Raw genomic sequence first — 56,497 nt, 5'->3', positions numbered from 1 at the left:
TCGTGCACGGTGTTCGGGTCACCGGAAATCAGCGGATGCCACCAATAGAGATCGCGGCCCTCCGCGACCAGTTTGTAGCCGCAGCTCGGCGGCAGCCAATTGAGGCTACGGACATTCTCCGGCGTCAGCCGGACGCAGTCCGGAACCTTGTCGGACCTGTTCGGATAGTCCTTGCAGGCGCAGAGCCCGGCATCCAGGAGTTTGCAGGAGACGTGGGTGAGGTAGATTTTCCCGGTGTCCTCGTCCTCGAGCTTCTCCAGGCAGCAGCGCCCGCAGCCGTCGCACAGGCTTTCCCATTCGACATTGGACATTTGCTCCAACGTCTTGGTTTTCCAGAAAAATCCCTCCTGGTTCGAGGCACGTTTGGGTGGTGCGGTCATGGACATCGAAGAATTTGGTTTAACTCGGCTCGCACCCCATCTAGGGGCGGCAGTGGCAGGCGCGCAAGCCGGCCATCTACAGGCGGCCGAACGAGTTCACAAACAGGTTCAGCCTGACATTAAAAATCGCAAGCAACACCATTGGTTTATAGCCTCCGCTCAGATAGAAACAACAACCGAGTCTCCCAAGTGGCGCGAGCAGCGCCTTGGGTTTGCCGCAACATGGAATCAAGACGCTCGACCGGTGCCCAAATGGATGGGCACGTGAGCGGTTTCTAAACGAGCAAGGGCCCCGGTGCGCCAGATCCTACCGCCGCAGTGGACGACCAAGCTCCGGAACTTCTTTCTGGACCTGGATGCGCGCATCGACTCCACGCTGTTCTCCTCCGCCAGGGGCCTGCGTGAGCTTTATGAGCGCTATTCCACCTTCATGGACCGCTTCTATGTCGGCCGCTGGAAGCGCTGGGTGTTCATCGAGCCGCTGTCGGAAGCCGCCACCATGGGGCTCGGCGGCATGGTCGTGCTGCTGGCGCTGGCGATCCCGGCGTTCCGCGAAACCGCCGATGACGACTGGCTGAAGAAGTCCGATCTCGCGGTGAGCTTCCTCGACCGTTACGGCAATCCGATCGGCAGCCGCGGCATCAAGCATAACGACTCGATCCCGCTGGAAGACTTTCCGGACGTTCTGATCAAGGCCACCCTCGCCACCGAGGACCGCCGCTTTTACGACCATTTCGGCATCGACATCGCCGGCACCGCCCGCGCGCTTGTCACCAACGCGCAAGCCGGCGGCGTGCGCCAGGGCGGCTCCTCGATCACGCAGCAGCTTGCCAAGAACCTGTTCCTGAACAACGAGCGCACCATCGAGCGTAAGATCAAGGAAGCATTCCTGGCGATCTGGCTCGAGCACCGCCTCAGCAAGAACGAGATCCTGAAGCTCTATCTCGACCGCGCCTATATGGGCGGCGGCACCTTCGGCGTCGACGGCGCGGCGCATTTCTACTTCAACAAGTCGGCGCGCGACGTCAATTTGGCGGAAGCCGCGATGCTCGCCGGCCTGTTCAAGGCACCGACCAAATACGCGCCGCATATCAACCTGCCGGCGGCGCGCGCCCGCGCCAACGTCGTGCTCGATAACCTCGTCGATGCCGGCTTCATGACCGAGGGCCAGGTGTTCGGCGCCCGCCGCAATCCCGCTGTGGCGGTCGACCGGCGCGACGAGAATTCGCCGAACTACTATCTCGACTGGGCATTCGACGAGATGCGCAGGCTCGTGGACACCTTCCCGAAATCCTACACCGAGCGCGTGTTCGTGGTCCGTACCGCCATCGACATGAACGTGCAGCGCGCCGCCGAGGAAGCGATCGAGAACCAGCTTCGCCAGTTCGGCCGCGATTATCACGCGACCCAAGCGGCGACCGTCGTCGCCGATCTCGACGGCGGCGTGCGCGCGATGGTCGGCGGCCGCGACTATGGCGCCAGCCAGTTCAACCGCGCCACCGACGCCTACCGGCAGCCCGGCTCGTCGTTCAAACCCTATGTCTACACCACGGCGCTCCTGAACGGGTTCACGCCGAACTCGAAGATCGTCGACGGCCCAGTGTGCATCGGCAATTGGTGCCCGCAGAACTATGGCCACTCCTATTCCGGCTCGGTGACGCTGACGCAGGCGATCACGCGCTCGATCAACGTCGTGCCGGTGAAACTCTCGATCGCGCTCGGTGGCAAGGAAGGCCCGAAGGCCGGCCGCGCCAAGATCGTCGAAGTGGCCCGTCGTTTCGGCCTCAAGGCGCCGCTGCCGGATACGCCGTCGCTGCCGATCGGCTCCGACGAGGTCACCGTGGTCGAGCATGCGGTCGCCTACGCGACGTTCCCGAACAGGGGCCGGTCCGTCACGCCGCATTCGGTGCTGGAAGTCCGCACCGGCGCCGGCGACCTGGTCTGGCGCTGGGACCGCGACGGTCCGCAGCCGCGGCAGGCGATCCCGGCCTCCGTTGCCGCCGACATGGCGGGGATGATGAGCCACGTGGTGAGCGAAGGCACCGCCCGCCGCGCCGCGCTCGACGGCATTCCGACCGCCGGCAAGACCGGCACCACCAACGCCTATCGTGACGCCTGGTTCGTCGGCTACACCGGCAACTTCACCTGCGCGGTCTGGTACGGCAATGACGACTACTCGCCAACCAATCGTATGACTGGCGGCTCGCTGCCGGCACAGACCTGGCACGACATCATGGTCGCCGCGCATCAGGGCGTCGAGGTCCGGGAAATTCCCGGCATCGGCATGGGCCAGAAACTGCCGAAGGAGCCGGCGGCGCAGGCGAATGCCGCGCCCAAGATACTCGAGACCAAGCCCGGGCCGCCGCCAGTGCTGACCAAGCGCGGCGCCGATATCCTGGTGCGGGTCGAGAAAATGCTCGACGATGCGGCCAGGACGTTGGGCAAGACGTCGTCCAACGCGCCGGCGCAACCGGATAAGCCGTCGTCCAGCGCACTGGCGTTCCCCGAGAATTACATCACGGCGGCCGGCGACCAGGCGGCGCCACCGATGCCGCGCAAGAACTAGAGCATGATCCGGCCAGTGATCGCTTCGGAGCTGTAGGGCCGTGCGGCTGATCCTCATCACCTTGCTCGCGCTGATCGTTGCCGCCGGGATCGGGCTCGGCTCGACTTACGTCGCCGCGACGCGCGGCACCAATATCGGCACGCTGAAGATCGGCGCATGGACCGCGCGGCCGCGGAACGGCACATCCGACATCGACCCCTACAACCGCGCGATCATCGCCCGCTCGGGCGAATTGCCTGTTGGCACCGGCGACGGCATCGGCTTCACCGCCACCACCGATGACAACAAGAAACCGCTCGACGGACGCTGCGACGTCGTCGTCAGCGGCGTCACCCCGCCGGCGCGGTTCTGGACGCTGACGCTGTTCGACAACAAGGGCCGTCTGGTGGCGAATTCGCTACAGCGCTACGGCTTCACCAGCCAGGAGATCATCCGCGCATCCGATGGCACCTTCGAGATCCGCATCGCCTCGCGCTCGCGCGCCGGCAACTGGCTGCCGACGGGCGGCATCGAGCGTTACGCGCTGATGCTGCGGCTCTACGATACGCCGGTCGGGGTGGCGACGCGGACCCAGCGCGACGCGCCGATGCCGACGATTTCGACGGTGGGCTGCCCATGATCCGCCTCGCCTTCACGATCATCGCAGGCGTGCTGCTGGGCGGCGTGGTGCACCTCGTCAGCGTGCTGGCCCTGCCGCGGATCGCCTCGCAGGACGCCTATTCGCGGTTGACGCCGATCACAAAGCTCAACGCGGTCACGCCACTGCCATCAGCGGATCCCGGCAATTCGCTGATGCCGTTTATGGACCCGGCATTCGCAATGGCGATCTGCCGCTACGATCTCTCGACCGGGCCGATCAAGCTGACGGTGCCGGTGAGCCAGGCCTATACCTCGGTGTCGTTCTACACTCGCAACGAGCTCGCCTATTACGCCATCAACGACCGCTCCGCCGGCAAGAAGGTGATCGAGCTCGATTTGATGACCGAGGCGCAGCACAACGAGCTGCCGGAGGATGAGGACGTCACCGCCGCCGACCGACTGATCATCGATTCCCCGACCACGACCGGCCTGATCCTCCTGAAGGCGCTGGCGGCCGAGCCCGGCCTGATGCCGCAGGCCCAGGCCTCGCTCGCGGCCGCAAGCTGCAAGGTGCAGGCCGAGCCGCCGGCGCCCAAGCAGGCCGAAATCCCGCTCCCCGCCCCCGCGCCCTCGGCACGGCCGTCGAAACGCTAGCCCTTCACGACCGTAGCGTGCCCGATCACCGGCGGCTGGGCGGCGACCGGCGGATTGGCGGTCAGCACGGCAAGCTCGCCGATCAGGCGGTCGGCGTCGGCCGCGACATTATCGGGCGCCTGGATCACCAACCGCTCCAGCGCCCAGCGATAGGACGAGATCCGCCGCTCCAGGCATTGCTGGACCCACTGCACGATCAACGTGTTCTCCTCCATCCGCGCGATCGCGTCAGCCCGCTCACGCGGCGACAGGTCCGACACCATGCCGAGGCTGGCATTGCGCTTGCGGTCGAGCTCGATGACGCGCCACGCCGTCGCAAAGAAAGGGTCGAAACGCGTGATGTCGTCGCGCACGTCGTCGATCAGCTGCATGTAGCGGGAAGTGTGCGCGCGGTGGGGCTCATCGATCAGCGCCCGCCCGTAAGCGGTGCGGTCGAACACCACCTTCTGTCGCCATGGCGATGGCAACGGCTGATAATCGCCGAACACGCTCTTCCAGGCCGGCCGCGAATGCGGCGGCTCGATCAAGGGATAGGCGAGATCGCGGAGCTGGCGCTCGTTCTCGGTAAGCTGGAACTGCGAGGGCCTCATGCCGATGCTGCCGGTCGCTTCCGCACCGAGCCAGCGGTGCATGTCGTCGTTGCGGAAGTCGGCGCGCGTGCGGCCGAAATCACCGCCGCTGCAGCCGCCGAGCGCCGTGCCGATCAGCAGCAGCGCCACTACCGGGCGTGCGCGACGGCGTCCCGTGCTCCGGCTCGGAAGACCCCCCTTCCGCATCTCAAACGTCCAATCGTCAGGTGCGCCGCCGACGACGGCGACGAGGCGCTGCACCTTCTGCCGGCCCGCGTCCACCGTCGCTCTGCTCGGTTACGCGCTCAATCCGGATAACGGGAAGGATCAGAACAGTCCCCATGCCATCGCTTGCAGCGCCACCCATGACTGCGCCCAGCCGCCGCGAAGCCGCATCCGCCGGAAACTCAATGATGGTGCCCATTTCTGTTCTCTCTGCTTGCCGCGCGGCGATGATTTGCCAGGCGACGTCCGGATTAAGAACCGCACGTGGTTAACGACCTCTTAATCGGAGCCGCCGGTCGATTACCGATGTGGCGAGTGTGCCTTATTCGCCAGATCGCTTCCGTCAGATAGTTCACACTTTAACGGATGCCTTCACGGCTCGTTTTCCTTAACCGGCTCTTAAAGCCGCCGACATAGGCTGGCGTCAGAACGTTTTGCGCATTCTCGAAAGTCGCGTACGCCTTCCCATGAGCGCAGCTCCAGTCATTCCAGGCCTCGACGGGCTGATGACCCTCTCTCGTCGCGAGGGCGTCGACATCCGTCCTACGCTGCTGCGCGTGCTCACCGACCTCTATGTGCAGGCCAAGGCTCATTCGGCTGATGAAGAGCGGCAGTTCGTCGAACTTGCCTCGCGCCTGATCGACCAGGTGGACGATGCGACGCGCGCGGCGGTGCGGGCGCGGCTCTCGGTCTATCCGGCGACGCCGGAGGAGCTTCTCGGCAAGCTTAGCCTGCGGCGCACCGATCCGGACCAGCCGTTGCCGGTCGCCGCTGAAATCGCTGCGCCGCCGTCTCCACCATTGCCGGTCCAACCCTCGACCGAAGCGCAGCTTCGGATGGCAGCGAGCCTCGCAATGCGGCCCAACGATGCCGCAGAGATCACCGACATGTTCTTCGCCGCGACGGCCAGCGAACGGGTCCAGATCCTGCAGAACATCGTGCAGACGCCGCTGAAGGCATCAGCCCGGATTCCTGCAGCGCGCGCCGCGCGCGCCATCGAAATCCTGGAAATGGCGGCCTTCGCCGAAGACATCGAGAATTTCGCGCGCGAGGTCGGCGAAGCCCTGATCCTGCCGTCGCGCATCGCCGAGCAGGTGGTGAATGATCCCGGCGGCGAGCCGCTGGCCTGCGCGGCAAGAGCGCTGAACATGCCGAGCCCGGCGTTCCAGCGGGTGCTGATGTTCCTCAATCCGGCGTTGGGTTCATCGGTGCACTACGTATTCCGCTTGTCGCGAATGTACGATCGGCTGAGCGAGCGCACGGCGCTCATCATGCTCGCTGCATGGCGCGGCTCGACCATGGCGGTCGCGCGCGCCAAATATCGCCCCTCGCTCTACGATGACGAACGCCATCGCGCACGCTCCACATCTGCCGACAGGCGCCCGGCGGGTCAGCCGGGCGATGCGCCCGCGATCCGCTCGCAGAGCTCCGGACGCTAGAGCATTTTCGGTTCTGATTGAATCAGAACCGAAGCTCTAGATTCTTGTTTTGACGCGTTTTCTTCACGCGAACCGGTCTCCACTTCGCCCGAAACGCTCTAACCCTTCGCCAGATCGAGAAAGTGCCGTCCGGCCTTGTCCTCGGTCTCGACGACCCAGACATCGGGATCGAACCGGATTTCCTTGGCGAGCCGTTGCTCCACCGATGATTCCGGCACCGGCTCCTTCGTCATCGGCACGAAGATACGGTCGAACGGCCGGCTGTCTTCGTAGGCTGTCTGCGGCGCCGGCGTGTAAAGCATGGCGTTGCCGTCGAGCAGCGCCACCTTGACGAACACCGCCCCCGCCTCCTCCGCGCCGCGCCGGCGCACGGCACCGAACACGCCTTCCTTCTGACAGCGCCGCAGATATGCGGACACCCAGATGCTCGATTTCAATCGCATCGCACAACGATAAGCCGGCCGCGAGATCAGCGCCAGTGCTTCTCCGCTCGTTTTGTGCGGGGCGCTCAAACGAACCGGGCAAGCCGTGGCCTCGCAAGAACCGCCCGATTTGCCAATTTTTCCACAAGGCACCCACACACCGCGACTCTTTGTCACGCAACTAAAACAAGCCGAATTTCCCGAGAAAATCGACATCATTTGCCGCAGATGGGCGAGTTTCCGCCTCTGGCGATTGCAACTTCATCCCGATGTCGCGCGACCGTCATGACCGATTGGTTAACGGACCGGGCTACGATCCATTTTCCAGGGGAAAGCAATGTCAGGAAGTCATCAATACCATCACGCGCGTCACCACGGCGGAAAGAAGCTGTTCGGAACGAAAAGCGACGACAACCTTTTCGGGTCGGACCGCAATGACATCATCTTCGGCCTTCGGGGCGACGATCTGATCGACGGAGGCAAAGGCAACGACACGCTGTTCGGTGGAAAGGGCAACGATGCCCTGATCGGCGGCGAAGGTAATGACCGCCTGTTCGGCGGCCCCGGACGGGATCTGCTGCTTGGCGGCGCCGGCAAAGACGAACTCAGCGGCGGTGACGGCAATGACAAGTTTCTGTTCCGCAAGGGCATGGGCGTCGACACGATCGAGCATCTCGATCTCGGCGACCGCATCGATATCCGCGACTTCCATGTCGCCTCTTTTCAGGCGCTGATCGACTCCGCCCGACAGGTCGGCCACGACGTTCAGATCAGCTTCGGCAATGGCGACAAGCTCGTCATCGAGGATACGCGGATCGCGAACCTTCATGCCGAACAGTTCATCATCGCCGATGAGGTCAAGGGGCCGTCAAGCTCGCAGACGCCCTATCTCGTCAGCAGCGATTCCCATGTCTACACCCAGTCGCTGCTGACGGCGGGTGACAGCGTGGGCGGCTACAAGATGGCCGGCATTCCCGACGGCCTTGGCGCGTTCGATAATGGCGACGGGACCTTCACCGTCCTGATGAACCACGAGATCGGCGGAAACCTGGGCGTTGCGCGCGCTCATGGCGGCACCGGCGCGTTCATCTCGGAATGGGTGTTCGACAAGACCACGCTGCAGGCGGTGTCGGGCAAGGACCTCATCCACGACGTCTGGCTCTACGACACGACGACCAACAGCTATGTCGACCACAACGGCGGCAACAGCCCGGTATCGTTCAACCGCTTCTGCTCCGCCGATCTTGCCGATCAGAGCGCGTTCTACAATGCGCAAACCGGTCTCGGCTTCAACGGCAGGCTCTATCTCAACGGTGAAGAGTCCGGTGTCGAAGGGCGGGCATTCGCCCATATCGTAGGCGGCGCGCAGGACGGCAATAGCTATGAGCTCGCCTGGCTCGGCAACATGTCCTTCGAGAATGTGGTTGCCAATGCGCATACCGGCGACAAGACCGTGGTCGCGGCGCTCGACGATGGACAGAATGGCCAGGTCTACTTCTATGCCGGCGACAAGAAGGCGACCGGTAACGCCGTCGAGAAGGCCGGCCTGACCGGCGGCCATTTCTTCGGCATTCACGTCAGCGAGTTTGAAGGCGCGTTGAACAACAACGAGCCGAACACCGCCTCCCCGCTCGGGACGGACGAGAAGTCGACCTTCTCGATGATCGATCTCGGCGACGTCAGCGGCATGACCGGCGCTCAGATCGATGCCGCAAGCGAGGCCGCCGGCGTCACCAGCTTCCTTCGTCCGGAAGACGGTGCCTGGGACACGCTCAACCCGAACCGCTTCTACTTCGTGACGACGGACGCCTTCAATGCTCCGAGCCGGCTGTGGGCGTTGGATTTCAACGATGCCAGCAACCCGGCCGCGGGCGGCACCATCAAGCTGCTGCTCAACGGCACCGAAGGGCAGCAGATGTTCGACAACCTCACGGTCGACGCGAACGGCAAGATCGTTCTCTGCGAGGACGTCGGCAACAATGCGCATCTCGGCAAGGTCTGGCAGTACGATCCGGCAACCGACAAGCTGACACAGCTCGCCGAGCACGATCCGAGCCGCTTCACTTCGGGCGGCGCGAACTTCCTGACCCAGGACGAGGAATCGTCCGGCGTCATCGACGTCTCGCACATCCTCGGCAACGCCGGTGAGAACGTCTACCTGATCGATACCCAGGCGCACTTCAACGTCGGCGGCGAACAGGTCGAGGGTGGTCAGCTACAACTGATCCACCAGTATCTGGTCTGATGGCGATCCTGACGGACGGGCCATTCCCCGTCCGTCACCAAGCCGTGGACTTGCCCTTGGACTTGCGGAGGCACGGGTTCTTCCCCGCCTCCGCATCCATGCTTTCAAACCGCGCCCCTCACCTGCAATCTGCGGAGCAATTCCCCGTGATGCCAATCGCGCAAGCAAACCGTCCTGCCGCGGAATCGGAATTGCATTTAGCGCTAGCATCCTGCCGCGCCGCGCTGATCGCAATCGCGATGTTCAGCGGACTAATCAACCTGCTGAGCCTGACCGGCTCGCTGTTCATGCTGGAAGTCTATGATCGCGTGCTGCCGAGCCGCAGCGTGCCCACGCTTGTCGGTCTCAGCATCATCGCGGCCATGCTGTTCGTCTTCCAGGGTATGCTGGAGCTGACGCGTGGACGCATGCTGCTTCGGATCGGAAACCAGATCGACTGGCGTGTCAGCGACCGCGTCTATGATCTCGTGATACGCCTGCCGCTCCGCACCCGCGGCGGCGGCGATGGGCTGCAACCGGTCCGGGACCTCGACACCATCAGGTCGGTGCTGTCGGGGGCTGGCCTGCCAGCACTGTTCGATTTGCCGTGGCTGCCGATCTATCTCGTGATCTGCTTTGCGTTCCATCCGCTGATCGGCGGCACCGTGCTCGGCGGCGCGCTTGTGCTGGTGATCTTGACGCTGCTCACCGATCGCTTGTCCCGCCGCTCGGTGCAAAGGGCGTCAATCCATGCCGCAGCGCGTAACCGGCTCGCCGAGGCGAGCCGGCGCAATGCGGAAGTCTTGGCTGCGATGGGGATGTCCGCGCGTTTGCTCGCGCGCTGGCGCGAGCTCGGCGATGCCTATCGCCGGCAGCAGAAAATCGCCGGCGACATCTCGGGCGGTTTCGGCGTCGTCGGACGCATGCTGCGCATGATGCTGCAATCCGCCGTCCTTGCGGTGGGCGCCTACCTCGTCATCCACCAGGAGGCATCCGGCGGAATCATCATTGCCAGCTCGATCCTGACAGGCCGCGCGCTCGCGCCCGTCGACCTCGCGATCGCCAACTGGAGGAGTTTCGTTGCGGCGCGCCAGAGCTGGCGGCGACTGGAGAAACTGCTGGCAGCCATCCCAGCGCCCGCGACCCAGGTGCCCTTGCCCGAACCGAGCCGCACGCTGCTTGCGGAAAAACTCTCCGTCACGGCTCCGGAATCCGAAAAGCCGTTGGCGACCGACATCAATTTCGTCCTCAAGGCGGGCAGCGCGCTCGGGATCATCGGCGCCAGCGGATCGGGAAAATCCTCGTTGGTCCGGGCGCTGGTCGGCGCATGGCCGCCGTCGCGCGGTGTCGTCCGACTGGACGGCGCTGCGCTGGAGCAATGGTCACCCGAGGCGCTCGGAACTCACATCGGATATCTGCCGCAGGACGTCGAGCTGTTCGAAGGCACCATCGCCGAGAACATCGCGAGATTTGTCCCGACCCCGCCGATGGAAATGGTGCTCGCGGCCGCACACGCAGCCGGCATCCATCAGCTCATCGTCGGCTTGCCGGAGGGATACAACACACAGATCGGCGAACAGGGCGCGCGCCTCTCCGCCGGCCAAAGGCAGCGCGTTGCACTCGCCCGCGCCCTGTATGCGGATCCCTTCCTGGTCGTGCTGGATGAACCCAACTCGAACCTGGACGCCGAAGGCGAAGAGGCGTTGACCCGCGCGATCCTCGCGGTTCGGGCTCGGGGCGGCATCGTCGTGATCATCGCGCACCGATCGAGCGCGCTCGCTGCCGTCGACTTCGTAATGACGATGGCCAACGGCAGGCAGCAAACCTTTGGCCCCAAGGACGAAGTGTTGTCGATGCTGACCCGACGAGAACCACCCCCCGCAGGGCCATTCAAGGTCGTTCCTCAAACCGCGGCATCGACATGACCGAGAGCACATTTCGCGGCGAAGACCGCAGCCTGCGCCACCATCTGATCGGCGGAATGGTTATCGCGCTCGTGCTGACCGGCGGCATCGGCGGCTGGGCCGCCACCACGGAATTGTCAGGCGCAGTTACTGCGTCCGGATCGGTTGTCGTCGATTCCAATGTGAAGAAAGTCCAACATCTGACCGGCGGCATCGTCGGAGAATTGCTGGTCCGCGAAGGCGATCATGTTCGCGCCGGAGATACCCTGGTGCGACTCGATGAGACCGCGCTGCGGGCCGGCCTTGCCATCTACGCCAAAGGCTTGGATGAGATGCGCGCCCGCAAGGCCCGCCTCAGCAGCGAGCGCGATGGCGCCGAGCACGTCGTGGTCCCGTCCGAGCTGCTCGATCGCCCCTCGCCGGAGTTCGTCACGGCCCTGGACAGCGAACGCCGATTGTTCGAGCTCAGAGCCACCGCGCGCCGGGGGCAGAAGTCGCAGCTCCGCCAGCGCATCGCGCAGCTCGAAGATGAAATCCGTGGCTACGCCGCCCTGCAGGAGGCCAAGGCGGAGGAGATCGAACTGATCCAACGCGAGCTCACGGGTGTACGGACTCTCTGGGAGAAGAACCTGATCCAGATGAGCCGGCTGACGGTTCTCGAGCGCGAAGCCGCGCGCCTCAAGGGCGAACTGGCGCAGTCGATGGCCGCGACGGCACAGGTGCGCGGCAAGGTCACCGAAATCGAATTGCAGATCATCCAGATCGATCAGGACCTCAGCAGCGAGGTCGCCAAGGAGCTGCGCGAGATCGACGGCAAGATCGGAGAATTCATCGAACGCAAGGTGGCAGCGGAGGATCAGCTCAAACGGGTCGACATCCGCGCCCCGCAGAACGGGATCGTGCACCAGCTCAGCGTCCACACGGTCGGCGGCGTGGTCAGCCCGGCCGAACCGGTCATGCTGATCGTGCCGGAGGCCGATCTTCTGACCGTCGACGCCAAGATCTCGCCTGGAGACATCGATCAGCTCCATGTCGGACAGGCCGCAAGCCTGCGGTTCTCCGCCTTCAGCCAGCGCACCACGCCGGAAATCCAGGGCACGATCAGCCGCATCTCGGCAGACGTGACATCGGACCAGCGCACCGGCCAGAGTTTCTACACCGCACGGGTGGCGATCACGCCCGAGGAGCTGGCGCGATTGGGAGACGCGAGACTTCTGCCGGGAATGCCGACCGAAATCTTTGCCAAGACCCATGATCGCAGCGTGTTGTCCTATTTCATCAAGCCGCTCTCCGACCAGATTGTCCGGGCTTTCCGCGAGCGCTGACGTGTTCGCTTCACAACGCCGCCTGCAGGTCGGCCAAGGTCATCATCAGCGTCCGCGGATTTGCCGGTGAGGCTTCCACGCCGATGGCGCGATAGAACCTGACTGCCTCCTCAGAGATCGTATGGATGAGCAGTCCTCGTATCCCGATGGCACTTGCTGCGGCGAGGATGCGCAAGGAGGCGTCGCGGAACAGGGCGCGTCCCAGGCCCTGCTTCTGAAAGCCAACATCAATGGCAAGGCGGGCGAGAATCGCGACCGGTATCGGGTCCGGCATATTGCGGCGGAACTTTCCCGTAGCCTCCGAGCAGGCCAGTGCGCCTGCCGCTAATGCGTAGTAGGCGACGACACGCTTTTCATCGCAGACGACAAAAGTTCGTGACGCGCCGCTCTTTTGGTTGGCGAACGCGCGACGCTTCAACCAGTCATCAAGACTGGGATGTCCACACGAGAAAGCCGACACATCGTGGCTGCCATCAATCGGCAAAGGCGCGTGAAGCGTCATTCCCACGGCGCTTTGGTCTGCATCGTCCGCTTCAAGCGCTTGCTTGGCGACGGTGGCGCCTCCAGGCGCGCAACAAAATCGGCATAGGTCCTGGCATCTACCTGGATCACGGCGCGATCGAGCAGTGCCTCCTCGGCAGCGCGTCGAGCCGCCTCAAGGATAAAATCCGTACGCGTCTTTCCCTGAACCTTCGCCGCCCAATCGAACAGATTCCGGTCCTCGGGCTTGATCCGCATGTTCAGCGTGTCACGCGCGGCCGTAGGCATGGTCCACTCTCCTTGTCGAGCGGATCATATCAGGTTTGCAATGACATTGTCATTACAAATCTGGAGCTACTCTACCGGGTGTCCGATCATTGCCGAGAGTTCGCGCACGACTCGGTCCGACATCTGGCCGGTCACCGGCAGCTTGCGGTCGCGCTCGAATTTGGCGATTGCGGCCTGGGTATCGGAACCGATGGTGCCGGTCGGCTTGAGCTGGCCGTAGCCATATTCGGTGAGCGCCCGCTGCACCGCTGCGATACGCTTCGATGTCGCACTCTGGGTGGTCTCGCCGCGCGAGGGGATCGGCGCAGGCGGCCGGATGACATTTGCCGGAGCCGGCGGGGCTGAAGTCGACTTCAGCACGAGATTGGTCATCGGGTCGGAAGTCTTGGGATCGGGAGTCTTGGAATCGGAAGTCTTGGAATCGGAAGTCTTGGAAACAGAAGCCTTGGAGTCGGAGACCCGCGGTTCCGCCCTTGGTTCGGCAGGCTTCGCAGGCTCGGTGGGTTTTGCTTCCACCGGCTGAGATTCAACCGGACGCGCAGCCGCCTCGACAGGTCGCGAACGCGGCAGCGGGCTGGTGACGGCGGGCGCCGGCGGCGGCAGCGTCACGACCGAACCGAACATCGGCGATGGATGACGGCCGGCCTGCAAGAACAGGGCATTGGTGACGATGGCAATGACGGCGCCGGCTGCGAGCACGGCGGCGACCGTGTCCTTCGGACTGTGCAGCAGCACGCGCATCACGAGGCCGCGCTCTTCCTCGGCTTCGATCGCAACCGCCTGCGCGCCACGACGGCGGCGGCGCGGCATCTCGTCATCGTCGGCGACTTTTCTAGGCACTCTTCTTCACCTGCTGGGCTTGTTCTTGTAATCCCGATCGCAACGCGGGCTTCAGCGTCGCGATCTTGCCGGAAGGCTCCTGCACTGGCGGCGGCGCAAACGAGAGCGGCAGCGTCACCGTCACGGTGGTGCCTTCGCCAAGCTTGCTCTCTACACTCATCTCGCCCTGGTGCAAGCCGACCAGGCCCTTCACGATCGACAGCCCAAGTCCCGTACCCTCATGGCGGCGCTGATAGGTCTTGCCGGCCTGGAAGAAGGGATTGCCGATCCGTTTGAGATCGTCAGCATCGATGCCGACGCCGGTATCGGTGATGCGGAGCATCAGCCGCGATCCCTCGACCGCAGCCGACACCGTGACGCTGCCGCCGCGCTCGGTGAACTTGATGGCGTTGGATACGAGATTGAGCGTGATCTGCTTGAAGGCGCGCGGATCGCCGTTCATCATGGGCAGATCCTCCGGCGCGCGGGTGATCAGATCGACGCCGTTCTCCCGCGCCTTCAGCGCCAGCAGGTTGCAGCAGTTGAGCAGCGCCGGGCGCGGCGCGAAAGGCTCGGGCGCAATCTCGAAGGTGCCCGTTTCCATCTTGGACATGTCGAGGATGCCGTTCACCACCGACAACAAATGCTGGCCGGAATCACGGATGAGCTGCGCATACTCCTTGCGGCGCGCCGCATCGAGCATCAGCACGTCTTCCTGGGCGATCATGTCGGAGAAGCCGATGATGGCATTCAGCGGCGTGCGCAATTCGTGGCTCATGGTGGCGAGGAACCGCGTCTTCGACGCGTCCGCCTGCTCGGCAGCGTTGCGCGCCTGCTCCAGCGCCTCCTGCTGCATCTTGCGATCGGTGACGTCGCGAATCACGGCAACGACTTCGCCCTCGCCTGCGGCCTGATCGAGCGGCCGGCAGCGCATCTCGACCCAGATGAAATCCGCCGACTGCATCAAACCGCGCGGCGCCTCCCGCCGCAGGCGGAATTCGACGCTGCGTCCCTCGCCGCCCCGTGCTGCATCCGACAACGCAGTGAGATAGGCCGGACGATCGGCGACATGGACGCGATCGAACAGGCCGTGCCCCATCAGCCGCGGCGCCGCCATGCCGAGCATCGCTTCCGCCGCCGGCGAGATGAATTGCACCGCGCCGTTACGGCTGTGGCGCGACAGCACGTCGCTCATGTTGTGCGCCAGGAGACGGTAGCGTTCTTCCTCGCGATAGAGCAGCGCCACGCTGGTGCGCGCGAGCGACTCCGCGCCGAAAGCAAGACCCGCGGCATAGAGCGTCGCCGAAACGACGCCGAACCCGATCAAGGCGCCCTGCAATGGCGCGCTCAGATTTGACGGCGGCAGCAGCTGGAAATGGCCGAGCACGATCAAGGCTGCCGCACATGACATCGCAAGCGCAAAAGCGAATGCCACCACACGGCGCGAGGCCGACAGCGCCGCCTCGATCGGAACGACGATGAGCCAGACCGCGGCAAAGGATGCGATCCCGCCGGTGGCCGCCGCCACAATCATGACGAAGACGGCAAGCGCCAGCGACGACAGCACATGCGCGCCTTCATAGCGGCCGGTGCGCGACAGGAACCAGGACAACAGGATCGGGGCGATCAGCCACGCGAAAGCGGCAACCTCGATCGCAGTCGGCGCGCCGCGCAGCGCGAGATAGACCGGAAACGCAGCGAACGCCGCCAGGCTGCCGAGCAGACGCGGCGCCATGAAGGCGCGATGCCGCGCCCGCGTCAACGCATCATATCTCGCCGACGGATGCAGCAGGGCATCGAGACAATCGCGGATAATACTCAAAACACTCACGGCTTTCGCGCTTTCCGATCCTGCGTCAAAGACGAGTCGGAACGCCCCCTTCATCTTGGACTCACCGTGTCAGAGTGAACTTAAGCGAACGCTAAGGCACAGCGCCCGGCCGCCAGACTCCGTGCATTCGCACGGCTTTTGCACATCACAGCGGGCGCATTTGGCGCGGATGGTGAACGCAAGGTTTCCGCGATCGATAACCTTATGGTTTCGAAATGGTGGATAGACCGGGCTCGTGCTGCTCGCCGGCATCAATCGAAAATTTACAGCGAATCAACGCGCCCGCGCATTTCGGCACGCATTTTCCGCGAATTTTCGACGATTTAACTTCAAGGCAAACACTTGCGTTTTATTGACCGCTGCTAGTCACGTGCGAATTGCGGATCAACCGCAAACGAAGATGACGGGGTCGCGAGATGTTTTTCCTGCTGCGCATGGCATTCTGGCTCGGGCTCGTGCTCGTGCTGCTGCCAAGGGACAAAACACCTGAATCGGAAAAGCTGCCGCAGATCGGCGCCGCCGAAGCCGTGCAGGCGGCGACCGCTGCTGTCAGCGACATGGGCCAGTTCTGCAAGCGCCAGCCTGCGGCTTGCGAGGTCGGCGGCCAGGCTGCGACCGTGATCGGTCAGCGCGCCACCGACGGTGCAAGGAAAATCTATCAGATCATCATCGACAAGAAGTCGCCGGACCACACCGGCTCGATCGGCTCGCCTGAGGATGCCGAGGTCTCCCTGGTTGCGTCCCGTGACACCCTGACGGCCGACGACCAGGCCATCGAATGGCGGCCGCCGCCCGCGCCGTGACCGCAAAATAAGCCGGAACCGGCTGCATTTTCATCGCATTCGGCCGCCCGCGACCCTATATAACGATTGGAGTGATGGGACGCGGGTGACGATGACGATCGACGAAATCAGGGAGAATTTCTCGCTGCTCGACGAGTGGGACGACCGATACCGGTACGTCATCGAACTCGGCCGCACCCTTGCGCCGATGCCGGAAGAAGAGCATTCGGCGGCCAACAAGGTGCAGGGTTGCGCGAGCCAGGTCTGGCTCTCCAGGAAGATCGATCACGCCGCCAACGGCGAGCCGCGGCTGCATTATCTCGGTGACAGCGATGCGCATATCGTGCGCGGCCTGATCGCGATCCTGCTCACGCTGTATTCGGACCGCACGCCCAAGGAAATCCTGGCGACGGATGCGGCCGCGATCTTCGATGAGTTCGGGTTCCGCGATCACCTGACGCCGCAGCGCTCCAACGGATTTCGCTCAATGATCGAGCGTATCCGCTCGGACGCACGCGAGACGCTCGCGACCGCCGCTTCCTAGCTCTTTTGACGCGCTTTCTTCAGGCACTTCGCCTGAAAGGCTATGCTACTTCCGCTTCCGCTGCTGCTGGCCGAGGCCCATCTTCTTGGCGAGCTGTGAGCGCGCCACCGCATAGTTCGGCGCGACCATCGGATAGTCGGCCGGCAATCCCCATTTCTCCCGGTATTGTTCCGGCGTCATGTTGTACTGCGTGCGCAGGTGACGCTTCAGCGACTTGAATCGCTTACCGTCTTCCAGGCAGACCAAATATTCTGATGTAACCGATTTCTTCACGGACACCGCGGGCTTGGCCGGCTCGAGCGGCGCCTCGGTCCGTCCGCTGGCAACCCGCATCAGCGCGGCATGCACCTGGCTGATCAGGTTGGGAATCTCCGAGGCCTGGGTCGGATTGTTGCTGAGATAGGCCGATACGATGTTGGCGGTCAGTTCGACAGGGCTTTTGCCGGTGGCATCGGTCATCGCGCAACCTTCTCTTGAGGCTTGGACGTTGGCAAAGGGGCAGGACCGCAGACAATATCGGGCTACGCCAATACATCAGCGGAGCCCCGCATTACTTCCAAATATGAGCGGATTACCGGGAATCTAGCAAGAACGACGCGGCTTTATTTTTCAAGACGCGCGATTGCAAGTATTTCCCGATCTATGACGAACGCTGCTCGAGATGCGACCGCAGCTCGTCGATGGAGGCGAAGCGCATCATGCCTTCCGGCATCTGCGCCTCGATCGAACCGTCGGAATAGAGCGAATAGGCCATGCCGTCGACGACGCCCGATTTCAGCACCGTCACCGGCGGCTGCTCCTGCGGCTGCGGCGGACGACGGTCGGCCAACGGCGCGCTGGAGCTCTCGCCTGGGGTCGAGGGCATGCGGGGCGCGCGGCGCGGCGGAAGGTCGGACGGTCGTTGCCGCTCCGGTCTCGGCCAGTTGTCATCGAAGTTCACCTGCTGCGACTCGCCCGATTCGGCGGCCGGCGCCAGTGGATTCGAACGCGGCTCCGGCGAGAGCATGTCGGGCGTCAAAGGCTCGCCTGTGCGTGGCTGGGCCCGTTCACGCTCCTTGCGCGTGGAGGAGAACATCAGGTTGCGCCGCTTGGGACCTGCCGGGCCAACCTCCGACGGTTCCGCACCTGGCGGAGCGACGGGCGGCAACTCGTTGCGGGCACGATCGCGCGCGGCAGCCTCGTGATACCAGGGCGGCGGGGTCGCACCGGCCGCCGCGGGTCCCTCCGGCTCACCGTCCCCAGAACCGTCTGCCGCTGGTTGACCGCGCCTGAACGGGAAGCCCCCCTCGGGCGCAGCCGCAGCACGCGGCGCAACGGGTGGCAGCGGGAATTCGTGGTGCGGCTCTTCGCGGAACGCCTCTTCAGGCACCCCCGTGCCCAGGCGCCGGGCGAGATTCCGCAGCTCCCGGACATTGAGCCAGAGGCCGAACATGATCAGGCCGGTGCAGAACCCGAACACACCGGAGAGAATCAGCGTGCTGCCGACGCTGAATTCCTTGTATTGAATGCCATAGCCGATCGCCAGCAGGCCCGCCAAAAGCAGGCCAAAACCCGCGACCAACATCCCGACCATCATCAAACTCACCCCCGAAAACCGCGCTAAATCTACGCGCCGGCCCCCTATTCCACGATACCGTCATATTATGTGCATCGCCAACCAACAATTCCGGAGACGGTTCCTATCCGGATCTTGAACAGGATTACCGCTCTGTTCGCCTCTCAGGACAGTCGGCCGGCAACGCGCCCCCCGTAGATTTACCGGCTACGAATTGATGCCAAATTGCTGCGACGCATCAGTAAATTACGCCACAATTCCCAATTACTCGTTAGTGGAACTGCGCTATATGGATGCCGGGGAATGAGGCCCTAAAGCGCCACTAGGGCCGAGGGACGCCGGGTCACCAATAGCCATGTCATCCATTACGACTTCTGCCATCGAAACGCCCACGCGGCGCTCGGTGGAAAAGACTTGCGATGATCTTGCGATCATCGTGCTGAGCGCGGTCGCGCTGATCGCGGGCCTCACGTTCCGTGATTACGGGCTGGGTTGGGACGATTACACCCACGCCGAATACGCCGACCTCCTGCTGCGCATGTATGGTTCCGGCTTCAAGGACACCGGCGCGCTGTCGTTCGCCAATCTGTACATGTATGGCGGCGGTTTCGACATGGCGGCGGCGCTGCTCCACAAGGTCATCCCGCTCGAACTGTTCGAAACCCGCCGGCTGCTCGGCGCCGTCGTCGGCGTGATCGGGCTCGCGGTCACCTGGCGGCTCGGCCGCCGCGTGGGCGGTCCCCTGGCCGGCCTTGCCGCGCTCCTGTTGCTCGCGCTGTGCCCGACCTTCTACGGCCACATGTTCATGAACCCGAAGGATGCGCCATTCGCGGTGGCGATGATGATCCTGCTGATGGGCCTTGTGCGTCTTGCCGAGGAGTATCCGGCGCCCTCGCCGCGCACCATCCTGATCGTCGGGTTTGGCGCCGGGCTTTCGCTCGGCTGCCGGGTTCTCGGCGGTCTGGCATTGATCTACGCCGCGGTGGGTTTCGTGCCGCTGTTGCTTGAAGAAGTTCGCAAGCAAGGCCCGCGCGAGGCGGCGCATCGCTTCGGCCATGTGGTCTACGTGCTGCTGCCCGGGTTGATCTTCGGCTATCTGGTGATGGGCCTGATCTGGCCGTGGTCGATCATGGAACCGGGCCACCCGCTCGAGGCCGTGACCTATTTCTCGCACTTCTTCGAGAAACCCTGGAAGGAGATGTTCGACGGCGCGCTGGTCTCGGTGCCGGATATGCCGTGGTCCTATCTGCCGACGCTGTTCGCGCTGCAGCTTCCCGAGGTGCTGCTGGGCCTCCTGGTCGCAGCTGTTGTCATGAGCCTGATGTCGCTGTCGCGCGCCGACGTTACCGCGCGGCGCAAGACCATCCTCTTGATGCTGACGCTGGCGGCAACGCTTCCACTGGTCATCGCAATGGTGAAGCGGCCGGCGCTCTATAACGGCATCCGCCATTTCATTTTCGTGATCCCGCCGATGACGGTGCTGGCCGGCTTTGCTTTCGCCCGCACCATGGACTGGCTCGGCGAAAAGCGTCGGAGCTGGCAGCCGGTGGCGCTCGCCGTCTTCACCTTCGGCCTGCTGCTGCCGCTCAGCGAGATGATCCGGCTCCATCCTTACCAATATACCCACTTCAACCATATCGCCGGCACGGTCCGCGGTGCCGACGACCTGTTCATGCTGGACTACTGGGGTCTAGCCCTGAAGCAGGCCTCCGATGGCCTGCGCGAGCAATTGATCGAGCGACAGGAAATTCCGCCGCTTAACGGCAAATGGAAGGTCGCCGTCTGCGGCCCGCAGCGCCCGGCGCAGGTTGCGCTCGGCCCGGACTTCACCATCGGCTGGGACAGCCAATCCGCCGATTTCGCCATGACGCTCGGCGAGTTCTACTGCAAGGGCCTGACCGCGCCCGTGCTGGTCGAGATCAAGCGCGATGATGTCGTATTCGCCCGCGTCTACGATATCCGCGGCCGAAGCATTTCGAGCCTGCTCGCGATTCCTGCGCCGTAGGGCCCGCGCACAAGGGCATATCAGTCACGCCGAACCTGCCTTGCTGCCGGCCGGCGGCAAGGCTACGCTTCCCATTGACAAATCAACACATGGGAGAAGCCGGTCATGTCGCCAGCGGAAGCTCGCCTGAAGGAAGTGTCCTCGGATATGACGGATGCCGAGTGGCAACAGCGCGTCAACCTCGCCGCCTGCTACCGCCTCGTGGCGCTGTATGGCTGGGACGATCTGGTCGACACTCACATCTCCGCGCGCGTGCCGGGGCCGGAGCATCATTTCCTGATCAATCCGTACGGCCTGATGTTCGAGGAGATCACGGCCTCCAGCCTGGTCAAGGTCGATCTGGGCGGCAATCTGCTGTCGAAGACCGACTACAACATCAACCCCGCCGGCTTCACCATCCATTCCGCCATCCACGAGGTGCGCGAGGACGCCGGCTGCGTGCTTCATCTGCACACGCCTGACGGCACCGCCGTCTCGAGCGATCCGGAAGGGCTGCTGCCGCTGAACCAGACCGCCCAGCTCGTCACCCACGATCTCGCCTATCACGACTATGAGGGCATCGCGCTCGATCATGACGAGCGCCCGCGGCTGCAGCGCGATCTCGGCAGCAAGAACCATATGCTCTTGCGCAATCACGGCACGCTGACGGTCGGCCGCTCCGTCGCCTCCGCCTTCGAGCGCATGTACCATCTGGAGCGGGCCTGCACCATGCAGGTGCGCACCCGCATGCTGGGCCCGACCGTCTACCCGGTCGAGCAGTCCGTGATCGACAAGAACACCGCGCTGCTCTCCAATCCCGACCGCGCCGAACTGCGCTCGACAACGCTGGTCTGGCCGCCGCTCTTGCGCAAGCTCGACCGCATCGACCCGAGCTTCCGCAATTGAATTTTCGGGATTTTCGTGTAAGGTTGCTTCCAACAACCTCTGCACTACCGAATAAAAGCGCCGCCCAATTCCGGGCGGCGTTTTAGCTTTTGGTGGATCAGTCATTGCCGGGCTCGACCCGGCAATCCATCAACCTCGCGAAGAGTCTGTTTCGATGGATGCGCGGGTCAAGCCCGCGCGTGACGACAACGCCGCTATCTCGGCGCCTCCGCGAGCGCGGCCAGAATCCGGGCCCAGGAGCGGATGCCTTTGTGGAAGCTCTTGAGGTCGTACTTCTCGTTCGGCGAATGGATGTTGTCGTCGTCGAGCCCGAAGCCGACCAGAAGCGAATCGAGGCCGAGCGTGCGCTTGAAATCGGCGACGATCGGGATCGATGCGCCGGAACCCATGAGAACCGCTTCCTTGCCCCATTCTTCCGTCAATGCGCGCTTGGCGGCGGCGAGCGGCTTCATGTTCCAGTCGAGCGCAATAGCGGGCGCGCTGGAATGGTCGCCGAACTCAACCGAACAATCGTCCGGGATCCGCGCCGTCACGTAATCGCGGAACGCCTTTCGGATCTTGGCAGGATCCTGCCCTTCGACCAGGCGGAACGAAACCTTGGCCGAGGCGAGCGACGGGATCACCGTCTTCGAGCCTTCGCCGATATAGCCGCCCACGATGCCATTGATGTCGCAGGTCGGGCGCGAGGAAATCTGCTCAATCAGAAGACGATCCTTCTCGCCGGCCGGCACGGAGAGCCCAATCGGCTTCAGGAAAGTCTCGGGCGTCAGGTTGAGCTTCTTCCACTGCTCCAGTACATCCGCCGGCAGGTCCTTCACCCCGTCGTAAAAGCCGGGAATGGTGATGCGACCATTGTCGTCGAACAAGCCGCCGAGAATGCGGGTCAGCACGCGGATCGGATTCTGCGCCCCGCCGCCGAACACGCCGGAATGCAAGTCGCGGTTGGCGGCCTTGATCTTGACCTCGTCATAGACGAGGCCGCGCAACGACGTGGTGATCGCCGGCGTGTTCGGATCCCACATGCCGGTATCGCAGACCAGCGCGAAATCGGCCTTGAACTCCGACTTGTTGGCTTCCAGGAACGGCACGAAGTTCTTCGAGCCAACCTCCTCCTCGCCCTCGATCAGGATGGTGATGTCGACCGGCAGCGAACCCGCGACCTGCTTCCAGGCGCGGCAGGCTTCGATGAAGGTCATCAACTGCCCCTTGTCGTCCTCCGCGCCGCGCGCAACGATGATCTTGCGGCCATCGGCATGATCGGTGACCACGGGCTCGAACGGCGGACGGTGCCACAGATCAAGTGGATCGACCGGCTGCACGTCGTAATGGCCGTAGAACAGAACGTGCGGCCGGCCATCCGTGCCGCCATTGGCCTTGGCGACGATGGCGGGATGGCCCGCGGTCGGCCTGACCTCAGCCGCAAAGCCGAGCGTGGCGATGTCCTTGGCGAGGTGCTCTGCCGCCGCCTTGCAGTCAGCCGCGAAGGCCGGATCGGCCGAGATCGATTTGATCCGCAGCAGCGAGAACAGCCGCTCCAGGCTGTTGTCGAAATCGGCGTCGATGCGGTCGAGGACCGCCTGAAGCTTTGGATTGGACATCGCTGAATTTCCTAGCTGTGGGCGCTGTTGTCACCGGGTTTTAGCGCGCCCGCCGCCGCAGGCAAAGCGTCGGCGGCATCGGCCGCAGGCGAATGCCGCATGTGCCAGACCAATCCCCCCGCGAGCACGATGGTTGCCACGAGATTGTTACCATAGGCCTGCACATCGATCGGAAACAGCGGCAGCGACAACAAAAGCAGGCAGCCTGCAACGCCGAGCAGGACCCATGTCCCGGTCCTGACCGCCGGCCGCGGATCATAGGCGGCGCGATGCATCAGGACCGTCATCGGGAAGAACAGCCACAGGAAGTAGTATTGCCGCGCCAGCGGCGAGGCCACCGTCATCAGGCAGAACAGGATGCCGATCTCCTCCGCATCGGATTTCTCGGTCCGGCGCGATGCGGGCGGCATTACCGCGATATAGCCGACACCAAGCGCGAGCGAGACCGCAAGCACGATCAGGTTCGCGGTCTTGAAGTCGAGATCGACGATGTTCATGTACCGCGCTGGCTTCGCCTTGAATGGATCGTCCTGGTTGTAGTTCACCGGACGCGTCAGCCGATGCGTCATCGCGATGATCGACTGGTTGACCCAGGACCAGTTCTGCTCGTCGCGCTGACCAAAGCCTTTTTCCGAGCTCGAGCCGACCATGCCCTGATACCAGGTCTTCAATTCCGTGACGTTGTGCTGGAAGCCGCGGAACGGCGCCGGCAGCAGGAACAGGAACACGATAAGAAACACCAGCGTACTCGCAACCGCCGTCCAGTGCCTGCGCCAGATCAGATAGGGCAATACCGCTACCGGGAACACCTTGATGGCAGTCGCCAGCGCAAACATGCTTCCCGCGAGCCACGGCCGCTTCTGCCGCAACAGCCAGAATCCATACAGCATCATCGCCAGCAGGATCAGGTTCGGCTGGCCGAGATCGAACATATCGAAGACAAATGTGAGCGTAACGAGGCCGGGCAACGCCTCCAACAGCCAGCCCGGCTTGCGGCCCGAGCCCGCCATCGCGTGCGACAACTGCGCCGTCATCCACCAGGCGACGATGTTGAGCAGGGAGAGCGCGAGATAGAGCGCAACCTTGCCGAAATAGCTGGGCGCTGCGAGCAGCACCGCCGGCAGCGGCGGGTAGATGAAATCAAAATAGGTATGGGGATCGGCGGGATAGAGATCCTTGCCCTGCAGCACCTGCTGCCCGGCCCAGTACCACAACGGATAATCCTTGGTCTTGCCGTGTCCGAAAATCTCGGGAACGAGCACATCGGCGGTCAGCGCGATGCAGCCGAGGAAGAACAGGATGTCGAGCGGTGCCCGAAGTGACGGATATCTCAGCACAAGCTCGTTCCAGACATCAGCAAGCCGTTGATCCTTTTCATTTCGTGATAACGCAGGGATTGCTTCGCTTCGATTGCAATCACGGTGGTTGGAGCGGAGAGCAGTCCCCGTTCGTCATTGCGAGGAGCGGAGCGACAAAGCAATCCGTCCCTCGTCACAATCTGGTGTCGCAGCCAGACCCTACCGCCGCAACAGCCCGCCGAGTGCGCCGCGCACCAGTGCACGTCCGATCGAGCCGCCGACCTGACCGCCGACCGATTTGCCGACGTCGGCCACGATGCCGCCGATCACCTTGTTGGTGACCGAACGGGTGACGTTGCGCGCGATGACCTGGCCGGTCGACAGCCTGCCGCGCCTGACATTGGTGCCAAAGATCGTGGCGGCAATATCGCCGATCTGCCCGAGAATGCCACCGCCTCCACCGGCTTCCGAACCGTCCGCCGGCGCCGCCGCGCCCTCGATCCGCTTCTGGAGTATCTCGTAAGCGGATTCGGAATCGATCGCGGTATCGTATTTGCCCTTGAATGGGCTTGCGTCGATGATCTTCTTGCGCTCCTCCGGCGTAACCGGCCCGATCCGCGCTGACGGCGGCCGGATCATCACGCGCTCGACTATCGACGGCGTACCGCTTCCTTCGAGGAAGGACACCAGCGCCTCGCCCTTGCCGAGTTCCATGATCACGCGGGCGGTATCGAGCTTCGGATTGGGCCGGAACGTCTGCGCGGCGGCGGCGACCGCCTTCTGGTCGCGCGGCGTGAAGGCGCGCAAGGCGTGCTGCACGCGGTTGCCCAATTGCGCGAGCACCTTGTCCGGCACGTCGATCGGATTCTGGGTGACAAAGTAGACGCCGACGCCTTTCGAGCGGATCAGCCGCACCACCTGCTCGATCTTGTCCAGCAGCGCTTTCGGCGCATCGTTGAACAAGAGATGCGCCTCGTCGAAGAAGAACACCAGCTTCGGCTTCGGCAGGTCGCCGGCCTCCGGCAGTTCTTCGAACAATTCTGAAAGCATCCACAACAGGAAGGTTGCATAGAGCCGCGGGCTCTGCATCAACTTGTCGGCAGCGAGGATATTGACGATGCCGCGGCCATCGCTGTCGGTCTTCATGAAATCCTTCAGCGTCAACGCCGGCTCGCCGAAGAATTTCGCGCCGCCCTGATTTTCCAGCACCAGGAGCTGACGCTGGATGGTCCCGACGGTCGCCTTGCTGACATTGCCGAAGCTCTGCGCCGCTTTGCGGAGCGGCTCCAGCGGATCGTCCTCATCATCGGCGGATTTCTTGCCGCCAGACGGCACAATCGCATCCAGAAGCGCGCGCAGATCCTTCATGTCGATCAGTGCAAGCCCGTTCTCGTCGGCGACGCGGAACGCGACGTTGAGAACGCCTTCCTGGACGTCGTTCAGATCGAGCATTCGTGACAGCAACAGCGGTCCCATCTCGGTGACGGTCGCTCGCACCGGATGCCCCTGCTCGCCGAACACATCCCAGAACACCGTCGAGAACTGGTCCGGCTGGAATTTCAGCCCCATCTCGCTGGCGCGCTTGACAACGAAGTCCTTGGCCTCGCCGACTTCAGCGATCCCGGACAGATCTCCCTTGATATCGGCGGCAAAGACCGGAACGCCGGCGCGCGCAAATCCTTCCGCCATCACCTGCAGTGTGACGGTCTTGCCAGTTCCCGTTGCACCGGTAACAAGTCCGTGGCGATTGGCGAGCGCCAGCGTCAACCACGCCGCTTGTTCGCCCTTACCGATAAAAATCTTTTCGTCCGTATCGGCAATCTTGTTGTCGGAAATCGCCATCGCATCGCCTCTTCGCGCGTATCGGGAAGGTACCTTCCCCGAACGCAACCATCATATTGCATCTTGCCCGTCGATTAAAACTGTCAAGCGCCGCCAGCGCTTTTTTGCCACCCGGACGCGACATTCTCATCTTCTCTTTCGCTTGCGAGCCGTTCAAAAACCGATGACGCAACGCGATAGAACAGCGCGATTAGCATATGTACTCTTGCATTACTGCAACACTTCGCCTGTGATGAGGACGAAAAGTGGGATCATCTGCGCTCGTCGCTTGTAATTCATGGCACAGGCGCTCAAGATCAATTCCCAAGCAAGGTCCGGCGGCAAGCCGGCTGAGGGCGGGGCAAGATGGACGAACTGGTTGGACGGCTGGCCGCCGAGGCCGGCATCGATAGCGCTGTCGCCGAAAAGACCGTCGGCATCGTTCTGGGTTTCCTCCGTCGGGAGGGGCCATCCAGCCAGGTTGAAGCGCTGATCGACCAGATTCCGGGCGCGGAAGCGGCGATCGCGGCCGCGGACAGCAGTGCAGGTCTCGTGCGATTGATGGGCGGTGGATTGATGGCTGTCGGCACCAGGCTGATGGCGCTCGGCCTCAGCATGAATGAGGTTCAGCAGATTGCGCGTGAACTTTTCCGGTTCGGGCGCGACAAACTCGGAGCGGATCAGATGGGCGAGATCATCGCGGGGACACCAGGACTCAGCCAATTTGCTTGAACGCACCCTCAGGTTGAGTCATTCAATACCAGACATCATGACATACCCACTTTCCGAGATCGACGGTCTGAGCGCCTATTGCGCCTCGAAATTGAAGGCTCAGGGCATTCGCACCACGGACGCGCTGCTTGAAGCCGCCCGCACCGTCAAGGGACGCAAGACGCTCGCGGCCAAGACCGGCATCAGCGAACAACAATTGCTCGAATGGGCCAACGTCTCCGACTACATGCGCATTCCCGGGATGGGCAAGGCAAAGGTCGGGTTGGTCCGCGCCGCCGGCGTCACCACCGTTCGCGAACTCGCACTGCGCAATCCGGCGCGCCTTGCGCAGAACATGAAGGACGTGAACACCAAGCGTAAGCTCGTCCGCGTGCTGCCCTCGGAGAAATCCGTCGAGCTCTTGATCGAGCGCGCACGCAAATTGCCGCCCAAGATCACTTACTAAACCTGTTCGCTATTCCCGGCTTGACTCGCCGGTGCGGGACGCGCAAATCGACCGGCATGATTGCTGCGATGCAAAGGGACGCCCATTCCGGCGGGACTTCGGTGCTGCCGGCGCTGCTATCCCGGCCCTACCCGGCCGTGATGGGCGTGCTCAACATCACTCCGGATTCCTTTTCCGACGGCGGCCGGTTTGCCGCGCCCGAACAGGCGCTGGCGCAGGCGCGCAAGATGGTCGCCGATGGCGCTGATATCATCGACATCGGCGCCGAATCCACCCGCCCCTATGGTTCCCAGCCGGTCTCGGCCGAAGACGAGTTGCGGCGGCTTAAACCCGTCCTGGCGGATGTCGTCGCGCTCGGCGTGCCCGTATCGATCGACAGCATGAAATCGGACGTCGTGGCCTGGGCGCTCGATCACGGCGCGCTCATCGCCAACGATGTCTGGGGCCTGCAGCGCGATGCCGGCATGGCGCCCCTGGTCGCGGCGCGGCATCTGCCCGTCATCATCATGCATAACCGCGACAACGCCGATCCCTCGATCGACATCATGAAGGATGTTTCGGCCTTCTTCGCCCGTTCGCTCGACATCGCCGCCAAGACTGGCATTTCGACGGACCAGATCGTGCTCGATCCCGGCATCGGCTTCGGCAAGACGCCGCAGCAGAGCATGATGGTGCTGGCGCGGCTTGCAGAGCTTTCCGCGTTCGGCCTGCCGCTTCTCGTCGGCGCCTCGCGCAAGCGCTTCATCAGCACCGTGACGCCGTCAGAGCCCGACCGGCGCATCGGCGGCTCGATCGCGGCGCATCTCATCGCCGCGCAAGGCGGCGCGCAGATCATCCGCGCCCACGACGTTGCGGAAACGGTGCAGGCATTACGGGTGGCGGCAGCGATCAGGGGGCAGCAATGACCGATACGATCTTCATCACCGGCATCTTCATCCATGCCCGTCACGGCGTAATGGAACACGAGAGCGAAGTCGGGCAGCGCTTCGTCATCGATCTCGAACTCTCCGTGGATCTCTCCGAATCCTCGCGCACCGACAAGCTTGCTGACACCGTGTCCTATTCAAACGTGGTGGCGACCGCAACCGAGGCATTCAAGGATACCAATTACAAGCTCCTGGAGCGGGCCGCGGGCGCGGTGGCGGAGGCGGTGCTGTCGACCTTCCCTCGCATCAGCGCAGTCAAGGTCACCGTGCACAAGCCGCACGCGCCGATCGCCGCGATCTTCGAGGATGTCGGCGTGGTGCTGACGCGCACGCGGCAATCAGCCGCGCATGGCTAGCGCGCTGATCGCATTGGGCGGCAATCTCGGCGACGTCCGCACGACGTTCAACAAGGCTATTCCCCAAATCTGCGGCATGACGCAGGCCGCGCTGGTGGCCCGCTCGGCGGATTATGCCACGCGCCCCTGGGGCGACGAGCAACAGCCAGACTTCGTCAATGCCTGCATCGAGATTGAAACCAGCCTCGATCCCCACGCGCTATTATTCTGTCTGCAGAAGGTCGAGGCCAAGTTCGGCCGCGACCGCTCTCCCGAACGCCGCTTCGGCCCGCGCACGCTCGATCTCGACCTGATCGCCTATGACGATGTCAGGATCGACCGGCCGGAGTTGACGCTGCCGCACCCTCGTCTGTTCGAGCGCGCCTTCGTGCTGGTGCCGCTGGCGGAGATCGCGCGCGACCGTGTCATTGCGGGACGGACGATCAAAGATGCGCTGGCGGCGGTTTCGACCGACGGTATTGTACGGCTCCCGGAGCCGTAGTCCCGGTAGGGTGGAACACGCAACCCGGGTGGGCGTCTGCGCTTCACCCGGGCTACGGGATTGCGGTACTGAAAACAGCGTTTGGCTTGGCGGCTTCGGCGTGGCAATTTCCGGCCAAACGGCGAGGACGACTTGAGGAACGATAGGGCGGATGACGACCACGACTGACGATCTGCGACTGGCGGCCGATTTCGCGCCGGCGACTTACGAGGACTGGCGCAAGCTGGTGGACGGCGTCCTGAAGGGCGCGCCGTTCGAGAAACTGGTCGGCAAGACCTATGACGGGATCAAAATCGAGCCGATCTATCGCCGCGCCACCAATGCCAGCCCGATCGCCGGCCGCGGCCAGGCTGCGCCCTGGCAGATCATGCAGCGGATCGATGATCCGGACCCGCGCCGCGCCAATGCGCAGGCGCTGCATGATCTCGAGAATGGCGCCACCGGCCTCGCGCTGGTCTTCGCCGGCGGCAGCGGCGCCCATGGCTTCGGACTCGAGCCGACAGCGGAAGCCGTCGACAAGGTGCTTGACGGCATCTACCTCGACGCCGGCATCGCCCTTGATCTTCAGATCGGCCCGCAATCGCGGATGGCCGCAATCCATGTCGCGGAATATGTGAAGCGCAGGGGATTTGATCCCGCGAACTGCGACATCCGTTTCGGGCTCGATCCGCTGGCGGCCTGCGCGGTCTGGGGCTTCAGCCCCTATGACTGGAGCGAGATCGTCCCGGCGGTGACCGGCGCCGTCAAAGGCCTGATGGCGCTCGGCTTCAAGGGGCCTTTCGCCGCCGCCGACGGGCGCGTGATCCATGATGCCGGCGGATCGGAGGTGCAGGAACTCGCCTTCGTGCTGGCAAGCGGGGTCGCCTATCTGCGCGCCGTCGAACAGGCCGGTGTTGCGCTCGAAGATGCCCAAAGCATGATCTATGCGCGGCTCAGTGCCGATGCCGACCAATTCCTGACGCTGGCGAAATTCCGCGCGCTGCGGCTCCTGTGGGCTCGGATCGAGCAAGCCTGCGGACTGACGCCACGGCCATTGTTCATCGCCGCCGACAGCGCCTGGCGGATGCTCACGAAGCGCGATGCCTATGTGAACATGCTGCGCGCCACCATGGCCACGTTCGCCGCGGGGCTTGGCGGCGCCAACGCCGTCACCGTGCTGCCGCACACGTTGGCGCTGGGCCTGCCCGACGACTTCGCCCGGCGCGTTGCGCGCAACACCCAGCTCATTCTCCTGGAAGAGTCCAATCTTTCGAAAGTATCCGATCCGGCAGCGGGCTCCGGCGGCATCGAGACGCTGACGAAGGAGCTTTGCGAAGCGACCTGGTTGTTGTTCCAGGAGATCGAAAGCGCCGGCGGCATCTTTGCCGCGCTTCAGCAGAACCTGATCCAGCGCAAGGTCGCCGCGACGCGCGCGGCGCGCGAGGCCAACATCGCCAAGCGTCGCGACGTGCTGACCGGCGCCAGCGAGTTTCCGAACCTGCACGAAGCCGATGCAACGGTGCTGGAAGCAAAGCCGGTTGTGCTACCAGCTTATGGTGAGGCCAAGTTCAAGTTCGTCGCGCTGTCACCGATGCGGCTCGCTGACCCCTTCGAGGCACTGCGCGACAAATCCGACGCAAAGTTGAAGTCGAGCGGGGCCCGTCCAAAAATCTTCCTCGCCAATCTCGGCACGCCCGCCGACTTCACCGCGCGCGCTACCTTTGCGAAGAGCTTTTTCGAGACCGGCGGCATCGAGGCGCTCGAGAGCCAGGGATTTTCCGATCCCGCGGCGCTCGCGGCCGCCTTCAAGGCGTCGGGGACCGCAATCGCCTGTCTGTGTTCCTCGGATAAGGTCTACGCGGAACAGGCCGCTGCGGCTGCCAAGGCCCTTCAAGCCGCCGGCGCAAGGCATATCTATCTGGCTGGACGGCCGGGGGAGCTGGAAGCCGCGCTGCGCGCGACCGGCGTGACCGATTTTGTCTTCGCCGGCTGCGACGCGCTGGCGACGCTGCAGGAAGCCTATCGGCGGATGGAGTGAGCATGACGTCGAGCCAAAAACCCGTTCTGACCGGCGGCTGCCAATGCGGCGCCATCCGTTTTGCGGTGACGGCGGCACCTACGCGGATCAGCATCTGCCATTGCCGGATGTGCCAGAAGGCCTCCGGCGCGCCGTTTGCCTCCTTCGCCGATATCGAGCGGACCGATTTCACCTGGACCCGTGGTAAGCCGGCGTCGTTCCGTTCCTCTTCAATTGCCGAGCGCGACTTCTGCCCCGCCTGCGGCACCCCCTTGAGCTTCCACCTCATCGACGGTCCCCGGATCGAGATCATGACCGGCGCCTTCGACCGGCCCGACATGGTGGTGCCGACCCGGCAATACGGCACCGAATCCCGCCTCGGCTGGGTGGTCGGCATCGCGAACCTGCCGAGCCAGACCACGCAACAGAATTACGGGCCGGAGAAGATGGCGACGATCGTCAGCCACCAGCATCCGGACCATGATTGAGGGCGGCCTGTTGCTGAGCGAGATGCCGCGATGAAGCGAATTCTAGAATGGGCAGATTGGCTATCAAATCCCTTCGCATGGATCGCTTCCCTGGTAAGAAAGGGAGTGGACGGTCTCGCGAAAGATTATCGGGATGATCCCGTCTACAAAGAGAATGTACAGCGATTGATCGAACGGAATCGCAGGTTTGAGGGAACAAAGGAATGACGCGCATTCCCAATTTCGCTGATATCGCTTTCAAGCCAACCGCCAGCGCGCCTCCCACCGACGCGATCGAGGCCTGGCTGACGCCCGAAGGCATCCCGGTCAAGGCGAGCTATGGCGAAGCCGATCTCGCCGGCATCGACTTCCTCGAGACCTGGCCGGGCGTCGCACCGTATCTGCGCGGCCCCTACCCGACCATGTATGTCAACCAGCCCTGGACCATCAGGCAATATGCCGGCTTCTCCACGGCCGAGGACTCCAACGCGTTCTATCGCCGCAACCTCGCCGCCGGACAAAAGGGCCTTTCGGTCGCGTTCGATCTCGCCACCCACCGCGGCTACGACTCCGATCATCCGCGCGTCTCCGGCGACGTCGGCATGGCCGGCGTTGCGATCGACTCGATCTACGACATGCGCACGCTGTTCGCAGGCATTCCGCTCGACCAGATGAGCGTGTCGATGACCATGAACGGCGCGGTGCTGCCGATCCTCGCGCTGTTCGTGGTGGCCGCCGAGGAACAGGGCGTGCCGCCGGAGAAACTGTCGGGCACCATTCAGAACGACATTCTGAAAGAGTTCATGGTGCGCAACACCTACATCTATCCGCCGTCGCCCTCGATGCGGATCATATCCGACATCTTCGCTTTCACCTCGCAGCGGATGCCGAAGTTCAACTCGATCTCGATCTCCGGCTATCACATGCAGGAGGCCGGCGCTACGCAGGACCTCGAACTCGCCTATACGCTCGCCGACGGCGTCGAATATCTGCGCGCCGGACTTGCCGCCGGCCTCGATGTCGACCGCTTCGCGCCGCGGCTGTCTTTCTTCTGGGCGATCGGCATGAACTTCTTCATGGAAGTCGCCAAGATGCGCGCCGCGCGCCTGCTGTGGGCCAAGCTGCTCAAGCCGTTCAACCCGAAGGACCCGCGCTCGCTCTCGCTGCGTACGCACTGCCAGACCTCGGGCTGGTCGCTGACCGCGCAGGATGTCTTCAACAACGTGATGCGCACGACCATCGAGGCGATGGCGGCGACGCAGGGACACACCCAGTCGCTGCACACCAATGCGCTCGATGAAGCGCTGGCGCTGCCGACCGACTTCTCCGCCCGCATTGCGCGCAACACCCAGCTCTTCCTGCAGCAGGAAAGCGGCACCAACCGGATCATCGATCCCTGGGGCGGCTCCTTCTATGTCGAGCGGCTGACCCGCGATCTCGCCGGAAAAGCCTGGGGCCATATCCAGGAAGTCGAAGAGCTCGGCGGCATGGCCAAGGCGATCGAAGCCGGCGTGCCGAAGCTGCGGATCGAGGAGGCTTCGGCCAAGACGCAGGCGCGGATCGACGCGGGTAAGCAGGCAGTGATCGGCGTCAACAAGTACAAGCCGGAGAACGAGGCGCCGATCGACGTCTTGAAGGTCGACAACACCAACGTGCGGCGGCTGCAGATCGACAAGCTGAAGCGGCTGCGGCAGGAGCGCAATCAGCAGGACGTCGAGCAGGCACTGGCGGCGCTGAGCCGTTTGGCCTCCGAAGGCAACGGCAATCTGCTGGCGCTCGCCATCGACGCCGCGCGCGCGAAAGCGACCGTCGGCGAGATTTCGGACGCCATGGAAAAAGTGTTCGGCCGCCATCGCGCCGAGATCAAGTCCATCACCGGCGTCTACAAGCGGGAGGCAGCCGCCATGTCCAACCGGGTCGAAAAGGTGCAGGCGCTGATCGATGCCTTCGAGGAGGCCGAGGGCCGCCGTCCCCGCATCCTGGTGGCGAAGATCGGCCAAGACGGCCACGACCGCGGCCAGAAGGTGATCGCATCGGCCTTTGCCGATATCGGCTTCGACGTCGATATCGGGCCGCTGTTTGCCACCGCTGACGAAGCGGCACGGCAGGCGGTGGAAAACGACGTGCACATCCTCGGCGTCTCCTCGCTCGCCGCCGCGCATCTGACGGCGGTGCCGGAGCTGAAGGCCGCGCTGAAGAAATACGGCCGCGAAGACATCATGATCATCATCGGCGGCGTGGTGCCGCCACAAGATTACGAGGCGCTGTACCAGGCGGGTGCGGAAGCGATCTTCCCGCCCGGCACTGTGATCTCCGACGCCGCCGAGGAGCTGATCCACAAACTCAACGCCCGGCTCGGCCATAGCGAGGCGGCGGAGTAGCTGATAGACTGGCTGAACTGCGCAACAGGTTGTGCCATGACGCGTGACGAGGTTATTGCTGCGATACGAAACAACGCCGATGCCATCAAGGCAACGGGCGTGTCGAAGCTCGCCATTTTTGGCTCGCGCGTACGCGGCGACAATCATCCTGACAGCGACATCGACGTGCTTGTCGAGATCGAGCCGGACGCTTCGTTTTCACTTCTCAATTATTGGTGTCGAGCACATCATTGAGGATGCGACCGGGCTACAGGCGCAGGCTACCACGCGGCGGTCGCTCGACCCCCGCTTCGCGCAGCGCATTGCAGACGACATCGTCGAAGTGTTTTGACGTGCGGCCGACGTCAGCCGACCGAATCGATCATATCCTCATAGCGATCGATGACATTCGACGTATCGTCGCTGGGCATACACGCGAAAGCTTTGCCAACGATCTGGCGATACGGCTGGCTGTGGAACGATTGCTTGAAATCATCAGCGAGGCGTCCCGGTTCATTCCAATAGATCTGAAGGCGCAAGAGCCTCGCATCAATTGGAGGGCTTTAGCCGATCTTGGAAACTGGTTACGGCATGCCTATCACCGAACCGACGCGGACTTGCCTTGGAGCATGGTCGAGGACGATCTCGAACCTCTCAAGAACTTCGCAGAACAAATTGCCAAGGAAGCGAAGCCTTGAACTTGCTGAACAAATTGAGCATTGCGCTGGCATTGAGCGTTATATGCATCCAGCCGGCTCTCGCCGCCGATCCCAAACCCGACGCTTTGGTCAAGAACAGGAGCATCGAAGCCACCGTCTATCTCGACGACAAGATCAAGGCCGATCCCGCGCTGGCGGCGGACTGCCTTGCCGAAGGCAGGAAGTGGGTCGACAAGAGCGCTGCGGAGGCGGCATCCACGCGGAAGCTGGATCCGCAACTGTTCGACCGTGGCGGCTGGACCTTCGAGCGCAAGTACAACATCCGCTCGGTTGTCGGTGGCCGTTACGTGAGCATTGTCCGCAACGACTACATCAATACTCGCGGCGCGCATCCGAATTCAGACGTCAACACGATCCTGTGGGATTCCACCGACAAGAAGCGCATCAGCATCCGCCCGTTCTTCACGGAGACCGCCGACGACGGACCGACCATGAAGGCGATGCTGGAGGCAGTCATCGCCTCGTTGAACGCCGAGAAGAAGAAGCGCGGCGCCGATGAGACCGCGACCGCCGAGTGGTACAAAGAACTGAAGCCGACGCTGCTCAAGATCGGCGCGGTGACGCTGGCGCCTTCGACCGAGACGGGCAAGAGCTCCGGCCTGACCTTCCACTATCCGCCCTATGCCGTCGGCCCCTACGCCGAGGGCCAATACGTCGCGTTCGTGCCGTGGGAGACGCTGAAGCCATATCTGTCGCCGGACGGTGCAAAGGTTTTTAGCGGATCGCGACCCAAAGCGGATGAAGACGATCAGCAATGAGCGGCACCAAAGCGCTCGACATCAACGCCCTCGCTCATGAACTGCGCGCCGGCAACCGCGCGGCGCTGGCGCGTGCGATCACGCTGATCGAAAGCCGTCGCGCCGACCACCAGGCGGCGGCGCGCGATCTGGTGCAGGCGCTGCTCGCGGACACCGGCAAGGCTTTCCGTGTCGGCATCACCGGCTCGCCCGGGGTCGGCAAGTCGACCACGATCGATGCGCTCGGCATGTACCTGATCGAGCACGGGCACAAGGTCGCGGTGCTGGCGGTTGATCCGTCCTCAGCGCGCACCGGCGGTTCGATCCTTGGCGACAAGACGCGGATGGCGCGGCTCTCGGCGTCCGAGCAGGCCTATATCCGCCCCTCGCCTTCCTCCGGCACGCTCGGCGGCGTCGCGGCGAAAACGCGCGAGGCGATGTTGCTCTGCGAGGCGGCCGGCTTTGACGTGGTGCTGGTAGAAACCGTCGGCATTGGCCAGTCCGAGACGGCGGTCTCCGACATGACCGATTTCTTCCTCGCGCTGATGCTGCCCGGCGCCGGCGACGAGCTGCAGGGCATCAAGAAGGGCCTGGTCGAGCTCGCCGACATGATCGCGATCAACAAGGCCGACGGCGACAATCTCAAGCGCGCCAATGTCGCGGCAGCCGATTATCGCAGCGCGCTGCATATCTTGGCACCGCGTTCGCAACACTGGCACCCGCCGGTCGAAACCTATTCGGCCTTGACCGGCGCGGGCATCGACAAGCTCTGGCAGAAGATCGTCGAGCATCGCACCGCGATGAACGCCTCCAGCGAGTTCGCGGCGCGACGGCGCGAGCAGCAGGTGAAATGGATGTGGTCAATGCTGGAGCAGCGGATCATGGCGCGCCTGCGCTCCGACCCCGCGATCCGCGCCAAGGTGAAGAAGACGGAGGCCGAGGTTGCTGACGGCCGCATCTCGCCGGCCGTGGCGGCCGAGCAGATCGCGGAACTGTTGCGATGAGCGAAAAGCTCTCCGTACTTATCACCGGCTTCGGTCCGTTTCCCGGGGCGCCGTTCAATCCGACCATGCCGCTGGTGAAGCGGCTGACGCAGCTTCGCCGTCCCGCCTTCGATGATGTCAGGCTGACGAGCCACATCTTCCACGTCGCCTACGACACCGTCGATCGCGAATTGCCCGAACTGATCGCGCGCGTCCGTCCGCGGGCGCTTCTGATGTTCGGGCTTGCCAGCCGCACCGCGCACTTACGGATCGAGACCCGCGTCCGCAATGCCGTCACCACGCTGGTCGCCGATGCCGGCCGCCGCCGTGCGCGCAAGAGCTCGATCGTTGGCGGCGCCGACGCGACAATGTTCGGACCGCATACCGCAAGACTGCTGCGCGCCGCGCTCGCGACCGGCATCGACGCGCGCGCCTCTCGCGACGCCGGCAGCTATCTCTGCAACTACTTAAGCTGGCGTGCGATCGAAGCCGTGGAGAAGACCGACGGCCTGCGGCTCGCCGCATTCGTGCATGTGCCGCTGATCCCGCGCCACGGCACATCGCTGCGCAAGGGAACCGAGCGCATCACGCTGGAAGATCTCGTCGATGCCGGCGAGGCGCTGCTGACGGAAATGGTGAAGCTGGCGCGGCGCCCAGCGCATATCTCCACCCGCGATTAACCCTACCCCCAACAATCACCCGCGCGCGCCCTCGCGTCCGCCACGCGCGACTGCCGATCTGCGCTACGATTTGCGGCGTCGTGGGGCCACGCATCATGAACGTCAATCGCCGCCATCTCATCGGAGCTTCCGCAGCGGGCGCCGCCGGCGCGCTGGCGCTGTCGGCGGACGCTGCGCGCGCGGCGCCGCTCACCTCCGCGCTCGGCCGCGACGCTACCCAGTATGGCGTCCGCCCCGGCAGTCCCGACGACCAGACCAAAGTCCTGCAGCGCGCGATCGATGAGGCCGCACGCGCGCAAGCACCGCTGGCGCTGCCGCCCGGAGTCTATCGCACCGGCCTGCTCCGCCTGCAGCGCGGCTCGCAGCTCATTGGCGTGCGCGGCGCGACCAAACTCGTCTTCAACGGCGGGCTGTCGATGTTTCTTGGTGAAGGCGCCGACGGCATCGGCCTCTCCGGCCTCACGCTGGACGGCGGCAATGTGCCGCTGCCGACGCGGCGCGGCCTCGTGCATTGCGTCACGGCGCGCGATGTCCGCATCACCGGATGCGAGATCAAAGGCAGCGGCGGCAACGGCATCTGGTTCGAGCAGGTGTCGGGCGACGTCAGCGGCAACATCTTCACCGACATTGCGACCACCGCTATCGTGTCGTTCGACGCGCTGGGCCTGATGGTCTCGCGTAACACGATCTCGGGCACCAACGACAACGGCATCGAGATCCTGCGTACCGCCATCGGCGACGATGGCACCATCGTTGCAGACAACCGCATCGAGGACATCAAGGCTGGCCCCGGCGGCTCCGGCCAGTACGGCAACGCCATCAACGCCTTCCGGGCCGGCAATGTGATCGTGCGCGGCAATCGCATCAGGAACTGCGATTATTCCGCCGTGCGCGGCAATTCGGCGTCGAACATCCATATATCAGACAACAGCGTCAGCGATGTCCGCGAGGTCGCGCTCTACTCGGAGTTCTCCTTCGAGGGTGCCGTCATCGCCAACAACACGGTCGACGGCGCGGCCGTTGGCGTCTCCGTGTGCAATTTCAACGAGGGCGGCCGCATCGCGGCGGTCCAGGGCAACATCATCCGCAACCTGATCCCGAAGCGACCGATCGGGACCGCGCCGGACGATGATGCCGGCATCGGCATCTATGTCGAGGCGGATACAGCGGTTACCGGCAATGTGATCGAGAACGCGCCCTCCTTCGGCATCGTTGCCGGCTGGGGCAAATATCTGCGCGATGTCGCCATTACCGGCAACGTGATCCGCAAGGCCTTCGTCGGTATCGGCGTCTCGGTGGTACCGGGCGCCGGGATCGCGCTGGTCCACAACAACATGATCTCGGAAACGCCGCGCGGCGCCGTGGTCGGGCTCGACCATGCGCGGGTGATCACGACCGATCTATCGGTTGCCGGGGCGCAGCAATATGCGCAGCTCGTGCTCGGCGGCAACGCGGTGCGGAGATAAAGATAACTTTTAGAGCGTGTTGCGCAGCAGCGGATAGCGCGCCTGAATCGCGGCGAGGTCGAGCAGCGGCAGCGGCGCCTCTTCCGGCGCCGGCGCTTCCTCTTCCACAGCCTGCATGAGCGCGACAATCTCGATCGGCGGCTCCGGCGGCGTCACCGGCGCCGGCCGTTCGACCGGTCGCTGCTGCAACCGCACCGGGGTCGGCAGCGGCGTCACGTGGCCACGGCCGAGCCAGGAGATGTCGATCGGCGAATTGTCCAGCGAGGCCTCGCGCCGCAACAGCTCGCGCCAGGTCTCGACCGCCTGCTTGGCTTCCTGGACGTTCTCGAGGAAGGACACCTCGCTGTGATAGCGGCGCCAGCGCCCGGATTCGAACAGTTCGGTGAGGTGTTCCAGCCGTGCTTCCGCCAGCGCGCACCAGCGCGCCACGATCTCGCGGCCTCTGGCCGCGTCAGTTCGATTTGTCATTAAGACAGCCCGTAAGGAGAGAAACGGACGCAAGACGCAACCGAACCGAATCAAAACATGATTGGGATATTCTGTGGAAAAGGTAAAGAAAGTCTAACACCTTTTCGTAAACGACTCGGGGCACGCAGAGAAGTCCGCAGGAATACCGGATTATTGGGTTTGCGGCTCTTAGACGGTCGACGCGACGCCAGCATGACTGACGGCGCAACCAGAAAGCGTTGTCCACGCTGTCCACAAAAATGAAGACCCGTCCGGGGGGACAACCGGACGGGTCAAGCCATATGGGCGCTTGGGGTGGATGGGCGCTCGCGCCTGATATAGCTAATGGGGAGGAATGGATCGCTCCCACACTTTATTGGTCGCGACACCCTGCCCGACGTTCAAAATCCCGGTTCGATTTTTTTAACCTTCCGCGGCGACGGCCTGCGGCCAGAAGGCGGGGAAAACTCACTGCGCGGCCGGGCTTTTCACGTCATTTTCGGCCGATTTGTCCGCTGCCATGGCCGGTGCCGACTGTTCCATCGCCCGGCTCACAGAAGTGTTATCCTGCGCGGGCGCAGCCGGCGCGTGCTTGCCAGAGGCGAGCGGAACTGGCGCGACGGCGGACACCGCCGCGAACGCATCGGCCTGCCCTGCCCCAAACAGATCGTCACGTCCGGGGGCGCCGAGATCGCGCGCCGTGGCGGTCAGGATCGAGCGCACCTCGTTCGGTTTCAGCGCAGGATTGCGCTCCAGCACCAGTGCCGCAATGCCGCTGACGAAGGCGGCGGAAAACGACGTGCCCGAAGTGATCTGGTATTTGCCGTCCGGCGCCGGCAGGAAGATATCGGCGCCGGGCGCAGCGAGTGCGATGTAGTTGCCCCGGTTCGAGGCGGAGAACAGTTTCTCCTGCGCATCGGTGCCGCTGACCGCGATCACGTTCGGGTTCGCGGCGGGATAGAGCGGCGCCGATTTCGCCCCGGCATTGCCGGCGGCGGCGACCAGCACGATGCCGCGCGCAGCACTCGCGGCGACCGCCCGCTCGATCAGTGGATCCTTGGGGCCGGCAAAGCTCATATTGATGATCTGCGCGCCATGCAGCACCGCATAATCCAGTCCCTTCAGGATCACGTAGGACGAGCTCTGCGCCCCGTTCGCGGTCGCGCCGAACGCGCGGATCGCGAGAATGCGCACCTCCGGCGCGCTCCCCATCAGCCTAGCATGGGCGGCGATCACCCCCGCGATGCCGGTACCGTGCGCATGCGGCCCTTCATTGCTGCCGATCGCATCGAATGTGTCGGCAACCGTATTCGCCAGTTCCGGATGGCTGGCATCGATGCCGGAATCGATCACGGCAATGGTCACGTTCATGCCGCGAACTAGCGTGTGCGCCTGCGGCAGGCGAAGCTGCCCCAGCGCGTATTGCGCCGGATCGCCCTCGGTCGCTGCCGTGTTCTGGTCCTGCAGCAGGTAGCGGAAGTTGGGTTGCACCGAGCGAACGCGGCCGTCGGCGGCCATCGCCCGGCGCACCACATCCACTGAGCGGCGATCGGTGATGCGGAACAGGCCGATGGTGGAGCCGAGCAGCGGGACGTTCCGTATCTCCGCCCGCGCCAGGCCATGACGCCGCGCCAGCTCCTCGATCTGCGCGTCGGTCAGCGCACCATCGATTTCGGCCACGAGTTCGTTGGGCACCGCGCGGAAATCAACCGCGGTTCGCGGCGCGTTGTTGCGCGATCCGCCCTTGGCCTTCCTGCCGGCCGCCTTGCCGCCACTGCCGCCATCCGCAGTGGAGACGACGGGACGGTCGAGGCACTCGCCGTCGCTACCGCGATAGGCAGCGTCGCAGGCGCGGTGGAGGTTGGGCGAATAGCGCGCAGAGGGCAGCGTCGACTGCACACCAATGCGGGGCATGGTGGTGACGCTGATCCGCGAGGGGGTCCGCGCAACCGCCGCCCCGCCGATATTGGCATTGACCCGCGGCCCGACATTCGTGCTGACGCTCGGCACCCGTGGGGCGACGCGGATTTCCGGCGTGCGCATGATGCTCTGCGCCGCGGCCGGACCTGTGGAACCGATGAACAGCGCCGATATCAGCACCAACGCCATCTCGATCCGCCATTTCGAGCGTTCACGGGTCATGGCATCTCGCGCTAGCGCGTCGTGGGAAAATCTATGACCGCTTGCGCCTTACGGCGTCTCCACCGCGAGGCTGACGATCTTTTCCTTCTGCAGCCTGCCGAGCAGCGCGGCGACGTCGGTCTTGCTCATCGCGCTGTTGCCGAACTGGATCCGGAACATGCCGTCGCGGGCCCCGCCAATGATCGAGGCTTGGTAGTTGTCGAGCAGCGCCGTGATGTCGGAAATGCGGGCGTCCGGCGCGAAACGAACTAGCGCGCGCGGCGGGCTCGTCACACCGAGGTTGCGGGTGATCGGAGCGGCGGACTCGAGCGCAGCCGCCCGCTGCTCCAGCGTGAGCGACGCCGTCTGGAACGAACTGCCCTGGCTCTTCATCATCAGCACCGCGCCAATCACGCCGGCCTGCAGCAGCAGCACGACCGCACCAACGCCCGCCGACCACGCCAGCGTCCGCGGCGACAGGCTTGCAAAGAACTGCGAGATTCGCCTGGAAAGGCTCACCGAAGTCGGCCGTGTGCGCACCGGCTCCTGGTCGATCTCGGCGAACAGTTTCTGCATGGCGCGCATCGACGGCGCGCCCAAACTCTCGTTGAGGCGGATGGTCTCGGCAAATTCCTCGCGGATCACGGCATATTGCCCGGCGAGTTCCGCATCGCTGGCCAGCGCCTCCTCGACACGTCGCGCATCGCGCGCGTTCAACGTGCCCGTGGCATGCCAAGGCAGCAGCAATTCGACGTCGCTGGGCTCTTCCAGCATCTTCCTTCTCGCCGCCATCATGGCCAACCTCGCTCTATGCCGGCTGCCTTGAGCAGTTCGGCCAATTTCTTCCGCGCATAGAACAGACGCGTCTTCACGGTGTTCTCCGGAATACCAACGATCTCGGCGACTTCCTCCACGGACTTCTCGTGGTAGTAGACCAGATCGACAATCTCCCGGTGCTCCAGCGAAAGTGCCGCTAGACACTTGCGCAACGCTTCACCCGTATCCTTCTTCTGCACCGCCACTTCCGGATCGTCGGACGCATCCTCGATCGCGTTCGCGGCGTCTTCATCCAGTTCAGCGTCCTTCCTGCGCCGCAGCGCAGACAGGGCCTTGAACCGGGTGATCGCCAACAGCCAGGTTGAGACGGCAGATCGTCCTTCGAATTTGCCGGCCTGGCGCCAGACATCGAGAAACACCTCGCTGATGAGGTCTTCCGCGACCTGTTCGTCCCGCACAAGCCGGAGTCCGAAACGGTACACTCTGACGTGGTGCCGCCCGTACAGCACCTGCATGGCGAGCCGGTCGCCTTGAGCGATCCGGGCGATCAGAACCTCGTCTGAAGTCGCCTGTGTCGCGCTCAATGGCCGTCTCGCAAGATTGGTCGAGAGCGGGTGGGGGCTGGTTCGATGGAGAGAGCAGAATTCTTCACATTACCGCAATGTGCGGAACGCATGTGTGAACTATCCCACAAACCCCGAATTCCGTGTGAATTCCGCACTCCCTCGCCCCCCAGATAGGTATCATAGTAGGGAAAAGCCTCCCAAGACCATGTCGACTGCTCGCGACCTTAGCAAGAGTCGGCACATAAGGCAGTCCTCCCGCCAATTCCCGCCCGTCGAGCCCGGCACTCGTCCGCCGCGATTGCCTAGTCAAGGTTCCCCCGATTTTCACCTGCGAAAACAAGGGAGATGGCGGGACTCTAGGGACCGGATTCGGGGTCGAAAGATACCAAACCTAAAGGCTTTTCCCCGTAGATTTTGCGAGTTTTCCTCTCGATGGCGAGCGCATGGGCATCGCAGCGTCCTCATTTCTGAACCCGGTTGCGGGCGGATTGAATGGCCGCGGCTCACGGCTGGCTGCCACGAAGCTGTTGCGCCGCGCCAGACGTCGGCGTCAGATCCAGGCGATGGTCGGCGTCTGCTATGTTTTCGACGCCCTCGTGCTCCTGGTCTATGCGAGCGCCGGCACGATCCCGATGGTGTTGGGCATGGCCTACGCGCTTTGCGGCTTGGGCTTGTGCGCCGTCTACGTGCTGCTTTCCGAACTCGGCTTCCACGACCGCTTCAAGGATCACTATCTGGTCGCGCCGCAGTCGGCCCTCCACATGGCGAACCAGCTCGCATTCACCTACATCGCGCCGCAAGTCGGCGTGCTGTTCCTGTGCAACCTGTTCGTGGTGTTCGGCTTCGGCGCGCTCAGGACCTCGGCGCGACAGACCGCCCTGATCTGGACCGTGACGGTGCTCGGCCTCGCCGCACTGTTCCTTCTGACCGACAAGCCGATCTCGATGCCGCACGGCAGCATCCTGGAGCGGCTCGCCACCGTGCTGGTCTTTGCGCTCACCATCGGGCGCTGCATGTTCTTGGGCATCCTCTCCAGCTCGATGCAGCAATCGCTGTACCAGAACGGGCAGAAGCTGAAAGAAGCCTACAAGCGCATCGAGGAGCTCGCCGAGCTTGACGAGCTGACCGGCGCATTCAACCGGCGCAGCATCATGCGGACGCTGGACGAGGAGATCGTCCGCTCCGAGCGCACTGGCGCACCCTGCTCTGTCGCACTGATCGATCTCGACTGGTTCAAGCGCGTCAACGACGTCTATGGCCATCCGACCGGCGACGAAGTGCTGAGAACCTTCGCGATCTCCATGTTCGCCAACATCCGCAGCATCGACCGCTTCGGCCGCTACGGCGGCGAAGAGTTCCTGCTGATACTGCCCGAGTTGAACGAAGATGGCGCCTCGCGCGCGCTGGAGCGGCTGCGGGTCATCATCGCCGAGCTCGACTGGAGCGCGTTCTCGCCGGGCATGCAGGTGACGATTTCCGCCGGCATTGCAACGCTGCGGCCCAACGAGGGCCCGGACACATTTCTCGCGCGCGCCGACAGCGCGCTTTACGCGGCCAAGGCACGAGGACGCAATCGCATCGCCAGTGCATGACCAAACGAATTCGCTTCCACCGTCGGAGAATCCGACGCGGTGGCATCGCCAATACTCCAGGACAGAGTCACAGTCATGAATTTGAAACCCGCAATCGCCCCCGAGAACTTGCTTGACGAGTTGCAGGCAACGCTCGCGCATGGAACGGTGGCGCGCCGGGTCGAGACCCTGCGCCGCGTGACCGATCTCTTCATCAACGGCGCGGTAGACTATTCGGACCAGCAGATCGCGCTGTTCGACGATGTGTTCCAGTGCCTGCTGCTGCACATCGAAACCTCGGCGAAGGCGCTATTGTCCAACCGGCTGGCGCCGATCGATACTGCCCCGCCGTTGACCGTCCGGACGCTTGCCTTCGACGACATGATCGAGGTCGCCGGTCCCGTGCTGACGCAATCGAGCCGGCTCGACGATAACACCCTGATCGAAACCGCGCGCAACAAGAGCCAGGCGCATCTGCTGGCGATCGCGGCGCGCAAGACGCTGAGCGGTGCCGTCACTGACGTGCTGGTGTTGCGCGGTAACGACGAGGTGATCCAGAGCACCGTCAACAATCCCGGCGCCGAATTCACCGAACGCGGCTTCACGCGGCTGATCAGCCGCGCCGAAGGCGATGACGACCTTGCGACCTGCATCGGGCTCCGCCCGAGCATGCCGCGGCATCTCTATCTGAAACTGCTGGCGAAGGCATCGGACACGGTGCGACACCGGCTCGAAGCCGCCAACCCGCAGCAGGCCAAGGAGGTGCCGAGCGCGGTGCGCGAGGCGACGCGGCGCGCTCGCTCCGCGCCCGCGGCGGTCACGCGCGACACGGCGATCGCCCATGCGCTGGTGAAGTCGCTGTATGAGGATGGCCGCCTCGACGAATTCCAGGTGGCAGCGTTTGCCGACGCCGGCAAGTTCGATGAGACCAATGCCTCGATTGCAGCTCTTGCCAATGTGAGTCTGGCCGTTGCCGAGAACATGATGATCGAAACCCGCGCCGAAGGCGTGATGATCCTGGCCAAGGTCGCAGGCTTCTCGTGGTCGACCGTGCGCTCGATCATCAACCTGCGCGACGAATTGTCAGGCGGCGAGCCGACGGATCTCCTGGCCTGCATGGAGACCTACGAACGGCTCCGGCCATCGACCGCACAGCAGGTCTTGCGCTTCCACCGCATGCAGCAGTCCGCGCCCGCGGCATAGCATTCACACTCGTCATTGCGAGGAAGCGATAGCGACGAAGCAATCCATGCCTCCGCAAGTGGAGAGATGGATTGCTTCGCTGCGCTCGCAATGCCGACGTGGAGGGACCGCAATCAATATCGAAGCACCTTCGAGCCGATCAGGGCGCCGATGGCGGCGACCAGCGTGGTCCCGATCGTGTACCAGGTCGCCACGAACAGCGGTGAATCATCGGCGCAATGCGATGCGTAAAGCGTGGCCGCAAGTCCCGCTGCCAGCAGGCCCGCGATCGCGCCGGCGACTGCCGGGCGCGCCGGCGCGCCATGGCGCAGGCCGAACAAAGCGGCCGCGAGCAGCGGCAGCGACAGCAAGGGAATCGAGATCAGGCATGCCCGCGAATTGTTGCCGACCAGTCGCGTCATCATCGGCGCGCGCTGCGGCATCATCATCTCGCCGCTGATACCGGCCACGAGCAGCCCGGCCGGAACCAGCAACCACCAGCCAAAGCCGCGCAGCGAAGCCTCGGGCCGCGATAGATGCAGGCTGACGGCGATCGCGGAAGCGGCGAGCGCCAGCGTCACCGCGAACTTCAGACCGAAGAACGGGTTGTGCATCGCGGTCATGACATCGGGCCTGACGCCGAGCTCGGTGAAGAACATCAGCAAAGAAATCGGTGCGGCGGCGAGCAACGCCAGCATCAGGACAAAACCCACCGGCTGTGCGCGCTGGGTGTTGTCGGCGGCGATCGTGCGAATGAGCTGATCGGTCTCCATGTTCAACTCTCCCGCAGTTTCGCCGTCAGATTGGCGAGCCCGCGATGCAACGCCACCCGCACGGCGCCCTCGCTCATCGAGAATTTTGCTGCCGTATCCTTGATCGAGGCGCTGTCGACGGCGATTGACTGCAGCACCTCGCGCTGCCGCGCCGGCAATGCGTTCAGATGCGCAGCGATTTCGCTCGCGGAGGCCTTCTCCTCCTGCGCCTCGCCGGGCAAGGTCTCGGCAAAATCGTCGATGTTGACGAACACCCGCTTGCCCCGGCGTCGCAGCGCATCGATCAGCTTGTTGCGGGCTATTGCGAACAGCCAGGGCGCAAACGGGGCGTTTACGTCCCACGTGTGTCGCTTCGAATGCACCGCCAGCAGAATGTCTTGCACGATATCCTCGGATTGATCGATCGGTTGGCCCGCGCGCGCCAAACCGCGGCGCGCGGCCGCCCGCAGGACCGGCGTGATCGCCTTCAGGAGGCGATGATACGCCGTGGTGTCGCCTGAAATGGCCGCCCGCATCAGGCCGGTCCATTCGTCCTCACGCTCGCGCACGTGCGCTCCCACAACGCAATTCGGTCGATCCTTCAATTTGTTACACCGGCGGCGAACTGATCACAAAATCGTGAAACGGCGCCCGGGCGACAGAATCTCAAATCCGGACCAGCGCAAGTCGAGCGGGCCGTTCGAGATCCACAGCGCTCTTAACATCGATTGCTGGAGCTCGCACCGGTCGGAGCGTGAGCGCAGAATTTTACCTGGAGGAAAATCGACGCCGTGCCCGAAAGCAGCCGCTTTGGCGCAACGGTGCCGCCCCGTTTTGGCCCGGCAAAACCCGAAGATTCCCTTTTTCTGCCCCGCTGCGGACACGCCTCGGGGTCTCATTTCGCCCCTCAGGGGCGGGCAAAATGGGGAGATTGTCAGATGATCACCAAAGCCAGCGGGCTTCTGGCGGTGCTTGTGGCCGCAGGGCTGTTTGCATGCGTCGCCGCGCCGTCCCCGGTCGAGGCGGCAGGTTCGGGCGGCACGACTGCCTCGGACTCCGATAGTGCGGCAAGTGTTAAGAAACAGAGTACGCGTCACGCAAAGCGCGACACGTCGGCCAAGACCGAGTCGAAATCGTCCGCTTCCAAGTCCTCCGAATCCAAGTCGTCCGAGGCCAAGAAACCGGATAGCGCCGAGACCGCCGACGCCGCAGCCGTCTCGCTTCCGGCATTGGTCGCCAATGCCAAGGCCGAACTGACCCCCAACGTTCCTGCCGATAATGCGAGTGCGATGTCGGCGAAGGCCAACACGCTGCTCGCCGCATCCGATAAGCCCGACGAGGCAAAGGCGCCCGGTGATGCCGACGTCGTCGCCTCCGACCAGCTCAACGAAGTCGATCGCGCGATGCAGGAGAGCCAGCAGCAGAATCAGCCCGCCGCGCAGCCACAGCCGCAGCAGCCTGCCCCGGCGGTCGCGATGACGACCGCCCAAGCGCCTACGGCGGCGCCGGTCGCCAGCGCCGACGACACGACCTGGGACCGGACTTCCCTGATCGGCAAGATCTTCATCGCCGCGGGCGCGTTGCTGACCATGGCGTCTGCCGCCCGCATGTTCATGGCCTGACGTCCCCTTGTGCCCGGACGCGCGGCGCAAATAGCGCCACACCGCGTCCGGGAGCCCACTTGAAGCCCACCCCGTCAGCGGGCACATTGCCGCCAGATCAGGAGAACGGGGTGGATCATGTCGACGTTTGAACACATCATTGTCGAGAGCAAGGGCGCGGTCGGCATCATCAAGCTGAACCGTCCCAAAATGCTCAACGCGCTGTCCTTCGGCGTCTTCCGCGAGATCGCAGCCGCAGTCGACGACCTCGAGGCGGACGACGCCATCGGATGCATCGTCCTCACCGGCAGCGAGAAGGCCTTTGCCGCCGGCGCCGACATCAAGGAGATGCAGCCGAAAGGCTTCATCGACATGTTCACCAGCGACTTCGCCGCTGTTGGCGGCGACCGCGTCGCCAGATGCCGCAAGCCGACGATTGCGGCGGTGGCGGGATATGCCCTTGGCGGCGGCTGCGAGCTTGCCATGATGTGCGACATCATTATCGCTGCCGACACCGCGAAGTTCGGTCAGCCCGAGATCACGCTCGGCACGATCCCCGGAATCGGCGGCACGCAGCGGCTGACGCGCGCGATCGGCAAGTCGAAGGCGATGGATCTCTGCCTCACCGGACGGATGATGGATGCCGCCGAGGCCGAACGCTCCGGCCTCGTCAGCCGCGTCGTGCCCGCCGACAGGCTGATGGACGAAGCACTCACCGCCGCTGAAAAGATCGCATCGATGTCGCGCCCGGCAGCGGCGATGGCCAAGGAAGCCATCAACCGCGCCTTCGAGACCACGCTGTCGGAAGGCCTCAACGTCGAGCGCAACCTGTTCCACTCGACCTTCGCGCTCGAAGACCGTTCCGAAGGCATGGCCGCCTTCATCGAGAAGCGACAGCCTGTGAATAAGAACAGGTAAGTTAAATCACTGTCGTCACAGTCTGTGACGAACCGGCAACAGACAAGCGCTGATTTGATGTGCAGATGTCGCGCGACCGTTTGTCAGTAGCGAGACCATCCCCTAAACAGTAGATGTGACCCAGTCGACGGGGGCGGACAGTCGGGGTGGTTTGCGGGTTATTATGGTTGGACGTGCCGCTAGAGTTAGCGACGTGAGAAGGCGTTTGCTTCAGACGGGCATTTGCCTTGGCGTGATGCTTTGTGTCGATTTCGCCGCCTCGGCGGTCCATGCGGAGAGCCTCCCTGAAGCACTCGCCAAAGCCTACCAGACCAATCCGGCGCTGAATGCCGAGCGGGCGCGGCAGCGGGCGACCGACGAGAACGTGCCGCAGGCACTGACCGGCTATCGTCCGCAGATCGCAGCAACCCTCTCCGCCGGTTTGCAGGCGGTGCGCGACCTCTTGCCAAATAACGTCGTTCAGACCGCGAACCTGAAGCCGTGGCAGATCGGCCTGACGGTGACGCAGACGCTGTTCAACGGTTTCAAGACCGCCAACAGCGTGCGGGTGGCGGAATTGCAGGTGCAATCCGGCCGCGAGGCGCTGCGCAATGTCGGCCAGGGCGTGCTGCTGGACGCGGTGACCGCTTATACCAATGTGCTCGCCAACCAGTCCTTGGTCGAGGCGCAGCGCGCCAACGTCGCGTTTCTGCGCGAAACGCAAGCCATCACGCAGAAGCGCCTCAATGCCGGCGATGTCACGCCGACCGACACGGCGCAGGCCGAAGCGCGACTGAACCGCGGGCTTGCCGACCTCAACGCCGCCGAGATCAGTCTCGCGATCAGCCAAGCGACCTACGCACAGGTCATCGGCAATGCGCCCGCGCAATTGCGGCCTGCCGAAACCACCGACCGCCTGCTGCCGCGCAACCGCGAGGACGCAATCGGTCTCGCCTTCCGCGAGCACCCAGCGGTGATGGCGGCAAGCTACGACGTCGACGTCGCCTCGACCACGATCCGCGTCGCCGAGAGCAGTCTGATGCCGAACGTCACGGTGCAGGGCAGCGTGAGCCGCAGCCGCGACTCCGACCCGACGCTCGGCACATTCGGAACCGATCAGGCTTCCATCATCGGCCAGTTGAACCAGCCGATCTATGACGGCGGCATGGCGGCGTCCCAGACCCGGCAGGCCAAGGAAGTGGCGGCGCAGAGCCGGCTGGTGCTCGACCAGGTTCGTAACCAGGCGCGGACCGCTGCGATCAGCGCCTGGGTCGCCAACGAAGGCGCCAAGACGGCGGTCTCCGCTTCCGAGTCCGAAGTCCGTGCCGCGAACGTTGCGCTGCAGGGCGTGCAGCGCGAGGCGGCAGGCGGCCAGCGCACCACCGTCGACGTGCTCAATGCGCAACAGGATTTGATCTCGGCCAGAGCCCGGCTGATCGGCGCACTGCGCGACCGCGTGATCGCCTCCTACAGCCTGCTCAGCGCCATCGGCCGGCTCGACGTCAAGAACCTCAATCTCAATACGCCCGATTACCTGCCGGAGGTGCATTACCATCAGGTGCGCGACGCCTGGCACGGGCTGCGCACGCCGTCCGGACAGTGATCCGGCATAGGCATCACCGCCTTCCCGCCCGCACATTCGCCCTGTAACCTCGCTCAACCGGCGGCTGATAACGCTGGGGCGCAGCAAGCGCCGATCAAACGAGGAAACGCAGGGAGAAGACCAATGCTGACGCGACGCAGTATGATGCTTGCCTCCATCGCGGCCGGAGTAATGATGAACAACAGAGACGTGCACGCCAAGGCGGCCCAGCCTTCGACGCCGGTGAATTTCGACGTGCCGGCCGGCGCCTGCGACTGCCACACCCACATCCATGGCGATCCCCAGAAATTCCCGTTCTTCGCCGGTCGCGTCTACACGCCGGAACCGGCCTCGCCCGAGGAGATGAGCGCGCTGCACAAGGCGCTCGGGATCGAGCGCGTGGTGATCGTGACGCCGAGCGTCTACGGCACCGACAATTCCGCAACCCGCTTCGGCATGATGGCGCGCGGCGCGACCGCGCGGGGGGTGGCTGTCATCGACGACAAGACGCCCGAAAGCGATCTGGATGCGATGCAGAAGGACGGTTTTCGCGGCATCCGCCTCAACCTCGCAACCGGCGGCATCAACGATCCCAATGTCGCCCGTGCCCGCCTGACCTCCGGGGTCGATCGCGTCAAGGCGCGGGGCTGGCATGTGCAGGTGTACACGAACTTGCCGCTAATCCCGGCGGTCAAGGACCTCGTCGCTGCATCGCCTGTACCCGTTGTCTTCGACCATTTCGGCGGCGCGCAGGCCGCGCTCGGCGTGGAACAACCGGGTTTTCCGGACCTGGTCGAACTGGTGAAGTCCGGCAAGGCCTATGTGAAGATCTCCGGCGCCTACCGCGCCTCCAAGCTTGCGCCCGACTATCAGGACGCGATCCCGCTCGCCAAGGCCCTGATCGCGGCAAATCCCGACCGCATCGTCTGGGGCACCGACTGGCCGCATCCCGATACGGTGGTCCCGCCCGGAAAGCAGGTCACGGATGTTGTTCCGCTGTACCAGATCGACGACGGACGCCTCCTCAACCAGCTCGCGGTGTGGGCGCCGGACGCGGCGACGCGCAAGAAGATCCTGGTCGACAACCCGGCGCGGCTCTACGGCTTCACCTCCTAGATTCGCGCCGCGAGAAATAGGAGATCAGGACCGGCAGCGTCACGAGGATGACGATCGGCGCCAGCATCATGCCGGTCACGACCACGACCGCAAGCGGCTTCTGCACCTGCGAGCCGATCCCTCCCGACAGCGCCGCCGGCAATAGCCCGACGCCGGCGACGACGCAGGTCATCAACACCGGGCGCAGTTGCAATTCACCGGTGCGGACCACGGCCCGCATCCGCTCGTAACCTTCATCGATGAGCTGGTTGAACTGCGACAGGATGATGATGCCGTCCATCACGGCGATGCCGAACAGCGCGATGAAGCCGATCGCGGCCGAGACGCTGAAGGGAATGCCGGAGACCAGCAGCCCGAGCACGCCGCCGAAGATCGCCATCGGGATCACGCTCATGGCGAGCAGCGTGTCGACCATCGAGCCGAAATTGAGGAACAGCAGTATCCCGATCAAACCGAGGCTGATCGGCACCACGACCGACAGCCGCTTGATCGCGTCCTGCAGATTGCCGAACTCGCCGACCCATTCGACACGCGATCCCGGCGGGAGCTTGACCTGGTCCGTGACCTTCTGCTGCGCCTCCTGGATCGCGCTGCCGAGGTCGCGCTCACGCACCGAGAATTTGATCGGCAGATAGCGTTCCTGCTGCTCGCGATAGATATAGGCGGCGCCCGAGATCAGCTTGATCGAGGCCACTTCGCTCAGCGGGATCTGCGTGATCCCGCCGTTCGGGTTGGCGACGCCGATGCGCAGGTTCTGGATCGCTTCGGCGCTCTTACGGTACTCCGGGGCAAGCCGCACGATGATCGGGAAATGGCGGTCACTGCCGGGCTCATAGAGATCGCCGGCGCTGTCGCCGCCGACTGCGACCTTGATCGTGGCATTGATGTCGCCCGGCGACAGGCCGTAGCGCGCAGCGCGGGCGCGGTCGACGTCGATCTGAATCGTCGGCTGGCCGAGCGAGGTGAACACGGCAAGGTCGGTGATCCCCTGCACCGTCGAGAGCACCGACTTGATCTGATTGGCCGTGTCGGTCAACGCCTGCAGGTCGCTGCCGTAAAGCTTGATCGAGTTCTCGCCCTTCACGCCCGAAACCGCTTCGGAGACGTTGTCCTGCAGATATTGCGAGAAGTTGAATTCGACGCCGGGAAACTTGTCCTGCAACTGCGCCAAAAGCTGCGCGGTAAGCTCATCCTTGTCGCGCGTGCCGGGCCATTCGCTTGCGGGCTTCAGCGGCGCGAAAAATTCCGCGTTGAAGAGACCGGCGGCGTCGGTTCCGTCGTCGGGACGGCCATGCTGTGACACCACCGATTCCACCTCGGGACGGGCGCGGATCATCCGGCGCATCTCGTTGACATAGGCATTGCCTTCCTGCAGCGAGATCGTCGGCGGCAGCGTGGCGCGGATCCACAGATTGCCCTCTTCCAGCTTCGGCAGGAATTCGAGCCCGAGCAATCGTACCGACAGCGCGGTCAAGACCACGAGGGCGGCCGCACCGGCCATCACCACTCGCCGGTTGGCGACCGCCCAGTTCAGGACGGGCAAATAGAGGCGATCGAGCTGCCTCATGATCCAGGTCTCGGTCTCCTGGATATGCGCGGGCAGGATGATCGCGCTCAGGGCCGGCGTGATCGTGAAGGTCGCGAGCAGACCACCGGCGAGCGCATAGGCATAGGTCCGCGCCATCGGTCCGAAGATGTTGCCCTCGACGCCGCTCAGCGTGAACAGCGGCAGGAAGGCGGCCACGATGATGGTGGCGGCAAAGAAGATCGAGCGCGATACGTCGGCGGACGCGGACAGGATCGCGTGGGTCTTGATGCCCATCATGGTTTCGGCGGAGACATGGCTCTGCTCGGCTTCAGAAAGCCGCGTGGTCTGTGACAGGCGGCGGAAGATCGCCTCCATCATGATGACGGTGGCATCCACGATCAGCCCGAAGTCGATCGCGCCGACCGACAACAGATTGGCGGATTCGCCGCGCAGCACCAGGATGATCACGGCGAAGAACAGCGCGAAGGGAATGGTTGCGCCGACGATCAGCGCGCTGCGGAGATCGCCGAGGAAGATCCATTGCAGCAGCACGATCAGGAGGATGCCGACCACCATGTTGTGCAGCACGGTGTGGGTGGTGAGATCGATCAGGTCCTTGCGGTCGTAGATGCGCTCGATCCTGACCCCCGGCGGCAGGATCGAGGAGTGATTGATCGATTTGACCAGTTGTTCGACGCGGGCGATCGTCGGTGAGCTCTGCTCGCCGCGGCGCATCAGCACGATGCCCTGCACGATGTCATCGTCATTATCGATTCCGGCAATCCCGAGCCGCGGCTTCTCGCCGATGGTGACGGTCGCGATATCCCTCACCAGCACGGGGTTGCCGCCGGACTGCGACACCATGGTGTTATTGAGATCGTCGACCGAACGGATCAGGCCGACGCCGCGCACCACCGCGGACTGGGTGCCGATATCGACCGTGTTGCCGCCGACATTGATGTTGGCGTTGCTCACCGCCTGCAACACCTGCGGCAAGGTCAGGCCGTTGGCGACGAGCTTGTTGAAATCGACCTGCACCTCATAAGTCTTGGTCTTGCCGCCCCAGCCGGTGACGTCGATCACGCCGGGCACGGCGCGGAAGCGGCGTTGCAGCACCCAATCCTGCAATGTCTTCAGATCGAGGACGCTGTAGTTGGGCGGGCCGACCAGCCGGTAACGAAAGATCTCGCCGATCGGGCTGAGCGGTGAGATCGTCGGCTGCACATTGCCAGGCAAAGGCGGCAGTTGCGCGAGACGGTTCAGGACCTGCTGCAGCGCCTCGTCATAGGTGTAGTCGAAGGAGAACTGCAGCTTCACATCGGAGAGGCCGTAGAGCGAGATGGTGCGGATCGTGCGCAGGTTCTTCAGCCCGGCGACCTGGGTCTCGATCGGAATCGTGATGTAGCGCTCGATCTCCTCCGCCGACAGGCCCGGGCTTTGCGTCACGACGTCGACCATCGGCGGCGTCGGATCGGGATAGGCCTCGATGTTGAGGTGCTGGAAGGCAATCAGCCCGCCGATCATGACGGCGGCGAAGATGCCGACCATCAGATAGCGGCGGCTGACTGCGAGAGCGACGAGGCGATCCATTTCAGATCGAAGCTTTCAATAATCCGGGAATGTCAGGTACCGGAGGCGGCGCGATCGATGAACAGGCTGCCCTTGGTGACGATCTGCTCGCCTGGCCGCAGATTGCCGACGATCTCGACGAGATCGCCATTGGTGATCCCCGGCTTCACCTGGCGCAGTTCGATCGTCTTGTCCGGATGCGCGACCCAGACGCGCACCTGGTCGCCTTCATAGATCAGCGCCTGCTTGGGTACGCCGACCGCGGGATGGTCGCCCGGCGAATAGAGCGTGACATTGGCGAACATCTCCGGCTTGAGCGCGCCATCCGCGTTGTCGATGGTGGCGCGGACCAGGAGCCGGCGCGTCGCCGGATCGATCGCTGCGGCGACATAATTGATGCGCGCGGTCAGCGAGCGGCCCGGCAGCGCCATCACGCTGAATGTGAGGTCCTGCCCGACCGCGACCTTGGCGGCGTCGCTCTCGCGGACGAAGGCGAGCAGCCAGACCGTCGAGAGATCGCCGATGACATAGACGGGATCGCTGGCGCCGGAGGAGACATATTGCCCGGGGCCGGCCTTGCGCTGCACCACCGTGCCGCCGATCGGCGCGAAGATCGTGATCTCCGGATTGATGCCGCCCTTCTGGCGCAGCGCATCGATATCTCCGTCGCCGAAGCCCAGGATGCGCAGCTTGTTGCGCGCGGCCTCCAGCGTCGTCTGCGCCGAGCGCAGATCGTTTTGCGCCTGGACCAGCGTGGCCTGGCTCTGCTGATAATCCTTCAGCGGCACGGCCTTGCCTTCGAACAAGTCCCTGGCACGGTTGTCCTGGATCTGCGCCAGATCGACCGCGGACTTCGCCTTGTTCACGCTAGTCATCGCCGAGATGTAGTCGTTCTGCGCCTGCACGGTGTCGGCGGCCTCGATCACGAACAGCGGCTGGCCCTTGACAACGCTGTCGCCGGGCCGCGCCAGCAGCTTGGTGATGCGGCCGGTATAGGGCGAGAACACCGGGGTGGAGCGATCCTCGTCGATGCCGATCTTGCCCTCGGTCACGTATTCGGCGCGGAAGGCACGCTCGGAGACAGGCTGCAGGCTGAGGCTCGCCCATTCGGCAGGGGTCGGCGTGTAGCGTTGCAGGCCTTTGCGGGATTGGCTCGAAATCTCCGAATGGCCGCCATTTGCCCCCTTGTTGTGCAGGGATGCGTAAGCCACGCCACCGGCAACCGCCAGCACGGCCACGACCAGCGCCAGGCGCTGACGGCTAAGGGTCTGCAATTGCTTGGTAATGTCTTTGACCATGGGCCGTGGCTGATGTCGAAGGTTCCGCTGCGCGCTAATAGTGCCCAATTACCGGTTCAGACAACCAAAAAAGCGACAATTGGACGCAGGTTCCGGTTTATCTTTGGACAGTGAGGCATGAACGCCGGGTGAATGCCAAGCCCCGGGAAATTCCGGGGTGGCGGCCGGCGAAACTAAAGCGGGCCGTGTGACAGGCCCTGCCGTGCGCAGGCAGATCCTGCCTGACGATCCCTCCTGTTTTGACGATGCCGACCGCCTGCCCTTTTCGGCATGGTTGAACCGGTCGCGCTTCGGCATTCCCTCAATTGTGTGCCCAAGAGCAGTGCCCGAACTGGGAAGGAGTTGCAATGGCCATCGATCCCTTGACCGCCGCCGGCGTCGTGCTGGCGACGGCCGCAACCGATGCGGTCTACGTGATGTTCACGTCCGCCGTGGTGGCACGCAAACGCGTGCCGGCGGCAACCTGGAGCAGCGTCTGGTACGTGCTCTCGTCCTATGCGGTGATCAGTTACACCGAAAACTCGGTCTACGTGTTGTTCGCGGCGATCGGCTCCTGGGTCGGCGCCTACCTGACGATGACGTTCCTGCATCGACCTCCCGGCGGGCCACCGGTCGGGGCGGCGGTGGAATGAAGCGGATGTGCGCGTGGAGATGGGGTTCGGATTCAAATGTCAAACAGCAACTCCGCTGTCATCGTCCGGCTTGACCGGACGATCCAGTAATCCAGAGGCGGTCGTGCTTGAGCCGAGAGGCCGCCGGATACTGGATGCCCCGCCTTCGCGGGGCATGACGGTGGAGTATGAGGAAGCAGCAGTTCGCGTTCTCGCGGCGTTGTTCGCCCGAGCTTTGCTTCACTTTCCACCCTCATTGAACAGAGGGCGCAGGGAAAGCCGGGTGCTGGTTGCACCCGTGGGTCCCGTGCAACAAAAAGCACGGGGGTAGGACCACA

Annotated in this window: 54 protein-coding genes and 1 pseudogene (1 of these 55 cut by a window edge); 34 read left to right on the top strand and 21 right to left on the bottom strand. The window is 63.9% G+C overall.

Annotated features, from left to right (window positions below; all coding sequences use genetic code 11):
• On the bottom strand, positions 1–380 hold the 5' portion of the coding sequence (locus AC5ZG5_RS17405) for a YcgN family cysteine cluster protein (protein WP_456642964.1). 136 nt of this gene lie to the left of the window's left edge; 380 of the gene's 516 nt are visible here — the first part of the coding sequence; it begins with the start codon at positions 378–380; the stop codon falls past the left edge of the window.
• Between AC5ZG5_RS17405 and AC5ZG5_RS17400 the strand changes: the two genes are divergently transcribed.
• The 4 genes from AC5ZG5_RS17400 to AC5ZG5_RS17385 are packed head-to-tail and all read left to right on the top strand — an operon-like array spanning position 379 to position 4,179.
• The gene (locus AC5ZG5_RS17400; protein WP_456642965.1) at positions 379–648 is read left to right on the top strand and encodes a hypothetical protein; all 270 of its coding nucleotides are present in this window, start codon (positions 379–381) and stop codon (positions 646–648) included. The genes AC5ZG5_RS17405 and AC5ZG5_RS17400 overlap by 2 nt on opposite strands.
• 27 nt (positions 649–675) lie before the next feature.
• Complete coding sequence (locus AC5ZG5_RS17395; protein WP_456642966.1) at positions 676–2,946, top strand: transglycosylase domain-containing protein; 2,271 nt, start codon at positions 676–678, stop codon at positions 2,944–2,946.
• Between the two features lie 40 nt (positions 2,947–2,986).
• On the top strand, positions 2,987–3,565 hold the full coding sequence (locus tag AC5ZG5_RS17390; protein ID WP_028166152.1) for a DUF1214 domain-containing protein: 579 nt from the start codon (positions 2,987–2,989) through the stop codon (positions 3,563–3,565).
• Positions 3,562–4,179 (top strand): DUF1254 domain-containing protein, encoded by a 618-nt coding sequence (locus AC5ZG5_RS17385; protein ID WP_456642967.1) that lies wholly within the window; start codon positions 3,562–3,564, stop codon positions 4,177–4,179. Before AC5ZG5_RS17390 ends, AC5ZG5_RS17385 begins: the two co-directional genes overlap by 4 nt.
• Here AC5ZG5_RS17385 and AC5ZG5_RS17380 read toward each other — a convergent pair.
• Both AC5ZG5_RS17380 and AC5ZG5_RS17375 read right to left on the bottom strand, forming a co-directional pair.
• Complete coding sequence (locus tag AC5ZG5_RS17380) at positions 4,176–4,955, bottom strand: hypothetical protein (protein WP_456643050.1); 780 nt, start codon at positions 4,953–4,955, stop codon at positions 4,176–4,178. The two genes, AC5ZG5_RS17385 and AC5ZG5_RS17380, sit on opposite strands and share 4 nt — an antisense overlap.
• Before the next feature lie 16 nt (positions 4,956–4,971).
• Positions 4,972–5,172, bottom strand: coding sequence for a hypothetical protein (locus AC5ZG5_RS17375; protein ID WP_080663886.1), 201 nt, complete (start codon positions 5,170–5,172; stop codon positions 4,972–4,974).
• 307 nt (positions 5,173–5,479) lie between these two features.
• On the opposite strand from AC5ZG5_RS17375, the gene AC5ZG5_RS17370 reads away from it, so the two are divergent.
• Positions 5,480–6,412, top strand: a complete 933-nt coding sequence (locus tag AC5ZG5_RS17370; RefSeq protein ID WP_456642968.1) for a DUF2336 domain-containing protein — start codon at positions 5,480–5,482, stop codon at positions 6,410–6,412.
• Between the two features lie 98 nt (positions 6,413–6,510).
• On the opposite strand, the gene AC5ZG5_RS17365 is transcribed toward AC5ZG5_RS17370, so the two are convergent.
• Positions 6,511–6,855, bottom strand: a complete 345-nt coding sequence (locus AC5ZG5_RS17365) for a DUF1491 family protein (protein WP_130227221.1) — start codon at positions 6,853–6,855, stop codon at positions 6,511–6,513.
• 316 nt (positions 6,856–7,171) lie between these two features.
• On the opposite strand from AC5ZG5_RS17365, the pseudogene AC5ZG5_RS17360 reads away from it, so the two are divergent.
• From AC5ZG5_RS17360 to AC5ZG5_RS17345, 4 genes and pseudogenes are all read left to right on the top strand, one after another.
• A pseudogene (locus AC5ZG5_RS17360) lies at positions 7,172–7,414 on the top strand (calcium-binding protein); the annotation flags it as partial.
• 69 nt (positions 7,415–7,483) lie between these two features.
• Positions 7,484–9,079: a phytase gene (locus AC5ZG5_RS17355; protein WP_456643057.1), complete on the top strand. Its 1,596-nt coding sequence runs from the start codon at positions 7,484–7,486 to the stop codon at positions 9,077–9,079.
• A gap of 149 nt (positions 9,080–9,228) precedes the next feature.
• Positions 9,229–10,983: a type I secretion system permease/ATPase gene (locus tag AC5ZG5_RS17350; RefSeq protein ID WP_456642969.1), complete on the top strand. Its 1,755-nt coding sequence runs from the start codon at positions 9,229–9,231 to the stop codon at positions 10,981–10,983.
• Entirely contained in the window at positions 10,980–12,287 is a 1,308-nt protein-coding gene (locus tag AC5ZG5_RS17345) for an HlyD family type I secretion periplasmic adaptor subunit (RefSeq protein WP_456642970.1), read from the top strand. Before AC5ZG5_RS17350 ends, AC5ZG5_RS17345 begins: the two co-directional genes overlap by 4 nt.
• Positions 12,288–12,297: 10 nt before the next feature.
• Here AC5ZG5_RS17345 and AC5ZG5_RS17340 read toward each other — a convergent pair whose 3' ends face one another.
• The 4 genes from AC5ZG5_RS17340 to AC5ZG5_RS17325 form a co-directional block, all read right to left on the bottom strand.
• Complete coding sequence (locus AC5ZG5_RS17340) at positions 12,298–12,789, bottom strand: GNAT family N-acetyltransferase (RefSeq protein ID WP_456642971.1); 492 nt, start codon at positions 12,787–12,789, stop codon at positions 12,298–12,300.
• Positions 12,786–13,055: a type II toxin-antitoxin system TacA family antitoxin gene (locus AC5ZG5_RS17335; protein ID WP_456642972.1), complete on the bottom strand. Its 270-nt coding sequence runs from the start codon at positions 13,053–13,055 to the stop codon at positions 12,786–12,788. The genes AC5ZG5_RS17340 and AC5ZG5_RS17335 overlap by 4 nt, the downstream gene beginning before the upstream one ends.
• 66 nt (positions 13,056–13,121) lie before the next feature.
• Complete coding sequence (locus tag AC5ZG5_RS17330; RefSeq protein ID WP_456642973.1) at positions 13,122–13,895, bottom strand: peptidoglycan-binding domain-containing protein; 774 nt, start codon at positions 13,893–13,895, stop codon at positions 13,122–13,124.
• Positions 13,888–15,705, bottom strand: a complete 1,818-nt coding sequence (locus AC5ZG5_RS17325; RefSeq protein ID WP_456642974.1) for a sensor histidine kinase — start codon at positions 15,703–15,705, stop codon at positions 13,888–13,890. Before AC5ZG5_RS17325 ends, AC5ZG5_RS17330 begins: the two co-directional genes overlap by 8 nt.
• Before the next feature lie 416 nt (positions 15,706–16,121).
• Here AC5ZG5_RS17325 and AC5ZG5_RS17320 point away from each other — a divergent pair, with 416 nt between their 5' ends.
• Both AC5ZG5_RS17320 and AC5ZG5_RS17315 read left to right on the top strand, forming a co-directional pair.
• On the top strand, positions 16,122–16,508 hold the full coding sequence (locus AC5ZG5_RS17320; RefSeq protein WP_130227226.1) for a DUF5330 domain-containing protein: 387 nt from the start codon (positions 16,122–16,124) through the stop codon (positions 16,506–16,508).
• A gap of 91 nt (positions 16,509–16,599) precedes the next feature.
• Positions 16,600–17,031, top strand: a complete 432-nt coding sequence (locus tag AC5ZG5_RS17315; RefSeq protein ID WP_130227227.1) for a SufE family protein — start codon at positions 16,600–16,602, stop codon at positions 17,029–17,031.
• A gap of 45 nt (positions 17,032–17,076) precedes the next feature.
• On the opposite strand, the gene AC5ZG5_RS17310 is transcribed toward AC5ZG5_RS17315, so the two are convergent.
• Positions 17,077–17,490 carry a Ros/MucR family transcriptional regulator gene (locus tag AC5ZG5_RS17310; protein WP_028166163.1) on the bottom strand — a complete coding sequence of 138 codons (414 nt, stop codon included), beginning with the start codon at positions 17,488–17,490 and terminating at the stop codon, positions 17,077–17,079.
• Between the two features lie 181 nt (positions 17,491–17,671).
• Positions 17,672–18,607, bottom strand: coding sequence for a DUF308 domain-containing protein (locus AC5ZG5_RS17305; RefSeq protein ID WP_456643051.1), 936 nt, complete (start codon positions 18,605–18,607; stop codon positions 17,672–17,674).
• 334 nt (positions 18,608–18,941) lie between these two features.
• On the opposite strand from AC5ZG5_RS17305, the gene AC5ZG5_RS17300 reads away from it, so the two are divergent.
• Both AC5ZG5_RS17300 and AC5ZG5_RS17295 read left to right on the top strand, forming a co-directional pair.
• Positions 18,942–20,591 carry a glycosyltransferase family 39 protein gene (locus tag AC5ZG5_RS17300; RefSeq protein WP_456642975.1) on the top strand — a complete coding sequence of 550 codons (1,650 nt, stop codon included), beginning with the start codon at positions 18,942–18,944 and terminating at the stop codon, positions 20,589–20,591.
• 105 nt (positions 20,592–20,696) lie between these two features.
• Entirely contained in the window at positions 20,697–21,476 is a 780-nt protein-coding gene (locus AC5ZG5_RS17295; protein WP_028166166.1) for a class II aldolase/adducin family protein, read from the top strand.
• Positions 21,477–21,670: 194 nt separating this feature from the next.
• On the opposite strand, the gene AC5ZG5_RS17290 is transcribed toward AC5ZG5_RS17295, so the two are convergent.
• The 3 genes from AC5ZG5_RS17290 to AC5ZG5_RS17280 all read right to left on the bottom strand — a co-directional run bounded on the left by AC5ZG5_RS17290 (position 21,671) and on the right by AC5ZG5_RS17280 (position 26,214).
• Positions 21,671–23,074 carry a M20/M25/M40 family metallo-hydrolase gene (locus AC5ZG5_RS17290; protein WP_130227230.1) on the bottom strand — a complete coding sequence of 468 codons (1,404 nt, stop codon included), beginning with the start codon at positions 23,072–23,074 and terminating at the stop codon, positions 21,671–21,673.
• A gap of 11 nt (positions 23,075–23,085) precedes the next feature.
• Complete coding sequence (locus tag AC5ZG5_RS17285) at positions 23,086–24,411, bottom strand: glycosyltransferase family 87 protein (protein WP_456642976.1); 1,326 nt, start codon at positions 24,409–24,411, stop codon at positions 23,086–23,088.
• 180 nt (positions 24,412–24,591) lie between these two features.
• The gene (locus tag AC5ZG5_RS17280) at positions 24,592–26,214 is read right to left on the bottom strand and encodes a helicase HerA-like domain-containing protein (protein ID WP_456642977.1); all 1,623 of its coding nucleotides are present in this window, start codon (positions 26,212–26,214) and stop codon (positions 24,592–24,594) included.
• A 345-nt stretch (positions 26,215–26,559) separates the two neighbouring features.
• Between AC5ZG5_RS17280 and AC5ZG5_RS17275 the strand changes: the two genes are divergently transcribed.
• From AC5ZG5_RS17275 to AC5ZG5_RS17210, 14 genes are all read left to right on the top strand, one after another.
• A complete protein-coding gene (locus tag AC5ZG5_RS17275; protein WP_456642978.1) occupies positions 26,560–26,925 on the top strand; it encodes a DUF2267 domain-containing protein in 366 nt (121 codons plus the stop codon).
• A gap of 37 nt (positions 26,926–26,962) precedes the next feature.
• Complete coding sequence (locus AC5ZG5_RS17270; RefSeq protein WP_130227233.1) at positions 26,963–27,370, top strand: DUF4332 domain-containing protein; 408 nt, start codon at positions 26,963–26,965, stop codon at positions 27,368–27,370.
• A gap of 68 nt (positions 27,371–27,438) precedes the next feature.
• Positions 27,439–28,275 (top strand): dihydropteroate synthase, encoded by an 837-nt coding sequence (folP, locus tag AC5ZG5_RS17265; RefSeq protein ID WP_456642979.1) that lies wholly within the window; start codon positions 27,439–27,441, stop codon positions 28,273–28,275.
• Positions 28,272–28,652: a dihydroneopterin aldolase gene (gene folB, locus AC5ZG5_RS17260; RefSeq protein ID WP_130227235.1), complete on the top strand. Its 381-nt coding sequence runs from the start codon at positions 28,272–28,274 to the stop codon at positions 28,650–28,652. The genes folP and folB overlap by 4 nt, the downstream gene beginning before the upstream one ends.
• Positions 28,645–29,133, top strand: a complete 489-nt coding sequence (gene folK / locus AC5ZG5_RS17255) for a 2-amino-4-hydroxy-6-hydroxymethyldihydropteridine diphosphokinase (RefSeq protein ID WP_456642980.1) — start codon at positions 28,645–28,647, stop codon at positions 29,131–29,133. Before folB ends, folK begins: the two co-directional genes overlap by 8 nt.
• A 151-nt stretch (positions 29,134–29,284) precedes the next feature.
• Positions 29,285–31,150 (top strand): methylmalonyl-CoA mutase family protein, encoded by a 1,866-nt coding sequence (locus AC5ZG5_RS17250; RefSeq protein ID WP_456642981.1) that lies wholly within the window; start codon positions 29,285–29,287, stop codon positions 31,148–31,150.
• 2 nt (positions 31,151–31,152) lie between these two features.
• Positions 31,153–31,617, top strand: a complete 465-nt coding sequence (locus tag AC5ZG5_RS17245) for a GFA family protein (RefSeq protein ID WP_456642982.1) — start codon at positions 31,153–31,155, stop codon at positions 31,615–31,617.
• 203 nt (positions 31,618–31,820) lie between these two features.
• The gene (gene scpA / locus AC5ZG5_RS17240) at positions 31,821–33,977 is read left to right on the top strand and encodes a methylmalonyl-CoA mutase (protein WP_456642983.1); all 2,157 of its coding nucleotides are present in this window, start codon (positions 31,821–31,823) and stop codon (positions 33,975–33,977) included.
• A 36-nt stretch (positions 33,978–34,013) separates the two neighbouring features.
• Positions 34,014–34,211 carry a nucleotidyltransferase family protein gene (locus AC5ZG5_RS17235; RefSeq protein WP_456642984.1) on the top strand — a complete coding sequence of 66 codons (198 nt, stop codon included), beginning with the start codon at positions 34,014–34,016 and terminating at the stop codon, positions 34,209–34,211.
• 98 nt (positions 34,212–34,309) lie between these two features.
• Positions 34,310–34,654: a HepT-like ribonuclease domain-containing protein gene (locus AC5ZG5_RS17230; RefSeq protein WP_456642985.1), complete on the top strand. Its 345-nt coding sequence runs from the start codon at positions 34,310–34,312 to the stop codon at positions 34,652–34,654.
• The gene (locus tag AC5ZG5_RS17225) at positions 34,651–35,433 is read left to right on the top strand and encodes an RsiV family protein (RefSeq protein WP_456642986.1); all 783 of its coding nucleotides are present in this window, start codon (positions 34,651–34,653) and stop codon (positions 35,431–35,433) included. The genes AC5ZG5_RS17230 and AC5ZG5_RS17225 overlap by 4 nt, the downstream gene beginning before the upstream one ends.
• On the top strand, positions 35,430–36,416 hold the full coding sequence (gene meaB, locus AC5ZG5_RS17220) for a methylmalonyl Co-A mutase-associated GTPase MeaB (RefSeq protein ID WP_456642987.1): 987 nt from the start codon (positions 35,430–35,432) through the stop codon (positions 36,414–36,416). Before AC5ZG5_RS17225 ends, meaB begins: the two co-directional genes overlap by 4 nt.
• On the top strand, positions 36,413–37,075 hold the full coding sequence (locus AC5ZG5_RS17215) for a pyroglutamyl-peptidase I (protein ID WP_456642988.1): 663 nt from the start codon (positions 36,413–36,415) through the stop codon (positions 37,073–37,075). The genes meaB and AC5ZG5_RS17215 overlap by 4 nt, the downstream gene beginning before the upstream one ends.
• Before the next feature lie 95 nt (positions 37,076–37,170).
• Positions 37,171–38,541 (top strand): TIGR03808 family TAT-translocated repetitive protein, encoded by a 1,371-nt coding sequence (locus tag AC5ZG5_RS17210; RefSeq protein ID WP_456642989.1) that lies wholly within the window; start codon positions 37,171–37,173, stop codon positions 38,539–38,541.
• 9 nt (positions 38,542–38,550) lie between these two features.
• Here the strand turns inward: AC5ZG5_RS17210 and AC5ZG5_RS17205 are convergent, their stop codons facing one another.
• The 4 genes from AC5ZG5_RS17205 to AC5ZG5_RS17190 all read right to left on the bottom strand — a co-directional run bounded on the left by AC5ZG5_RS17205 (position 38,551) and on the right by AC5ZG5_RS17190 (position 42,470).
• Complete coding sequence (locus AC5ZG5_RS17205; RefSeq protein ID WP_456642990.1) at positions 38,551–39,009, bottom strand: TIGR03809 family protein; 459 nt, start codon at positions 39,007–39,009, stop codon at positions 38,551–38,553.
• A 447-nt stretch (positions 39,010–39,456) separates the two neighbouring features.
• On the bottom strand, positions 39,457–41,097 hold the full coding sequence (locus AC5ZG5_RS17200; RefSeq protein WP_456643052.1) for a S8 family serine peptidase: 1,641 nt from the start codon (positions 41,095–41,097) through the stop codon (positions 39,457–39,459).
• A gap of 81 nt (positions 41,098–41,178) precedes the next feature.
• Positions 41,179–41,904 carry a hypothetical protein gene (locus AC5ZG5_RS17195; protein ID WP_130229377.1) on the bottom strand — a complete coding sequence of 242 codons (726 nt, stop codon included), beginning with the start codon at positions 41,902–41,904 and terminating at the stop codon, positions 41,179–41,181.
• Complete coding sequence (locus tag AC5ZG5_RS17190) at positions 41,901–42,470, bottom strand: sigma-70 family RNA polymerase sigma factor (RefSeq protein ID WP_456642991.1); 570 nt, start codon at positions 42,468–42,470, stop codon at positions 41,901–41,903. Before AC5ZG5_RS17190 ends, AC5ZG5_RS17195 begins: the two co-directional genes overlap by 4 nt.
• Before the next feature lie 425 nt (positions 42,471–42,895).
• Here AC5ZG5_RS17190 and AC5ZG5_RS17185 point away from each other — a divergent pair, with 425 nt between their 5' ends.
• On the top strand, positions 42,896–44,044 hold the full coding sequence (locus AC5ZG5_RS17185; RefSeq protein ID WP_456642992.1) for a GGDEF domain-containing protein: 1,149 nt from the start codon (positions 42,896–42,898) through the stop codon (positions 44,042–44,044).
• Positions 44,045–44,119: 75 nt separating this feature from the next.
• A complete protein-coding gene (locus AC5ZG5_RS17180) occupies positions 44,120–45,226 on the top strand; it encodes a DUF2336 domain-containing protein (protein WP_456642993.1) in 1,107 nt (368 codons plus the stop codon).
• Positions 45,227–45,339: 113 nt separating this feature from the next.
• Here the strand turns inward: AC5ZG5_RS17180 and AC5ZG5_RS17175 are convergent, their stop codons facing one another.
• Entirely contained in the window at positions 45,340–45,978 is a 639-nt protein-coding gene (locus tag AC5ZG5_RS17175; RefSeq protein WP_130229380.1) for an NrsF family protein, read from the bottom strand.
• A 2-nt stretch (positions 45,979–45,980) separates the two neighbouring features.
• Positions 45,981–46,526 carry a sigma-70 family RNA polymerase sigma factor gene (locus AC5ZG5_RS17170; RefSeq protein WP_456642994.1) on the bottom strand — a complete coding sequence of 182 codons (546 nt, stop codon included), beginning with the start codon at positions 46,524–46,526 and terminating at the stop codon, positions 45,981–45,983.
• A 369-nt stretch (positions 46,527–46,895) separates the two neighbouring features.
• Here AC5ZG5_RS17170 and AC5ZG5_RS17165 point away from each other — a divergent pair, with 369 nt between their 5' ends.
• The 4 genes from AC5ZG5_RS17165 (at position 46,896) to AC5ZG5_RS17150 (ending at position 51,153) form a co-directional block, all read left to right on the top strand.
• On the top strand, positions 46,896–47,579 hold the full coding sequence (locus tag AC5ZG5_RS17165) for a hypothetical protein (RefSeq protein ID WP_245475032.1): 684 nt from the start codon (positions 46,896–46,898) through the stop codon (positions 47,577–47,579).
• A 117-nt stretch (positions 47,580–47,696) separates the two neighbouring features.
• Entirely contained in the window at positions 47,697–48,476 is a 780-nt protein-coding gene (locus AC5ZG5_RS17160; RefSeq protein ID WP_456642995.1) for an enoyl-CoA hydratase, read from the top strand.
• 163 nt (positions 48,477–48,639) lie between these two features.
• The gene (locus AC5ZG5_RS17155) at positions 48,640–50,058 is read left to right on the top strand and encodes a TolC family outer membrane protein (protein WP_456642996.1); all 1,419 of its coding nucleotides are present in this window, start codon (positions 48,640–48,642) and stop codon (positions 50,056–50,058) included.
• Positions 50,059–50,181: 123 nt separating this feature from the next.
• Complete coding sequence (locus tag AC5ZG5_RS17150; RefSeq protein ID WP_456642997.1) at positions 50,182–51,153, top strand: amidohydrolase family protein; 972 nt, start codon at positions 50,182–50,184, stop codon at positions 51,151–51,153.
• Here the strand turns inward: AC5ZG5_RS17150 and AC5ZG5_RS17145 are convergent.
• Positions 51,143–54,271 carry an efflux RND transporter permease subunit gene (locus AC5ZG5_RS17145; RefSeq protein WP_456642998.1) on the bottom strand — a complete coding sequence of 1,043 codons (3,129 nt, stop codon included), beginning with the start codon at positions 54,269–54,271 and terminating at the stop codon, positions 51,143–51,145. The two genes, AC5ZG5_RS17150 and AC5ZG5_RS17145, sit on opposite strands and share 11 nt — an antisense overlap.
• Before the next feature lie 32 nt (positions 54,272–54,303).
• On the bottom strand, positions 54,304–55,548 hold the full coding sequence (locus AC5ZG5_RS17140) for an efflux RND transporter periplasmic adaptor subunit (protein WP_456642999.1): 1,245 nt from the start codon (positions 55,546–55,548) through the stop codon (positions 54,304–54,306).
• A 347-nt stretch (positions 55,549–55,895) separates the two neighbouring features.
• Between AC5ZG5_RS17140 and AC5ZG5_RS17135 the strand changes: the two genes are divergently transcribed.
• Positions 55,896–56,180 (top strand): hypothetical protein, encoded by a 285-nt coding sequence (locus AC5ZG5_RS17135; RefSeq protein WP_130229387.1) that lies wholly within the window; start codon positions 55,896–55,898, stop codon positions 56,178–56,180.
• The last annotated feature ends 317 nt before the right edge of the window (positions 56,181–56,497 follow it).

It is taken from the genome of Bradyrhizobium sp. Ses1 (assembly GCF_059512365.1).
Note: the sequence above shows the minus strand (reverse complement) of the source record. Positions and strands in the feature narration are given on the sequence as shown.

Coding starts and splice junctions, on each gene's coding strand:
- AC5ZG5_RS17400 (WP_456642965.1), top strand. CDS start 379: ATGGACATCGAAGAATTTGGTTTAACTCGGCTCGCACCCCATCTAGGG.
- AC5ZG5_RS17385 (WP_456642967.1), top strand. CDS start 3,562: ATGATCCGCCTCGCCTTCACGATCATCGCAGGCGTGCTGCTGGGCGGC.
- AC5ZG5_RS17380 (WP_456643050.1), bottom strand. CDS start 4,955: ATGCGGAAGGGGGGTCTTCCGAGCCGGAGCACGGGACGCCGTCGCGCA.
- AC5ZG5_RS17375 (WP_080663886.1), bottom strand. CDS start 5,172: ATGGGCACCATCATTGAGTTTCCGGCGGATGCGGCTTCGCGGCGGCTG.
- AC5ZG5_RS17370 (WP_456642968.1), top strand. CDS start 5,480: ATGACCCTCTCTCGTCGCGAGGGCGTCGACATCCGTCCTACGCTGCTG.
- AC5ZG5_RS17365 (WP_130227221.1), bottom strand. CDS start 6,855: ATGCGATTGAAATCGAGCATCTGGGTGTCCGCATATCTGCGGCGCTGT.
- AC5ZG5_RS17355 (WP_456643057.1), top strand. CDS start 7,484: ATGGGCGTCGACACGATCGAGCATCTCGATCTCGGCGACCGCATCGAT.
- AC5ZG5_RS17350 (WP_456642969.1), top strand. CDS start 9,229: ATGCCAATCGCGCAAGCAAACCGTCCTGCCGCGGAATCGGAATTGCAT.
- AC5ZG5_RS17345 (WP_456642970.1), top strand. CDS start 10,980: ATGACCGAGAGCACATTTCGCGGCGAAGACCGCAGCCTGCGCCACCAT.
- AC5ZG5_RS17340 (WP_456642971.1), bottom strand. CDS start 12,789: ATGACGCTTCACGCGCCTTTGCCGATTGATGGCAGCCACGATGTGTCG.
- AC5ZG5_RS17335 (WP_456642972.1), bottom strand. CDS start 13,055: ATGCCTACGGCCGCGCGTGACACGCTGAACATGCGGATCAAGCCCGAG.
- AC5ZG5_RS17320 (WP_130227226.1), top strand. CDS start 16,122: ATGTTTTTCCTGCTGCGCATGGCATTCTGGCTCGGGCTCGTGCTCGTG.
- AC5ZG5_RS17315 (WP_130227227.1), top strand. CDS start 16,600: ATGACGATCGACGAAATCAGGGAGAATTTCTCGCTGCTCGACGAGTGG.
- AC5ZG5_RS17310 (WP_028166163.1), bottom strand. CDS start 17,490: ATGACCGATGCCACCGGCAAAAGCCCTGTCGAACTGACCGCCAACATC.
- AC5ZG5_RS17305 (WP_456643051.1), bottom strand. CDS start 18,607: ATGATGGTCGGGATGTTGGTCGCGGGTTTTGGCCTGCTTTTGGCGGGC.
- AC5ZG5_RS17300 (WP_456642975.1), top strand. CDS start 18,942: ATGTCATCCATTACGACTTCTGCCATCGAAACGCCCACGCGGCGCTCG.
- AC5ZG5_RS17295 (WP_028166166.1), top strand. CDS start 20,697: ATGTCGCCAGCGGAAGCTCGCCTGAAGGAAGTGTCCTCGGATATGACG.
- AC5ZG5_RS17290 (WP_130227230.1), bottom strand. CDS start 23,074: ATGTCCAATCCAAAGCTTCAGGCGGTCCTCGACCGCATCGACGCCGAT.
- AC5ZG5_RS17280 (WP_456642977.1), bottom strand. CDS start 26,214: ATGGCGATTTCCGACAACAAGATTGCCGATACGGACGAAAAGATTTTT.
- AC5ZG5_RS17275 (WP_456642978.1), top strand. CDS start 26,560: ATGGACGAACTGGTTGGACGGCTGGCCGCCGAGGCCGGCATCGATAGC.
- AC5ZG5_RS17270 (WP_130227233.1), top strand. CDS start 26,963: ATGACATACCCACTTTCCGAGATCGACGGTCTGAGCGCCTATTGCGCC.
- folP (WP_456642979.1), top strand. CDS start 27,439: ATGCAAAGGGACGCCCATTCCGGCGGGACTTCGGTGCTGCCGGCGCTG.
- folB (WP_130227235.1), top strand. CDS start 28,272: ATGACCGATACGATCTTCATCACCGGCATCTTCATCCATGCCCGTCAC.
- folK (WP_456642980.1), top strand. CDS start 28,645: ATGGCTAGCGCGCTGATCGCATTGGGCGGCAATCTCGGCGACGTCCGC.
- AC5ZG5_RS17250 (WP_456642981.1), top strand. CDS start 29,285: ATGACGACCACGACTGACGATCTGCGACTGGCGGCCGATTTCGCGCCG.
- AC5ZG5_RS17245 (WP_456642982.1), top strand. CDS start 31,153: ATGACGTCGAGCCAAAAACCCGTTCTGACCGGCGGCTGCCAATGCGGC.
- scpA (WP_456642983.1), top strand. CDS start 31,821: ATGACGCGCATTCCCAATTTCGCTGATATCGCTTTCAAGCCAACCGCC.
- AC5ZG5_RS17235 (WP_456642984.1), top strand. CDS start 34,014: ATGACGCGTGACGAGGTTATTGCTGCGATACGAAACAACGCCGATGCC.
- meaB (WP_456642987.1), top strand. CDS start 35,430: ATGAGCGGCACCAAAGCGCTCGACATCAACGCCCTCGCTCATGAACTG.
- AC5ZG5_RS17215 (WP_456642988.1), top strand. CDS start 36,413: ATGAGCGAAAAGCTCTCCGTACTTATCACCGGCTTCGGTCCGTTTCCC.
- AC5ZG5_RS17210 (WP_456642989.1), top strand. CDS start 37,171: ATGAACGTCAATCGCCGCCATCTCATCGGAGCTTCCGCAGCGGGCGCC.
- AC5ZG5_RS17205 (WP_456642990.1), bottom strand. CDS start 39,009: ATGACAAATCGAACTGACGCGGCCAGAGGCCGCGAGATCGTGGCGCGC.
- AC5ZG5_RS17200 (WP_456643052.1), bottom strand. CDS start 41,097: ATGGCGTTGGTGCTGATATCGGCGCTGTTCATCGGTTCCACAGGTCCG.
- AC5ZG5_RS17195 (WP_130229377.1), bottom strand. CDS start 41,904: ATGATGGCGGCGAGAAGGAAGATGCTGGAAGAGCCCAGCGACGTCGAA.
- AC5ZG5_RS17185 (WP_456642992.1), top strand. CDS start 42,896: ATGGGCATCGCAGCGTCCTCATTTCTGAACCCGGTTGCGGGCGGATTG.
- AC5ZG5_RS17180 (WP_456642993.1), top strand. CDS start 44,120: ATGAATTTGAAACCCGCAATCGCCCCCGAGAACTTGCTTGACGAGTTG.
- AC5ZG5_RS17175 (WP_130229380.1), bottom strand. CDS start 45,978: ATGGAGACCGATCAGCTCATTCGCACGATCGCCGCCGACAACACCCAG.
- AC5ZG5_RS17165 (WP_245475032.1), top strand. CDS start 46,896: ATGATCACCAAAGCCAGCGGGCTTCTGGCGGTGCTTGTGGCCGCAGGG.
- AC5ZG5_RS17160 (WP_456642995.1), top strand. CDS start 47,697: ATGTCGACGTTTGAACACATCATTGTCGAGAGCAAGGGCGCGGTCGGC.
- AC5ZG5_RS17155 (WP_456642996.1), top strand. CDS start 48,640: ATGGTTGGACGTGCCGCTAGAGTTAGCGACGTGAGAAGGCGTTTGCTT.
- AC5ZG5_RS17150 (WP_456642997.1), top strand. CDS start 50,182: ATGCTGACGCGACGCAGTATGATGCTTGCCTCCATCGCGGCCGGAGTA.
- AC5ZG5_RS17145 (WP_456642998.1), bottom strand. CDS start 54,271: ATGGATCGCCTCGTCGCTCTCGCAGTCAGCCGCCGCTATCTGATGGTC.
- AC5ZG5_RS17140 (WP_456642999.1), bottom strand. CDS start 55,548: ATGGTCAAAGACATTACCAAGCAATTGCAGACCCTTAGCCGTCAGCGC.
- AC5ZG5_RS17135 (WP_130229387.1), top strand. CDS start 55,896: ATGGCCATCGATCCCTTGACCGCCGCCGGCGTCGTGCTGGCGACGGCC.